Annotated in this window: 49 protein-coding genes and 1 tRNA gene (1 of these 50 running past the window's edge); 38 read left to right on the top strand and 12 right to left on the bottom strand. The window is 39.3% G+C overall.

Annotated elements, in window-relative coordinates; genetic code table 11:
* The 4 genes from AAHB15_RS12265 to AAHB15_RS12250 form a co-directional block, all read left to right on the top strand.
* On the top strand, positions 1-751 hold the 3' portion of the coding sequence (locus AAHB15_RS12265; RefSeq protein WP_342042463.1) for an ABC transporter substrate-binding protein. 593 nt of this gene lie to the left of the window's left edge; 751 of the gene's 1,344 nt are visible here — the last part of the coding sequence; its start codon lies beyond the left edge, outside the window; it ends in the stop codon at positions 749-751.
* A gap of 107 nt (positions 752-858) precedes the next feature.
* A complete protein-coding gene (locus AAHB15_RS12260) occupies positions 859-1,794 on the top strand; it encodes a carbohydrate ABC transporter permease (RefSeq protein ID WP_342042462.1) in 936 nt (311 codons plus the stop codon).
* 2 nt (positions 1,795-1,796) lie between these two features.
* The gene (locus AAHB15_RS12255) at positions 1,797-2,636 is read left to right on the top strand and encodes a carbohydrate ABC transporter permease (protein WP_342042461.1); all 840 of its coding nucleotides are present in this window, start codon (positions 1,797-1,799) and stop codon (positions 2,634-2,636) included.
* 26 nt (positions 2,637-2,662) lie between these two features.
* The gene (locus AAHB15_RS12250; protein ID WP_342042460.1) at positions 2,663-3,337 is read left to right on the top strand and encodes a hypothetical protein; all 675 of its coding nucleotides are present in this window, start codon (positions 2,663-2,665) and stop codon (positions 3,335-3,337) included.
* A gap of 240 nt (positions 3,338-3,577) precedes the next feature.
* Here AAHB15_RS12250 and AAHB15_RS12245 read toward each other — a convergent pair whose 3' ends face one another.
* Positions 3,578-4,477: an AraC family transcriptional regulator gene (locus AAHB15_RS12245; protein ID WP_335572272.1), complete on the bottom strand. Its 900-nt coding sequence runs from the start codon at positions 4,475-4,477 to the stop codon at positions 3,578-3,580.
* Between the two features lie 382 nt (positions 4,478-4,859).
* Between AAHB15_RS12245 and AAHB15_RS12240 the strand changes: the two genes are divergently transcribed.
* The 7 genes from AAHB15_RS12240 (at position 4,860) to AAHB15_RS12210 (ending at position 12,855) form a co-directional block, all read left to right on the top strand.
* Positions 4,860-6,497 carry an extracellular solute-binding protein gene (locus tag AAHB15_RS12240; RefSeq protein WP_335572273.1) on the top strand — a complete coding sequence of 546 codons (1,638 nt, stop codon included), beginning with the start codon at positions 4,860-4,862 and terminating at the stop codon, positions 6,495-6,497.
* Positions 6,498-6,693: 196 nt separating this feature from the next.
* Positions 6,694-7,551, top strand: coding sequence for an ABC transporter permease (locus tag AAHB15_RS12235; protein ID WP_335572275.1), 858 nt, complete (start codon positions 6,694-6,696; stop codon positions 7,549-7,551).
* Between the two features lie 120 nt (positions 7,552-7,671).
* Positions 7,672-8,520: a carbohydrate ABC transporter permease gene (locus tag AAHB15_RS12230; RefSeq protein ID WP_335572276.1), complete on the top strand. Its 849-nt coding sequence runs from the start codon at positions 7,672-7,674 to the stop codon at positions 8,518-8,520.
* 111 nt (positions 8,521-8,631) lie between these two features.
* Complete coding sequence (locus AAHB15_RS12225; RefSeq protein ID WP_342042459.1) at positions 8,632-10,911, top strand: beta-L-arabinofuranosidase domain-containing protein; 2,280 nt, start codon at positions 8,632-8,634, stop codon at positions 10,909-10,911.
* A 48-nt stretch (positions 10,912-10,959) separates the two neighbouring features.
* The gene (locus AAHB15_RS12220) at positions 10,960-11,601 is read left to right on the top strand and encodes a YesL family protein (RefSeq protein ID WP_342042458.1); all 642 of its coding nucleotides are present in this window, start codon (positions 10,960-10,962) and stop codon (positions 11,599-11,601) included.
* Between the two features lie 140 nt (positions 11,602-11,741).
* A complete protein-coding gene (locus AAHB15_RS12215) occupies positions 11,742-12,455 on the top strand; it encodes a DsbA family protein (protein WP_342042457.1) in 714 nt (237 codons plus the stop codon).
* Positions 12,448-12,855, top strand: a complete 408-nt coding sequence (locus AAHB15_RS12210) for a disulfide oxidoreductase (protein ID WP_335572440.1) — start codon at positions 12,448-12,450, stop codon at positions 12,853-12,855. The genes AAHB15_RS12215 and AAHB15_RS12210 overlap by 8 nt, the downstream gene beginning before the upstream one ends.
* Positions 12,856-12,924: 69 nt before the next feature.
* Here AAHB15_RS12210 and AAHB15_RS12205 read toward each other — a convergent pair whose 3' ends face one another.
* Both AAHB15_RS12205 and AAHB15_RS12200 read right to left on the bottom strand, forming a co-directional pair.
* Positions 12,925-13,014, bottom strand: coding sequence for a YjcZ family sporulation protein (locus AAHB15_RS12205; RefSeq protein WP_144566239.1), 90 nt, complete (start codon positions 13,012-13,014; stop codon positions 12,925-12,927).
* A 215-nt stretch (positions 13,015-13,229) separates the two neighbouring features.
* Positions 13,230-13,676, bottom strand: a complete 447-nt coding sequence (locus AAHB15_RS12200) for a Dps family protein (protein ID WP_335572439.1) — start codon at positions 13,674-13,676, stop codon at positions 13,230-13,232.
* A gap of 372 nt (positions 13,677-14,048) precedes the next feature.
* Here AAHB15_RS12200 and AAHB15_RS12195 point away from each other — a divergent pair, with 372 nt between their 5' ends.
* From AAHB15_RS12195 to AAHB15_RS12135, 13 genes are all read left to right on the top strand, one after another.
* Positions 14,049-14,642, top strand: a complete 594-nt coding sequence (locus AAHB15_RS12195) for a cell wall hydrolase (protein WP_098531829.1) — start codon at positions 14,049-14,051, stop codon at positions 14,640-14,642.
* A 348-nt stretch (positions 14,643-14,990) separates the two neighbouring features.
* Positions 14,991-16,343 (top strand): APC family permease, encoded by a 1,353-nt coding sequence (locus tag AAHB15_RS12190; protein ID WP_342042456.1) that lies wholly within the window; start codon positions 14,991-14,993, stop codon positions 16,341-16,343.
* Between the two features lie 244 nt (positions 16,344-16,587).
* Positions 16,588-17,871 carry a Glu/Leu/Phe/Val family dehydrogenase gene (locus AAHB15_RS12185; RefSeq protein WP_446715866.1) on the top strand — a complete coding sequence of 428 codons (1,284 nt, stop codon included), beginning with the start codon at positions 16,588-16,590 and terminating at the stop codon, positions 17,869-17,871.
* Between the two features lie 25 nt (positions 17,872-17,896).
* Entirely contained in the window at positions 17,897-18,193 is a 297-nt protein-coding gene (locus tag AAHB15_RS12180) for an SAV0927 family protein (RefSeq protein ID WP_335575384.1), read from the top strand.
* Between the two features lie 11 nt (positions 18,194-18,204).
* On the top strand, positions 18,205-18,453 hold the full coding sequence (locus tag AAHB15_RS12175; RefSeq protein WP_144566234.1) for a biotin/lipoyl-binding protein: 249 nt from the start codon (positions 18,205-18,207) through the stop codon (positions 18,451-18,453).
* Positions 18,454-18,631: 178 nt separating this feature from the next.
* Entirely contained in the window at positions 18,632-20,755 is a 2,124-nt protein-coding gene (locus AAHB15_RS12170; protein WP_342042455.1) for a sigma 54-interacting transcriptional regulator, read from the top strand.
* Between the two features lie 202 nt (positions 20,756-20,957).
* Entirely contained in the window at positions 20,958-22,430 is a 1,473-nt protein-coding gene (locus AAHB15_RS12165) for an aldehyde dehydrogenase family protein (protein WP_335575397.1), read from the top strand.
* A 54-nt stretch (positions 22,431-22,484) separates the two neighbouring features.
* Entirely contained in the window at positions 22,485-23,858 is a 1,374-nt protein-coding gene (locus AAHB15_RS12160; RefSeq protein ID WP_335575386.1) for a putrescine aminotransferase, read from the top strand.
* 77 nt (positions 23,859-23,935) lie between these two features.
* Positions 23,936-25,306, top strand: a complete 1,371-nt coding sequence (gene gabT, locus AAHB15_RS12155) for a 4-aminobutyrate--2-oxoglutarate transaminase (RefSeq protein WP_342042454.1) — start codon at positions 23,936-23,938, stop codon at positions 25,304-25,306.
* 37 nt (positions 25,307-25,343) lie between these two features.
* Entirely contained in the window at positions 25,344-26,765 is a 1,422-nt protein-coding gene (locus AAHB15_RS12150; RefSeq protein WP_335575398.1) for an NAD-dependent succinate-semialdehyde dehydrogenase, read from the top strand.
* Positions 26,766-26,885: 120 nt separating this feature from the next.
* The gene (locus AAHB15_RS12145) at positions 26,886-28,070 is read left to right on the top strand and encodes a CaiB/BaiF CoA transferase family protein (protein ID WP_342042453.1); all 1,185 of its coding nucleotides are present in this window, start codon (positions 26,886-26,888) and stop codon (positions 28,068-28,070) included.
* Positions 28,071-28,082: 12 nt separating this feature from the next.
* On the top strand, positions 28,083-29,291 hold the full coding sequence (locus tag AAHB15_RS12140) for an acyl-CoA dehydrogenase family protein (protein WP_335575389.1): 1,209 nt from the start codon (positions 28,083-28,085) through the stop codon (positions 29,289-29,291).
* 381 nt (positions 29,292-29,672) lie between these two features.
* The gene (locus AAHB15_RS12135) at positions 29,673-30,797 is read left to right on the top strand and encodes an HAD family hydrolase (RefSeq protein WP_335575390.1); all 1,125 of its coding nucleotides are present in this window, start codon (positions 29,673-29,675) and stop codon (positions 30,795-30,797) included.
* A gap of 34 nt (positions 30,798-30,831) precedes the next feature.
* Here the strand turns inward: AAHB15_RS12135 and serA are convergent, their stop codons facing one another.
* Complete coding sequence (gene serA / locus AAHB15_RS12130; RefSeq protein ID WP_335575391.1) at positions 30,832-32,466, bottom strand: phosphoglycerate dehydrogenase; 1,635 nt, start codon at positions 32,464-32,466, stop codon at positions 30,832-30,834.
* Between the two features lie 398 nt (positions 32,467-32,864).
* On the opposite strand from serA, the gene AAHB15_RS12125 reads away from it, so the two are divergent.
* Both AAHB15_RS12125 and thrB read left to right on the top strand, forming a co-directional pair.
* Positions 32,865-34,160, top strand: a complete 1,296-nt coding sequence (locus tag AAHB15_RS12125) for a homoserine dehydrogenase (protein ID WP_342042452.1) — start codon at positions 32,865-32,867, stop codon at positions 34,158-34,160.
* Positions 34,161-34,253: 93 nt separating this feature from the next.
* Positions 34,254-35,162: a homoserine kinase gene (gene thrB / locus AAHB15_RS12120; protein ID WP_342042451.1), complete on the top strand. Its 909-nt coding sequence runs from the start codon at positions 34,254-34,256 to the stop codon at positions 35,160-35,162.
* A gap of 42 nt (positions 35,163-35,204) precedes the next feature.
* Here the strand turns inward: thrB and AAHB15_RS12115 are convergent, their stop codons facing one another.
* Together AAHB15_RS12115 and AAHB15_RS12110 are read right to left on the bottom strand one after the other, a co-directional pair.
* On the bottom strand, positions 35,205-37,739 hold the full coding sequence (locus tag AAHB15_RS12115; RefSeq protein WP_342042450.1) for an EAL domain-containing protein: 2,535 nt from the start codon (positions 37,737-37,739) through the stop codon (positions 35,205-35,207).
* A 60-nt stretch (positions 37,740-37,799) separates the two neighbouring features.
* A complete protein-coding gene (locus tag AAHB15_RS12110; RefSeq protein ID WP_186446503.1) occupies positions 37,800-37,943 on the bottom strand; it encodes a hypothetical protein in 144 nt (47 codons plus the stop codon).
* A 160-nt stretch (positions 37,944-38,103) separates the two neighbouring features.
* Between AAHB15_RS12110 and AAHB15_RS12105 the strand changes: the two genes are divergently transcribed.
* The 11 genes from AAHB15_RS12105 to AAHB15_RS12055 all read left to right on the top strand — a co-directional run bounded on the left by AAHB15_RS12105 (position 38,104) and on the right by AAHB15_RS12055 (position 50,875).
* Positions 38,104-38,856 (top strand): glucose 1-dehydrogenase, encoded by a 753-nt coding sequence (locus tag AAHB15_RS12105; RefSeq protein WP_342042449.1) that lies wholly within the window; start codon positions 38,104-38,106, stop codon positions 38,854-38,856.
* 107 nt (positions 38,857-38,963) lie between these two features.
* Positions 38,964-42,212 (top strand): BTAD domain-containing putative transcriptional regulator, encoded by a 3,249-nt coding sequence (locus AAHB15_RS12100; protein ID WP_335575396.1) that lies wholly within the window; start codon positions 38,964-38,966, stop codon positions 42,210-42,212.
* A 182-nt stretch (positions 42,213-42,394) separates the two neighbouring features.
* A complete protein-coding gene (locus AAHB15_RS12095) occupies positions 42,395-43,579 on the top strand; it encodes a substrate-binding domain-containing protein (protein ID WP_342042570.1) in 1,185 nt (394 codons plus the stop codon).
* 86 nt (positions 43,580-43,665) lie between these two features.
* Positions 43,666-44,439, top strand: a complete 774-nt coding sequence (locus tag AAHB15_RS12090) for an ABC transporter ATP-binding protein (RefSeq protein WP_342042448.1) — start codon at positions 43,666-43,668, stop codon at positions 44,437-44,439.
* Positions 44,417-45,124: an ABC transporter ATP-binding protein gene (locus tag AAHB15_RS12085; protein WP_342042447.1), complete on the top strand. Its 708-nt coding sequence runs from the start codon at positions 44,417-44,419 to the stop codon at positions 45,122-45,124. Before AAHB15_RS12090 ends, AAHB15_RS12085 begins: the two co-directional genes overlap by 23 nt.
* Before the next feature lie 16 nt (positions 45,125-45,140).
* A complete protein-coding gene (locus AAHB15_RS12080; protein ID WP_144566219.1) occupies positions 45,141-46,010 on the top strand; it encodes a branched-chain amino acid ABC transporter permease in 870 nt (289 codons plus the stop codon).
* Positions 46,007-47,005, top strand: coding sequence for a branched-chain amino acid ABC transporter permease (locus AAHB15_RS12075; protein ID WP_342042446.1), 999 nt, complete (start codon positions 46,007-46,009; stop codon positions 47,003-47,005). The genes AAHB15_RS12080 and AAHB15_RS12075 overlap by 4 nt, the downstream gene beginning before the upstream one ends.
* Before the next feature lie 12 nt (positions 47,006-47,017).
* Positions 47,018-47,197 carry a 4a-hydroxytetrahydrobiopterin dehydratase gene (locus tag AAHB15_RS12070; protein WP_144566217.1) on the top strand — a complete coding sequence of 60 codons (180 nt, stop codon included), beginning with the start codon at positions 47,018-47,020 and terminating at the stop codon, positions 47,195-47,197.
* A 17-nt stretch (positions 47,198-47,214) separates the two neighbouring features.
* On the top strand, positions 47,215-48,225 hold the full coding sequence (locus AAHB15_RS12065) for a 3-oxoacyl-ACP synthase (protein ID WP_342042445.1): 1,011 nt from the start codon (positions 47,215-47,217) through the stop codon (positions 48,223-48,225).
* Positions 48,225-49,121 (top strand): intracellular short-chain-length polyhydroxyalkanoate depolymerase, encoded by an 897-nt coding sequence (phaZ, locus tag AAHB15_RS12060; RefSeq protein WP_342042444.1) that lies wholly within the window; start codon positions 48,225-48,227, stop codon positions 49,119-49,121. The genes AAHB15_RS12065 and phaZ overlap by 1 nt, the downstream gene beginning before the upstream one ends.
* A 245-nt stretch (positions 49,122-49,366) precedes the next feature.
* Positions 49,367-50,875, top strand: a complete 1,509-nt coding sequence (locus AAHB15_RS12055) for an acyl-CoA synthetase (protein WP_335574005.1) — start codon at positions 49,367-49,369, stop codon at positions 50,873-50,875.
* 43 nt (positions 50,876-50,918) lie between these two features.
* Here AAHB15_RS12055 and AAHB15_RS12050 read toward each other — a convergent pair whose 3' ends face one another.
* Both AAHB15_RS12050 and AAHB15_RS12045 read right to left on the bottom strand, forming a co-directional pair.
* Positions 50,919-51,803 (bottom strand): selenium metabolism-associated LysR family transcriptional regulator, encoded by an 885-nt coding sequence (locus AAHB15_RS12050; protein ID WP_335574006.1) that lies wholly within the window; start codon positions 51,801-51,803, stop codon positions 50,919-50,921.
* A gap of 155 nt (positions 51,804-51,958) precedes the next feature.
* The gene (locus AAHB15_RS12045; RefSeq protein ID WP_335574007.1) at positions 51,959-52,531 is read right to left on the bottom strand and encodes an RBBP9/YdeN family alpha/beta hydrolase; all 573 of its coding nucleotides are present in this window, start codon (positions 52,529-52,531) and stop codon (positions 51,959-51,961) included.
* A gap of 192 nt (positions 52,532-52,723) precedes the next feature.
* Between AAHB15_RS12045 and AAHB15_RS12040 the strand changes: the two genes are divergently transcribed.
* The gene (locus AAHB15_RS12040; protein WP_335574008.1) at positions 52,724-54,139 is read left to right on the top strand and encodes a DEAD/DEAH box helicase; all 1,416 of its coding nucleotides are present in this window, start codon (positions 52,724-52,726) and stop codon (positions 54,137-54,139) included.
* Between the two features lie 218 nt (positions 54,140-54,357).
* On the opposite strand, the gene AAHB15_RS12035 is transcribed toward AAHB15_RS12040, so the two are convergent.
* The 4 genes from AAHB15_RS12035 to AAHB15_RS12020 form a co-directional block, all read right to left on the bottom strand.
* Positions 54,358-55,896 (bottom strand): solute symporter family protein, encoded by a 1,539-nt coding sequence (locus AAHB15_RS12035; protein WP_335574009.1) that lies wholly within the window; start codon positions 55,894-55,896, stop codon positions 54,358-54,360.
* A complete protein-coding gene (locus AAHB15_RS12030) occupies positions 55,893-56,222 on the bottom strand; it encodes a DUF485 domain-containing protein (protein ID WP_335574010.1) in 330 nt (109 codons plus the stop codon). The genes AAHB15_RS12035 and AAHB15_RS12030 overlap by 4 nt, the downstream gene beginning before the upstream one ends.
* A gap of 262 nt (positions 56,223-56,484) precedes the next feature.
* Positions 56,485-56,557: transfer RNA gene (locus AAHB15_RS12025), tRNA-Ala, on the bottom strand.
* 81 nt (positions 56,558-56,638) lie between these two features.
* Entirely contained in the window at positions 56,639-57,328 is a 690-nt protein-coding gene (locus AAHB15_RS12020; RefSeq protein WP_144566208.1) for an MgtC/SapB family protein, read from the bottom strand.
* Positions 57,329-57,671 lie beyond the last annotated feature (343 nt).

The raw sequence follows: 57,671 nt of genomic DNA, 5'->3' as shown, positions 1-57,671 counted from the left end.
CGGAAAGTATATGACATCTGTTGAAACAAGCTCTAGTTTTGTTTTCGATGCAATGGTCGCTCAGCAACATTCAGATATGGTAAAGGATGGTAAATCGAGCCTAGATACCCCAGAAAATGTAAAAGCACTTCAAACACTTCAAGATATGATTTATAAAGATAAAATTGCTAAACAAGCTGAAGGCGGACAGCAGGATAATGAGGAATACTATGCAGCTTTCAATAAAGGCGAATACGCATCTGTTGTAATGCCTGCATGGTATATGAGTCGTATGGTTGGTTTCATGCCTAAACTTACTGGAAAAATTCATGTAACTGGTCTTCCGGTCTTTAAAGATGGGGATCTACGTTCAGCTGGACTTGGTGGAACAGCGACTGTTGTAACAAATCAAGCACATGATAAAACATTAGCTAAAAAATTCGTAGTAGAATCAAAATCAGGAGAAGAAGGTTCTATTAAAACATGGACAATTCTTGGTTTTGACCCAATACGTTCTGATGTTTGGACAAGTGAAGAATTAGCCAAGCCAAATAAATATACTGAGTATTTTGGAACAGATATTTTCAAACAAATGGCTGCATTGAAAGATGAAGTTGGTGGGATGAGCTTTACGAACAATAGCTTCCCTATTATTGCTGATGAATTACTAACAAATGGTTTGCCTAAAATTATGAAGAAACAGGCAAGTGTAGAGGATACTCTAAAAACAGTTGATGCAGCTGCAGACAAACGGATTGCGGCTGGAAAATAATTGTTTTATTGTAGCGGAAGGAGGGGGGATGCTTTTCCTCCTTCTTCCGCTACATAATTAGATAAATTAGACATGCGTCAATTGAACTTTTTAAGGAGTGAATTAGTATGTCCTCGAGCATGGTACAAGTTGATAAAAAACCACAAATTTCAGCAGATAAAAAGAAAAAGGTTAATATGCAAAAGATTGCTCCCTATCTTTTTGTCTCGCCGTTCATTATTGTCTTTGCCCTCTTTTCTTTATATCCATTTATAAATTCTATTATTATGAGTTTTCAAAGAATTGAAGGTATGACTGAAACTACTTTTATTGGGTTGCAAAATTATCAACGTTTGATTTCTGACCCGGTATTCTATAAGGCACTGTGGAATGTTGCGAGATATACATTCTGGACAATCCTAATCTTAGTTCCATTACCTTTAATTCTTGCTATTGTTATGAATCATGAAAATACAAAATTCAAATACCTATTTAGATCTGTATTTTTTCTGCCGGTTTTAACTTCAACCGTTATTGTTGGATTAGTATTTAAATTTGCATTCAGTAAAGAAGCTACTGGTGTATTCAACAGCTGGTTGGGTCACTTCAACATTGGACCAATTGATTGGCTAAATAATGCAGGTACGGGTATGTTTGCTCTTGTACTTGTGTGTGTATGGCGTTGGATGGGTGTAAATATGATTTACTTCTTATCCGGATTACAAAGTATTCCGAAGGACCTCTATGAATGCGCTGAAATTGACGGTGCTAGTACATGGGTGAAATTTAAGAATATAACACTGCCAATGGTAAAACCAATCACAACTTATGTACTAACGATCTCCATACTTGGTGGATTCTCCCTCTTTAATGAAACGTATGTTTATTGGGGAGCACAATCTCCAGATAATATTGGTACAACGTTTTTAACCTACATCTATAAATCTGCCTTTAGTGATGGAGACTTTGGTTATGCATGTACATTGGGTGTTGCCATGTTTGTTATTGTAGTGGCAATCAATTTAATTCAAGTTTCAGTTAGAGGCTTATTTAAGGAGGATTAATAATGAAAACCAGAAAAAGAATTTCATCCATTATTACAACAGTAGTACTAGCTATTGTTGGAGTTCTTATCCTAATCCCTTTTTGGTTTTTATTGATTTCTTCATTTAAAAACTCAGCCGATATATTTGGTCAAGGTTTGAATATTCATCTGGATTTTTCAAAAATGAGTTTTAGTAACTATGGAAAGCTACTAACAAACAACGATGGGATCTTTTTGTCTTGGTTTAAAAATAGTGCCTTAATTACAATTGTACAGACAGTGGCGGTTCTAGCGCTTTGTTCCATGGTAGGATATGGGCTGGCACAATACCGATTTAAAGGTAGAAATTTCATTTTTTTGCTCGTCTTGATTATGTTAATGGTACCTGGAGATATTTTACTAATTCCTATGTATAAATTAATTAACGATTTAGGATTAATGGACACATTTGCAGGGGTTATTTTACCTGGCGTTATCCCGCCAGCTACTGTTTTCTTTTTCAGGCAATATGCTGTTGGAATTCCTCATGACTTTGCAGAAGCTGCCAGAATTGATGGGGCAGGAGAATTCCGAATCTTTTGGCAAATTTATGTTCCAATGATGAAACCTGCTTTTGGGGCTATGACAATCATGACATCAATGGGTGCTTGGAATAATTTCTTATGGCCATTAATCGTTATGAGATCAGATGAAAACCTTGTTATTCCTGCTGGATTGCTGACAGCAATGACGCCTTACGGAAATAATTACGATATCGTTTTCTCAGGATCAATGATGTCAATTATTCCAATTATTGTTCTTTTCTTGTTTAATCAAAAGTCATTTATTTCTGGTATGACAATCGGTGGGGTAAAAGGTTAATCTTTGTATTAGAAGAGGTAGAAGAGGTGTCTATGTTGAGTAACAAAAACTTATTCGTTAAAGCAACTAATATGATATGGACATTATTTGTAATAGGTATTTGTGCTTTATTAACGAGTTTTCTACTTGTTTTACTCATCTTAAGCGTAAAATTAAATGCTGTAACATTTGTGTTTTATCTGATTGCTTTATTACTAGTAGGTCCTACAATGGGTGCGATTTTCCAAACAGTCTATAAAAAATTACATGAGACAGACAATAAAGTAATTAATATTTATTTTAACTACTATTTGAGTGGTTTTAAGTCGTCTATTTTGTTATGGCTGCCTTATTATTTTTTAATATTAATTTTGTGTGCAGATCTTTATTTTCTATCTTTAAACGGAAAAGGAACTTTTTTAATGCCGCTTTTATTATTAATATTGATTTTGTCAATGATTAGTTATGTATATTCACTTATTCTATACACCAAATTTGTCATGAAAATAAAGGATATTATCAGATTTTCCTTATTTTTAATAGTCAATCGGCCAATAAAATCATTAACAATCATCATATTACTTTTAGCACTTTACCAATTTTATAAACATTTCGGTAATTTAGCTATATTCTGGGGATTTCCACTTTTCTCCATGCTTTCGTTTTTATTTCTGCGCAAATTATTAGTACAGATTGAAATGAAATATGTTAATCAGTACTAAGAGTGAAATATATTATTTCACAAATGAATAAGACCTTTATATTGGAGCGAAGAGGGATGTCCTCATATTTTAGGTTAATAGGAAAGTAGAAAAACTCACCAAAACTGTCTTTTGGTGAGTTTCAGACTGTCGACAAACCCGAAAAATTACAGGTTTGCTGGCAGTCTTTTTTATGAGATAAGAAGGTATAAAAGTTTTTGACTTCGAGAATTGTCCAGCTCCAGCTAAGAATAATGGCTTTTACTCCCTATTCAAGGGTATCCGATGATAGGCTTGGCGATATTCGGTTGGAGTAACTTTTTCGTACTTTTTAAAGAGGCGCATAAAATATCTTTCGTCATTTATCCCGATTAGGTGGGCAATTTTTCCAATATTCATATTTGTACTAATAAGTAAATCTTTAGCTTTTGATAATTTAAGAATATGGATATATTCTTGTACGTTCATGCCGGTACTAGTTTTAAAAAAACGAGATAAATAATCCCTATTATAATTAAATGTTTTGGCAATAGAGTTAGTGGAAATATGATGATCCAATGCATTTACACGAATCCATTCTAATATTTTTACGAGTTTGCTGTCTGAATACGTGCTATTCAAAGGGTCCTGAAAGTTTGTAATGGTTTGTTCGGATAATTCTATAAGTAAAGAGGTGGCTAGATAACTGGCTGCATAACGATTAAAGTAGTTTGCATGTGCTACATCCAATATTTGATTACATAGGATATTGATTCTATCAATCCGCTTTGGGGTTGAATAGATGGGTAATAATATGAAATGATTTGATTCCTTGGCATAAGGATTAGATTGAAGCATTCTAGCTTGGTTTCCCATTGACATCTCATCCATTATTGTTAAATCGTCCGGCAAAAGTACATGAAACCAATAGAAAGAAAGTCCTGCCTGGCACTCCTTATAGCCTAGGTGGAGCTGATTTGGCAGCACAAATAACACATCACCCGGTTTAACCTCGTACTCAATCCCATTACATTCCATATATAGTATTTCATTTATGCCAATAATAATTTCGCAAAGAGGCATTGTTCGTTTCATATGAGTAAAAGGTTCAGTGGAAATTAATTTACCACCAAGAACAAATTCAATTGGGGAGCTAACATTCATTTTCAGGTATTCTGTCATAAATTTTTTCTCCTCTTTAAGCCTGAAAGATTTCATTCCTCTTTTTTCCTATCCTTATTACACTATCCTAATTATATATTTTTATATAGTCAATTTTGTCCACTAAATATACTTTGTTGGTTACTGACAGTATATAGACCCAATGGTATTCTTAAATCAACAAATGTAAGTGTTTACAACGCGATTGAGAGCGGAAAAAATAATAGGGAGGTATACACAATGGAGTAGGGTCTCATTCTTTTTAGCACCATTTTATAATTTAATAGGTATTTTTCAGTGATTGACTTTAGTCAGGAAAGTCCATTTCTTTTGATCTGCAGATATTAATCGTTAGGCGAAACATAAGGATAGTTTCTATAAATCATAGAAAAGGAGAAATCATATGAGAAAGAAAAAGTTTATAAAAGGTTTTCTGGCACTGTCATTATCAGCATCTGTACTAGCTGCTTGTTCTAATGATAAAGCATCTACAGAGGAAAAGGCAGCAAGCGGTGGCACAACAAATGATGGCAAGGTTCAATTGACAGCTCTGATTACCAAACATCCATTAACACAAGACCTTAAGAAAATGAAATGGTTAGAAGATGTGGAAAAACGCGCTGGTGTGGACATTAAATGGCAAGAGGTTACCGCCGACTGGGATCAGAAAAAGGGTGCTCTCCTTGCGAGTGGTGACGTTCCAGATTTAATTATTGGACCGAATGCGATTACGGATGCGGATTATGTTCAATATAATGGCTTATTTGAAGATCTTTCTGATGATCTTGATAAGAGCTTGCCTAACGTTAAAAAGATGTTTGAAGCTAAACCGGAAACAAAAGGAATTGCAACCCAGCTGGACGGAAAAATTTACGGATTACCAAAATATCAAAGATTTTGGCCTGCCACAGCGACAAGACAATTCATCAATCAAAAATGGTTAGACAATCTAGGTTTAAAACAGCCAACCAATTGGGATGAATTATACGATGTATTAGTCGCCTTTAAGGAAAAGGATGCAAATGGAAACGGGGATCCAAACGACGAAATTCCTATGGACTTCTCTCCAACGGGAACAGGTGGATTCGGTTTCTTCCAGCCGACCGTTCTTTTAGGCAGTACAGGAATTACGTTAGGGGAAGGAAGCGGCCAAGGCTATTATGTTGAAAATGGAAAGGTGAAGAACTTCTTCACTGATGAACGTTATAAAGATTTTGTTAAATTTTTAAATAAGTGCTACAAAGCTGGTTTAATCAGCAAAGAAGTATTCACTCAGGATTATACGAAATACCAATCTGTAGCCCGCGGTAATGGTGATGTGGCAAAAGTTGGTTATACGTATGGCTGGGAATTAACGGACAGATTCGGAAATACATTGGCTCCACAATATACAACGTTGGCTCCTTTAAAGCAGACCGCTGACTCAACTGCCAAAGTGTTTTGGACCTACGATTATAATTCCTTAAACTATGGTGCCAATATGATTACATTGTCAGCACAGAGTAAAAATAAAGACGCAGCGATGAAATTTATCAATGAATTGTATGATCCAAAAGTAAGTATGCAAGTACTGTTTGGTTCAATGGGCACTAATATTGCCGATAACGGAGATGGCAGCTATAAGGTGTTACCTCCAACAGATTCGAAGATGGACCCAGGTACATGGAAATGGACTTCTACATGGGCTGATAATGGTCCTATGTATATTGCGGATGACTTGAAGCTTGGGCTTGGAACAGATATGCAATCTGTTGGCAAACAGACCGAACCGCTGATGGGTGCTATTAATGCTATTGATAAGGATAATGATCTTTTCCCTGGTATGTTTATTAAGTACAGCAAAGAGGATAATTCAAAATTAGCTCTAAACAATACAAATCTTATGAATTTGACGATGCCGAAATATTCACAGTGGATCACAAAAGGCGGTATTGATAAAGACTGGAATGCCTACGTGAAAAATGTTGAGAAAACAGGCTTGCCTGAAAATCTTAAGATTATGCAAAAGTATTATGACGATTACAAGAAAAATCAGAAATAAATAACGGTCAGAGGGATGCTATATCACATAAAAGTGATATAGCATCTTCTTAAAATAAAGGAGGTAATAGTTTGTGGCCTTTATAAACCCTGAAACAAAAAAAATAAGTGAAAATTTATCCAGTATCAATAGTGTTAAACCTACAAAGAAGGCAAATGTATGGAACACTTTTAAACGTGACTATCAATTGTGGCTCATGATATTGCCTGCGATTGTTGTTATTGTTATTTTCAACTACATACCGATGTATGGCATCCAGCTGGCTTTCCGCGAATTTGATTTTACGAAAGGCTTTACAGGTGGAGAATGGGTAGGGCTCAAGTATTTTGACCAATTTATTCATAACTATATGTTCAAAGATTTAATGACAAATACAATCACCATTAGTTTAGCAACCATAATCTTAGGATTCCCGGCACCGATTATTATGGCGCTGATTATCAACCAAGTTTTTAGGAAAAGGTGGAAGAAAACCTTACAAACAACCGTCTACTTGCCACACTTCATCTCAATGGTTGTAATGGTTGGTTTGTTAAATGTATTATTGTCACCAGAAACTGGGGTTGTTGGTCATTTAATGAAAGCATTGGGACTGGGAGACATAAACTTATTAGCTTCGGAAAAAACCTTTGTACCAGTTTATGTACTTTCAGACATATGGCAGCATGCCGGATGGAATAGCATTATTTATTTGGCAGCGTTGGCAAGCGTGGATCCACAATTATATGATTCTGCAAAAATTGATGGAGCAAGCAGATGGCAGACGATTAGGTATGTCGATATACCTGCGATTGTTCCAACCATGATTATTCTCTTTATTCTTAGTATGGGAAATATCTTAAATACAGGTTTTGAAAAAATATTCTTAATGCAAAACCCATTGAATCTCCCAGTATCAGAAGTTATTGCAACCTATGTATATAAGATTGGTATTATTTCAAGTCAATTCAGCTACTCTGCTGCGATTGGTTTATTTAATACACTCATTAATTTTGTATTCTTACTAGCAATGAATACAATTGCAAAGAGATTTTCAAATATTAGTTTGTGGTAGTCAAAGTTGTTTCAAAACAAAAGGTGTTTTGCCAGAATAATCTAAACCATGCAAGGAGGGAAAGTCATGGTGCTTTTTAATAGAAAAGGAAAAACTACTTCAGATATCATTTTCGATTGTATGATTTTTGTATTTTGTGTGCTTATATTTTTACTTATTGCTTATCCATTGTATTTTGTCGTCATTGCCTCTGTTAGTGACTCTACTTTGGTATCGACTGGTAAAGTTCTTCTATATCCAAAAGGTTTTAGCCTATTCGGATACACAGAGATTTTTAAAGATACAAGAATCTGGGTGGGTTATAAAAATACCATTATATACACACTTCTTGGTACTTTTGTCAATTTGTTGTTTACGCTGCCTGCAGCATATGTTTTATCAAGACAGGAATTCAAAGCAAGACGGTTTTTAATGTTTGTGTTTGTCTTTACCATGTTTTTTAATGGGGGATTAATTCCTACTTATCTATTAATGAAAGACTTACATCTTACCAATAATATGTGGGTTTTTATTGTTCCATTTTCTGTTAATGTATTCAATTTGATTATTACACGGACATTTTTTGAGAGCTCACTGCCGAAAGAATTGTTTGAAGCTGCCCAAATGGATGGCTGTACACATTTTCAATTTTTTGGAAAAGTAGCGCTGCCGTTATCAAAAGCGGTTATCTCGGTTGTTGGTCTTTATTACTTAGTAGGGCACTGGAATGACTTTTTCACAGGACTAATTTACATTCGAGACTATAGTTTGCAGCCATTGCAAATTGTTTTAAGAGACATTCTCATCTCCAATCAAGTGTTTGCTGAAGGGGCAGGATCCGGAGGTGCTGCAGGCGGTTATGCACAGAAATATGCAGATCAAATTAAATACGGTGTCATCATCGTGTCCACATTGCCAATCTTACTGGTTTATCCATTTATCCAGAAATACTTTGAAAAGGGCGTTATGATTGGTTCTGTAAAGGGATGAGAAAGAGGATTTAAAAACCAGAAACTTGTATCAAGTGATATTTTTATGGCTATCTATCCGATCGATAGTATAAAAATATCATTCTATAAACCCACTGAAGGAGATTACATCATGCAAAACGTTACATTATCAGATGGTATTTTTAAAGAGTCACAAGAAAAGGGTAAGGAGTATTTGATTTATCTAGACGTTGACCGGCTTATCGCACCTTGTTATGAGGCTGCCTTACAGTCTCCTAAAAAGCCTCGTTACGGCGGCTGGGAATCGACTCCTATAAGCGGCCATTCGATTGGTCATTGGCTTTCAGCGGCAGCTACAATGTATGCCGTAACAAGAGATGAAGCATTATTAAGTAAAATGGAGTATGCAGTGAATGAACTAGCCTATGTACAAAGTCTTGATGAAAATGGATATGTCAGTGGTTTCCCACGAACATATTTTGATAAGGTTTTCACAGGAGATTTTGAGGTGGAGAATTTTAGTTTAGCTGGCGGCTGGGTCCCCTGGTATAGCATTCATAAGATTTATGCTGGACTTATTGATGTTTATACGCTAACAGGTAATCAAAAAGCACTTGACGTGGTTACTAAGCTGGCAGATTGGGCCAAAAAAGGGACGGACAATCTTAGTGATGAGCAGTTCCAACGGATGCTTATTTGCGAACATGGTGGCATGAATGAGGCAATGGCCGATCTCTACACGATTACTAAAAATGAAGATTATTTAAAGCTTGCAATCAGATTTTGCCACAATGCGATCTTGGAGCCTCTCTCAAGAGACGTGGATGAACTAGAGGGAAAACATGCTAACACTCAAATTCCAAAAGTAATCGGCGCTGCAAAGCTATATGAAATAACTGGAGATGAAAATTACAAGAACATGGCCGTTTTCTTCTGGAATGAGGTCACAAAAAACCGTTCCTATATTATTGGAGGAAATAGTATTGGAGAACATTTTGGTCCTATTAATAAAGAAACACTAGGTATCACAACTGCAGAGACGTGTAATACCTACAATATGTTGAAACTTACTGAGCACTTATTCGCTTGGGATCATAAGAGTGAATATATGGATTACTATGAAAAGGCCCTATACAATCATATCCTTGCCTCACAGGACCCTGAATCCGGAATGAAGACCTATTTTGTAAGTACACAGCCAGGTCATTTTAAAATCTATTGTTCACACGATCATTCTTTCTGGTGCTGCACGGGGACAGGAATGGAAAATCCTGCTCGTTATACAAGAAATATTTTCTATAAAGATCATGAAGATTTATATGTTAATTTATTCATTGCTTCTGAACTAGTAATAAAAGAAAAGAAGATAAAACTAAAACAAGAAACAGATTTCCCAAGGTCAAATCATGTGCGGGTATCTTTTGAAGAAGCGAAAGACGCATTCCTAAATGTCCATATCCGGGTTCCATATTGGGTGAATGGAGACATAGCCCTCTCGGTTAATGGTGTTAAAGTAGAGGCCACTTCAAAAAATGGTTATCTTGTGATAGGGGAAAATTGGAGTGCAGGAGATACAATTGAATTTTCACTTCCAATTGGTATTCATACTTATACCGCTAAAGATAATCCAACAAAAGTTGGAATTATGTACGGGCCGGTAGTATTGGCCGGGGCACTAGGGAGAGAGAACTTCCCGGAAACCGATATCTTGGAAGACCACCTAAAATTAAATAATTACCCATTAATTGATGTGCCAAGTCTTGTTGCTGACAAAGAAAATTTGACTGACTGGATCAAACCTATTGAGGGAGAACCATTAACGTTTGAAACTACAGAAGTCGGCCAGCCTGGTAATAGGAAAGTGACCCTTATTCCGTTTTACGATCTGCATCATCAGCGTTATACCTTATATTGGAATCTAATGGAGGAAGAAGCCTATAAAACGTTTGTAGATAAAGAAAAAGAGGAACTTGAAAGGTTAAGAGCAAATACCGTGGATGTGGTGCAGCCAGGTGAACAGCAGCCTGAGATTGAACATGGTGTACAAAGCAGCAACTCTAACACAGGTTATTTTAACGAGGTAGAAAGATCTTGGCGCGACAGCCGAGGTGAAGGATTTTTCAGTTATCAAATGCAAGTAGAGTCAGAAAGACAAATGTTTCTGCAAGTAACTTATTTTGGCAGAGATAAGACTCTCTTTACAGAGGGTAAGATTTATAAACGTGAATTTGACATTCTTATTGATGGTCATTTAATTGCTACTCAAAAACTTGAGGGAAATCATGCCGACGGTCTTGTTGATATGTACTATGAGATTCCCTTAAGTTTGACAAAAGAAAAGCAAAAAGTAGAAGTTAAATTCCAATCTGGTTCAGGAAAAGCAGCAGGCGGGGTCTATGGGGTTAGAATGGTAAACTCTACCTTGTCTTAAAAGTAGGAGAAACAATATAAAAACTTTTAATAGAATTGGGTGGTAGAATTGAATATATTAGATACCAGATTTTACGCGGTAGTTGATCGGCTTTCCAATCTTTTTATATTAAATATCTTTTGGATTCTTTCTTGCCTTCCCATTGTTACCATAGTACCTGCAACAACAGCGATGTATAGTGTTGTCCGTCAATGGCAGCTGCATCAGGATACGAGTGTAGTTAGAAATTACTTCAGATACTTTAGAGAAAACTTTAAACATAGTTTTATCATCGGCCTAATCTGGATGGCCATTTCCTTATTATTGTATTTCAATTATTTTTATTTAAATCAAGACCAAACTGGGGTCAGATTCATTATATTGGTGCCTTTATTATTAATAAGCCTATTGTTTACAGGGACTTCAGCCTATTTGTTTTCAGTCATGTCTCATTATGAAATTACTTGGAAGCGAGCCATTACCAGTTCCTTTTTTATGGCGATTGCAAACTTTCCAATTACCTTGTTCATTATTGGGGTGTTTATCCTACTTGTAGTTGTATTAATGTACCTGCCTGTTTTTACTTTAATTCTGTTTAGTATCGGAGCGTATATTAATTATTCCCTGTGTAACCGTGTCTTTCAAAAAATGGAGCTTTCCGGTGTTAATGATCATTTGTCTAAAATAAGTAAAAAATATAAGCCCCTATAGAAAAGAAGCATTCGCCAATTGACGAATGCTTCTTTTCATTTGTGGAGTCAAACTATTTTATTTGCATTATCGTTTTAGTTTAGTAAAATTTAATGGTATAGGATGTTGAAAGTAGTAGTGAAAGATAAAGGAGTTTATATATGGCTAATAAAAAGAAAAACGAGAAAAGTGGAAGTAATTCATCAGCAAAGTTTACCTTTTGGGTGATTGGACTAGTGGTCGTCTGTCTTGCAGCGTTTATATTTTTTGGTAATCATAACAAAAAACAAGAAACGTCGGAAGTAAGTAAAATTGATTATACGAATCAGCCTTATCTTGGAGAAAAGACCGCACCAGTATCGATTATTGAATTTGGCGATTATAAATGTCCAAATTGTAAGAACTTTGCTACCAATGTGGTACCTGTTATTGAAAAAGAGTTGGTAGACACAGGCAAAGCCAAATTTTATTTTATGAACGATTCCTTCATTAATACAGATTCGATTCGTTCCGCTAAATTTGCTGAATCGGTCTTTAAGGAATTGGGGAATAAGACATTTTGGAAATTCCATGAACTCCTTTATAAAAAACAACCAGAGGGCCCGAAATATGAGAAAATGGATGTATTTACCGAAGAATTCTTAACTAGTACGTTGAAAGAGGTAGCTAGTGACGCAGAAGTAGAAAAGGTTGTGAAAAACTTCCAGGCAAAAGGTTCTGAGGATGACTGGCAAAAGGATATGGATTACGCTGAAAAATTGGGTGTAACAGGTACCCCAACCATTTTTGTCAATGGGGAAATGTTTAAAGGTCAAACCATTGATGACTTGAAGAAAATGGTAGATGAAGCGGCAAAGGGGAACCCTAATGAATAAGCCGTTGCTGCTTGCATGGACTGCTGCAATTATTGCTACACTTGGCAGTCTATATTTTAGTGAAGTCATGCACTTCATCCCTTGTATGCTTTGCTGGTACCAAAGAATCTTTATGTATCCTTTAGCCATTATTTTGGGCATCGCCTTTTATCGTAATGACCAAGGAATTTATCGGTATGTTCTTCCACTTTCCATTATTGGGATGCTTATTTCAGGATATCATACGCTATTGCAAAGGCTCCCGTATTTACAGCAATTTGAAATGTGTACAACCGGTGTACCCTGTTCCAAGGATTACATAAACTGGCTTGGGTTTATCACAATTCCATTGTTGGCGTTTATTGCTTTTACAATTATAACTGTCAGCTTACTAATCCTTGCCCGCAGACAAAGAGCTTAATGGAATAATAAAAAGGAGCGAAAAAATTATTTTTTTCGCTCCTTTTTTCTTAGAATGTCTTAATCAAAATTAGTACATCCAAGATGCACCGATGATGATTAAAAGAATGAACAATACAACGATTAACGCGAAGTTATTGTTTCTGCCATCGTATCCCATACTTATCCACCTCCTTCCTTGAACTAATATAATTTATGAAGGAAACGGGTAAGTTGAAATGGACAAGTGCATAGAATTAGAAAAAATTCAATAAGTTAGGGTTTTTACTTTGGCTCTGTTAAAGGGGATTGTTGATTTTGAGCCATTTTGATTGGAGAGGAAATCAAAATGAAAAAAGAAAAAAGCCCAACAGTTTAACTGTCGGACTCATAGCTTTAAATGGATTTCCCTAGGAATGCGTTCAGCATCCATACATGTTTTTCTAATCCGGAATGAATAGCAAGGAGCATATCTCCGGTTGTTTCGTCATCTAATTCTCCAGCAAGGCTCATGCCTTCCTTTAGTTCTCCAATAATAATCGAGAAGTCATTGATGATCGATTGAACCATTTCTTCGGCAGATTCTCTCCCAGATGCTTCACGGATCGAGGAAATTTCTAGGCATTCTTTCATTGTTGCAACAGGATTACCTCCAATGGCCAGTAACCGCTCTGCCAATTCATCCACATGAAGGCCTGCCTCATTATAAAATTCTTCAAATTTAGCGTGCAACGTAAAGAATTGCCCGCCTTTTACGTACCAATGATAGTTATGTAACTTCATATACAATACAGACCAATTGGCAATTTGCTTATTAAGGACGTTCACTAACTGATTTTCCACTATAAAAATCCTCCTTCAATATGGCTTCACTATTATTATTACCAAAACTAAAAAGAAAATCCTGCCAATTCCAACCGTTTTGATGGCAATTTTGTGAAAGAGTTACTCTAAATAGGCTTTTATTCAGAATTCCTTCTAATCTGGTTTGTTACAGCTTGAAATCTTTGTAAAGATTGTACCGTATTTTTCCTTGGGTGGATATTATTAGATATTTTTTTACGATGGATAATTTTAACTAATTATAGTTTACTTGTTTTGTAGCAAGGGTTAGAAGGGGTGATAGTAAATTACCAAACTTTGGGCAATGAACGAGTATATTACATCTGATAGCCTAATAGTAGACGAAAAACGACTACTAGGAGGAACAAATACATGAAAAAGTTAAAGAAACTAATAGTAGCCGCTGGATTAATGTTATCAATTTCAGCATTTACTTTAACTAATCAAACTGAGGCAGCAACCACTCACAAAGTACAATATGGTGAGACATACTGGAAAATAGCAAAAGGATTCGGTATTCCTGTTAATAGCGTAATGAATACAAATAATAGTAAACCACTTATAGCAGGTCAATATATGACATTACCAAACTCTCCATACACGGCAGCAGAGAAGGACTTAATGGCCCGTCTAGTTCGTGCAGAGGCAGTTGGCGAACCATATGCAGGGAAAGTTGCGGTTGCGACAGTTATTATTAATAGAGTAAGAAGTGCTGATTTTCCGAACACTGTAAATGGGGTAATCTATCAAATTGCTAATGGACATTATGCATTTACTCCAGTAGCAAACGGAACAATTAACCAGCCAGCTGATGCTGCTTCTAAAAAAGCGGTAAATGAAGCAATCGCTCTAACTGGAAAAGGAAATGGATCTTTATTCTTCTACAACCCTAAAACGTCAACAAGTTCATGGATTACTTCACGTCCTGTAACTGTTACGATTGGAAACCACAGGTTCGCACGATAATTATTAGTATCTCAAGCAATATCAATTATACTCAAAGGGCAGCAAAATTCACTAAATGAATTTTGCTGCCTTTTTATTTATGCAATACAGGTTAGGTTATTCAAAACTACATAAATTGCGGATTATTTTTATAAACAAAATGAACGTAAATGGTTATTTATTTAAAAAGAAAGGTTGGCACAATAATTGCATTATTTAAAATAATAAGTAATTTATTTAAAATGACAGGAGGGAAAATTGAACGGATGAATAATGGACCCTTAAGTCCATTATATGAAAAAAAATAAAACACTTTGAATTGATTGATTTTTCACAAAAGATTAATAAGGAAAAGGAGAGTTGATAAAATTGGAGAATACCACACTTAAACGTTCCCTTGGATTATGGGCAATTGTCATGCTTGGACTTGGTTATATGACACCAACGATTGTGTTTGATACCTTTGGAATCGTGTCTGACGAGACGAATGGCGTTGTTCCACTTGCGTATCTTGCAGCATTGGTTGTGATGTTATTTACAGCAATTAGTTACGGTAAAATGGTAAGCGTTTTCCCGAGCGCCGGATCCGCCTATACGTATACACGGGAAACCATGAGCCCCCATCTAGGTTTTCTTGTAGGATGGTCCGCCTTACTTGATTATATCTTGCTTCCAATGGTAAATGCATTAATTATTAGAATTTATATGGTATCCGTGTTCCCTAACGTTCCTGCTTGGATTTGGGTTGTTGTATATGTGGCGATTGTCACTGCACTCAATGCCTGGAGTATGGGGAAAACCTCAAGTTTAAATGCCCTACTGGTTATTTTTGAAGTAGTGTTAATCGGTGCCTTTATTGTGCTTGCCTTTGTCCAGCTTTCGAAAGGAATGGGGCAGGGGACCATTTTAACAGCTCAACCTTTATTTCATTCTAATGTCCATCTTGGAGCAGTATTGACAGGCGCAACAGTTGTTTGTTTTTCCTTCATTGGGTTTGACGCTGTTACCATGTATGCAGAAGAAGCAATTGACCAAAGGATAATGCCAAAAGCGATTATGTTGACAGTCTTTATTGGTGGGGCAATCTTCTTTATTTGTAGTTATTTCGCTCAAGCCCTATTCCCTGATGTTTCAGGTTTTAAGGTTACCGATGATACGTTACCTGAAATAGGCTTGTATGTCGGTGGGACCATCTTTAAACTAATCTTCCTTTCTGGTGCTTTTGCGGCAACAGTAGCTTCCGGACTTGCTTCCCATGCCAGTGTATCCAGGCTTTTATATGTAATGGGACGCAACGGTGTATTGCCGAAAAAAACCTTTGGCTATGTCCACCCAAAATTCCGAACCCCTGTTTTTAATGTCATCCTAGTTGGAGTGGTTTCTTTGCTGGCCATCGCCCCAAGTTTAGAATTAATCTCTTCCTTCATCAATTTTGGTGCACTAATTGCTTTTACCTTTGTTAACTTATCCGTAATCACCTACTTTATTTTCAAACAAAAGAGATATAAAACAGTTAAAGATATTTTTTCTTACCTAATCATGCCTATTCTTGGGGCAGGATTAACAGGGATCTTATGGTATAACCTGCAAGCGGATGCTTTAATTGGAGGGCTTGTTTGGGTAGGTGTTGGAATTATTTATATGCTTTTCCAAACAAAATTTTTTACCATCAAAATTGCCGATTTAAGTCTTGATGAGGCTGAAAGAACCTCTTCGTTATAAATATCGTTCCTTCGTTTCCTGAACATCAAAACATTTTACACGCATTCCAATCGCGAGTGCGTTATTTTTTTTAAAAGTTATAAAAAAATGACGAGGATTTATGCGTTTTTGAATAATTCAGCTATTTTCACATAAATCCTCAAAACAAAACGAGTAAAAATGCGTAAGGGAGTGCTTAAAAGAAGTTGGCACGAAAATTGCTATTAGGATAGTAACAATAAAAAAATGAGGTGTTAAAGTGTCAATCGAATCAGTTGAGGTAAAAAGAAATGTGGCCGGCAAGGAAAAGGATAATTCTTTGATCGAGTTCCAGGAGACACTTAGGGAAGCAGCCAACATTCTAAACTATCCTGCACAGGTATTTGAATTCCTAAAAAAGCCAATGCGCTTTTTAGAAGTAAGTATCCCTGTTCGCATGGATAGTGGAAAAACAGAAATTTTCCAAGGTTACCGTGCCCAGCATAATGATGCACCCGGACCCACAAAAGGCGGAATCCGGTTTCATCCTGACGTGACACCGGAAGAAGTGAAGGCACTTGCTGGCTGGATGAGTTTAAAATGCGGAATAACCGGTCTGCCATACGGTGGTGCAAAAGGCGGTATTATCTGTGATCCACGCCATATGAGCTTAGATGAATTAGAACGGCTTAGCAGAGGATATGTCAGGGCAGTAAGCCAGATAGTTGGGCCGACGAAAGATATTCCAGCACCTGATATGTATACGAATTCCCAAATCATGGCTTGGATGCTCGATGAATATGACCATATTCGTGAATTTGATTCCCCAGGATTTATTACAGGAAAACCAATTGCCTTAGGAGGATCACTCGGAAGGGAAACAGCAACGTCTAAAGGTGTTTTATATACACTTCAAATGGTCTGCGAATTGAAGAAGATGCAATTAAAGGACACCCGTGTGATTATCCAGGGTTTTGGAAATGTCGGCAGCTATCTTGCGAAATACCTATATGATTTAGGGGCCAAGGTAATCGGGATTAGTGATGTTTTAGGAGGGGTATATGACGAGAATGGCTTAGATATTCCTTATCTGCTTGAAAGCAGGGACTCGTTTGGAATTGTCTCTAATCGCTTTAATAGTCCGATTACAAACCAGGAATTGCTCGAGAAAGAGTGTGATATTTTGATCCCAGCTGCGATTTCTGGAGTGATTAATAAAAACAATGCTAGTCAATTAAAGTGTCAGATTGTCATTGAAGCGGCAAATGGACCAACAACAAAAGAGGCATTAAATATACTGGATCATCGTGAAATTCTTGTTGTCCCTGATATACTGGCTAATTCTGGGGGGGTGATTGTCTCTTATTTCGAATGGTGTCAGAATAATCAGGGCTATTATTGGACAGATGAAACGGTTGATCTCCGTCTAAAAGAAAAAATCACAGCAAGTTTTTTAAATGTATATAACACGTCAAAAAGATATAGCGTCAATATGAAAATTGCCGCTTATATAGAAGGCATTCAACGGTTAGCGGAAGCTTCCAGGCTGAGAGGCTGGCTGAAATATTAATAACCACTATAGGGGAGGAACTTTTATGAAAATAGATATTTTATCGGAGCAAAAGGAAAATCAACTTTTACACTATTTTTGTTTAATTACGAATCATCATCGCTATGATTTAACGATTGGTTACTCGAGATATTTTTTTGGTAAGGCAATGGTTACCTCGCTCCAGTCAGGAAATATGGTCCTGCTCTGTCAGGAAGATACCAGCCAAGACCAGCATTGGGCGGAACGCTTGGGAATTGAAGAAGAAGACATAACGGAATTGCAGAATTTCCTCAGCCTTGTCTTACAGACGGAGCCTTTTCAGGAACAATATAACGAGTAGGAGTGATAGACATGTATTTTGGAGTAGTTCTAAGTCCTAGTTATGGAAAGGTGGAAAAGATTTCGGTTAAAGATGAAGCAAGAATTTATGAATGGGAACCGTTATTCATAATCAAAACAGAAACAGGCCATCTAGAAACCATCCAAACAAGTGTCAGTGGTGAAATAGAATCATTAGAGGTCCAAGAGGGCGATGAAGTGATTCCTGGGATGGTGCTGGCTTTTATTAAAGAAGATTTGTTTGTCACCGGCAGTGATTAATCGTCGGAAAGGAGATGTGGATAATTCCACATCTCCTTTTTAGCCGAAAGGCTTCAGGCATAAGGGCAGCACGCGTTGATCTTCGCCTTATGTGACTCCCCAATAGCAAGTTTTTTTAAGAAAAATTCTGAAGAAAGTGGTAGTATGATAGTATGAAGGTGAATAAGGGGGCTTCGTGATGTTTTCCGTAGCAAAAGAAAAGATCAAACCAATCGTATCAGTCTCAGTGGATGAAAGTGAGGAAGTCTTTCGTGCAACTTTAAATAAACTGAAAGAACCCTTTTTATTTTTTAAAAAGCAAAATCAACTTTTTGCTTATGTACACATTGGCGGCAAAGAAAAAGAAGCGGCATCTGTTGAAGTCTTACTAAAACATGCGAAACCAATTGATGGTATCTGCTGCCTTAGTGAACAAATTTCCCTGCCTGTTTTGTTTCAAATTATCGGTGAGCCCTTTGCCATTATAAGAGGGACCGATGGAAAATCCGCAGGTTACATACAGCGAGAAGATGTCCTCGCAGAGCTATTTAAACAGGAAAATAAGAGTGTTGATTTATTAAAAATTATCCTTACCTCGATTCCAATGGGGATTTTCGTATTAGATAAAGAAAAAACGATTATTAATTGTAATGATGCCGGTTTAAAAATGATTAAATCAACAGCTGAGAGGGTGTTGAATTTTCCAGCAGAAAATATTTTTAGCAAGGAACGCATTCAGCAAGTCTTTTCAACCGGAAAGACGCTGCTAAATCATCTTGAAATAACGAATGAGATGGGGGTCCTTGTTGATTATAGTCCAATCTTAAACTATGACCATGAAGTGGAAGGCATCATTATTGTGGTCCAGGATCTTCCAATGGTAGAAGAGATGGCCATGGAAATTGAACATATAAAGGATTTGAATAAGGACTTAAATGCCATTCTCTCCAGTATTTACGATGAAATTCTTGTTGTCAACGCCAAGGGAGAACTAATCCGCTTTAGCGAAAATATCTTACACGATTTCTGGAACGTAGATTTAAAGGAACTTATCGGTAAAAACATCCTGGAGCTAGAGGACCGGGGCCTATTTACTCCATCGGTTACCAGGCAGGTCATTGAAAAGAAGAAAAAGGTCTCTGTTGTACAAGAAACACTTAACGGGAGGAAAATTTTAGCGGTTGGAAATCCGGTCTTTACTGAACAAAATGAACTGGATCGGATTATAGTGGCCTCAAGGGATATCACTGAAACAACTAGACTAAAGAGTGAACTGCAGGAGATGCGGAAAATATCGGAAAAGTATAAGAAAGAACTAGATGATTTCAAGACTAAGGACCGCTTTTTGAAAAAACTCATTTATTGCAGTCCGAAAATGGAAAAAATTATGCATCAGGTTAAAAAAATTGCGGATTTTTCCTCTACGGTTCTTCTCCACGGGGAATCAGGAGTAGGAAAAGAGGTTATCGCACAAGCCATTCATCAATTAGGCAAACGTTCCGATCAATCGTTCCTAAAATTAAATTGTGGTGCGATTCCGGATAATTTGCTTGAGAGTGAATTGTTTGGTTATGCAAAGGGATCTTTTACGGGAGCCGATAAGAACGGTAAGGACGGATATTTTAAACAGGCTGACGGCGGGATTTTATTCCTTGATGAAATTGGCGAAATGCCGCTCCACCTTCAAGTCAAGTTGTTACGGGTCCTTCAGGAACATGAGGTGATCCCAATTGGAAGTACCATACCGATTAAGGTCGATGTCCAAATCATTGCCGCCACGAATAAAAACCTCGCCAAGATGGTTGAGGAAGGTACCTTCCGTGAAGATTTATATTATCGGTTAAATGTAATTCCACTGAATATTCCGCCATTAAGGGAAAGGACTGAGGATATCTCTCTGTTAGCGTTCCATTTCCTGCAGCAATTAAATGAAAAATATGTACGTAATTATCATTTAACTCCTGACGCTATTAATGTGCTTGAATTTTATTCATGGCCGGGTAATGTAAGGGAACTACAGAATATTATTGAAAGATTAGTAGTGACCGCTGACCATTCAGCTATTGATGCTGAGTTTGTCAGTCAATTTTTATCACTTGGATATGAACATAAAAAAATGAAGCCTGTGATTACCCGAGTCATTCCATTACAAGATGCCATTGATTATGTAGAGGAACAGTTGATTGTGATGGCTATGAATCAATACAAGACAACCACGAGGGCGGCCAAAGCCCTTGGTATTAGCCAGTCTTCGGTCAGCCGGAAATATCAAAAAATAGTAACCGAAAAGAATAGTAAATTGGAAAACTACTCATCTCTATAAAATTTTAAGCTGATTCAGACCAAAATCTGAGTCAGCTTTTTTTATGCACATGGAAATAGGGTTATGCAGGATTGAATAACATCAAGCGGTTTTTTGAAAAAAGGTTTAGAATTAGCTGCATTTAACTGTTGGCACGCTTCTTGCAATAGTTATTAGTGAGGATAAAAAAGGAGGAAATAAAATGGTCGAAGTAAAAAACCGGGTGGTAAACCTTAAGATGTTTATAGATGGTGAGTGGAAAGATGCTGAAAATCAACAAACACGACTAGTTTACAATCCTGCTAATGGAGAAATTATCGCCCATGCCCCTGAAGGGACAATTACAGATGCCCGCGCTGCCATTGAAGCCGCACGGAAAGCTTTTGAAAGTGGTGTTTGGTCAGGGATATCGGCTCAGGAAAGAGCTTCATATTTATTAAAAATTGCCAACAAAATTGATGCCTATGCAGAGGAATTAACCCAGCTTGAGACCATGGATAATGGTAAACCATTAAGAGAGGCAGGCTTCGATGTGGCCGATGCGGCAGCTTGTTTCCGCTATTATGCAGGATTGATTACCAAGCCAGATGGCCAGACCTATCATGTTGCCGATCCGATGCAGGCGATGGTAGTGCGTGAGCCTGTTGGGGTTTGCGGTTTAATTGTCCCGTGGAATTATCCTTTGTTAATGAGCGTTTGGAAAATTGCCCCGGCCTTAGCAGCAGGAAATACAATTGTCTTTAAACCGTCCGAAGTCACTCCGGTTACTCCGAAAAAATTGTTTGAGATTTTTGAAGAAGTGGGTCTGCCCAAAGGGGTAGCGAATATGGTCATGGGAGCTGGAGCAGTGGTTGGAAATGAAATTGCTTCACATCCTGAAGTGGATATGATTTCGTTTACAGGCGGTACAAAAACAGGAAAACAGATTATGAAGACAGCAGCTGACACCATGAAAAAAGTATCACTGGAGTTAGGCGGCAAATCCCCAAACATTATTTTTGCTGATGCTGATTTTGAAACGGCTGTTGATTATGCCTTATTTGGTATATATGCCGGCTCCGGCCAAGTTTGTTCAGCAGGCTCGAGAATTCTCGTTGAAGAAAGTATTTATGATCAATTTGTAGCCCGCTTCGTCGAAAGGGCACGAAAAATTATAGTAGGTCCTGGAAATGACCCTTCCACAGAAATGGGGCCGCTTGTCAGTGCAGAACACCTTGAGAAAATTCTTTATTATATAGAACTCGGAAAGCAGGAGGGGGCAACAGTGGCTTGCGGTGGAAATAGGATCGTTACTGATGGCTTGGAGAAAGGCTACTTTGTTGAACCAACGGTTTTTGTCAATGTCGATCAAGAGATGAGAATTGTTCAAGAGGAGATCTTTGGGCCCGTAGTAGCCATTCAAAAATTTAAGGATGAAGAAGAAGCTATTAAGCTAGCCAATGGCACTATTTATGGCTTGGCCGGCGGGGTATTTACAAAGGATGGTGCGAAGGGATTAAGGGTAATTAAAAAGCTCCGTGCCGGGATTACATGGATAAACTCTTATCATCCTACTTATAACGAAGCACCTTGGGGCGGTTATAAGCAAAGTGGAATTGGCCGCAGCCTTGGAACATTTGGACTTGAGGAATTCCAAGAAATTAAACAAATTAATATTAATCTGCAGGTAGAACCGGTCGGCTGGTTTTCAAACTGACCTGTATTTGAAAATAATCCAGAACAAAAACATCAAATAGGGAGGAAGTATTTTATGAGTATTGATTATAAGCAGGAGTTAAAAAGTAAGCAAAATGAACAGGTATCTGAATATATTAATAAGGTTCTAGAATTAATAGAAAAAGAGGAAATTAATGAACAAGAAGCAGCTTGGATCACAAAAGAAACGGTCGATGGATTCCGTGAACATGTTAATCCAGGATTCCTTGCCTACCGTAAAACTGTAACAAAGGACGGCCAATTTGCCGCAGTGGAATGGTCTGATAATGGTTCCTGTTTTAAGGATGTCAATGGTAAGGAATATATTGATTGTCTTGGCGGTTTTGGAATCTACAATGTCGGACATCGCAACCCTAAAGTATTGAAAGCGGTAACCGATCAACTTAAACGTCAGGCTCTGCACAGCCAAGATCTGTTAGATCCGCTTCGTGCCATGCTGGCAAAAATTTTAGCTGACATCACACCGGGCGATTTAAAATATGCTTTCTTTACCAACAGTGGGACAGAAAGTGTGGAGGCAGCCTTAAAGCTTGCCAAAATGTACAGTGAACGGACTACCTTCATTTCCACGACACGGGCGTTCCATGGAAAAAGCTTAGGATCGTTATCCGGGACAGCGAAGGGCATGTTCCGTAAACCGTTTTTACCATTGATCCCAGGTTTCCGCCATGTACCATTCGGCGATATCGACATGATGCGAAAAACATTTGAAGTTTGTGCTTCAGTCGGGGAAGATGTTGCTGCCGTCATTTTAGAGCCGATTCAAGGTGAAGGGGGAATAATTCTTCCGCCGGAAAATTATCTCAAACAAGTCCGGGAGCTTTGTGACCAATATGGAGCTTTGCTGATATTTGATGAAGTTCAGACAGGAATGGGGCGGACAGGAAAAATGTTTGCCGCTGAATTATATGAGGTGGTACCGGATATTATTTGTCTTGCTAAAGCCTTTGGCGGAGGCGTTATGCCAGCAGGGGCGATCGTTGCCAGGGAAGAAGTCTTTAAAAGCTGGTTCCCAAATCCATTCATGCACACGACTACCTTCGGTGGAAATCCGTTAGCCTGTGCGGCAGCGATTGCGACAATTGGTGTTTTAATTGAAGAAAAACTTCCTGAACGGGCTGCCGAAGTTGGTGAATATTTTTTAAAAGAATTAATACAAGCCGCCAAAGGACATGAGGATAGGGTTCAGGAGATCCGCGGTCAAGGCTTGATGATTGGCATCGAATTCCATCAGGATGAAATCGGTTATGAGGTATCAAAGGGAATGTTTGATAGAGGCATTCTCGTGGCCGGTACCTTGATCAACTCAAAAACGATTCGAATCGAGCCTGCATTAACGATCAGTTATGAAGAGGTTGATCGAGTTGTCAGAAATTTTAAAGAAGTTTTAGAGCATGTAAAGGGATAATCGCTTTTTATATAGAAATGAACAAGAGGGACGGTTTTATTCCCTGGGTGTTATTTTTTTAAAAGGAGGAGTACGAATTGGAAAGGAAATTTGTCAAGCTCCAAACAGAAATACCCGGACCAAAATCGAGAGAAATCTTGGAGCGAAGAAATAAATTTGTTCCAAAAGGAATCAGTAACAACTGCCAATCCTTTGTAAAAAAAGCAGAGGGAGCACTGGTCGAGGATGTGGATGGTAATCATTATATTGATTTTGCCGGTGCAATTGGAACGCTAAATGTCGGCCATTCACACCCGAGAGTGGTAAAGGCTTTGCAGGAACAAGCAAGCCAATTTATCCATACCGGTTTTAATGTGATGATGTATGAATCTTATATAAATTTGGCAGAGCGGCTTTGTGAACTTGCCCCAGGTCAGTTTGATAAGCAGGCCGCTTTCTTTAACAGTGGTGCGGAAGCCGTTGAAAATGCCGTTAAAATTGCCCGCAAGTACACAAAACGCCAAGGGATTGTTTCGTTTACAAGGGGATTCCATGGCAGAACGTTAATGACAATGACTATGACAAGCAAGGTCAAGCCTTATAAATTTGGCTTTGGTCCATTTGCCCCGGAAGTATATAAGGCGCCATATCCATATGTGTACCGCCGTCCTGAGGGAATGACTGAACAGCAATATAGCGGCATGATCATTGAGCAGTTTGAACAATTTTTAGTTGCAGAAGCTGCTCCAGAAACGATTGCAGCCGTGGTCATGGAGCCCGTACAAGGAGAGGGCGGCTTCATCGTGCCTGACAAGGCCTTTGTAAAACGGGTAAGAGAAATCTGTTCACAGTATGGAATTTTGTTTATTGCTGATGAAATCCAAACTGGTTTTGCAAGGACCGGAAAACATTTCGCGATTGAACATTTTGATGTCGTTCCTGACTTAATTACCATTTCAAAATCAATGGGGGCAGGAGTTCCGATCTCGGGTGTCATCGGCAGGGCGGAAATCATGAATACCCCTGAGATTGGCGAGATTGGCGGAACCTACGCTGGTAGCCCGCTTGGATGCCAGGCAGCCCTGACAGTTTTAGATATTATTGAAGATGAGCAATTGAATGACAGAGCGCGATTAATTGGCGAGCGAGTGATTGAAAAAATGCAGCTCCTAGCCGATCGCTTTGAAGGAATTGGCGATGTCCGCGGCCTTGGGGCAATGTGTGCGATGGAAATCGTCAAGGATCGTAAGTCCAAATCACCTGATAAAGAGGCAGCTGGAAAAATGGTCAAAGAGGCAGCTAAACGAGGTCTTATGCTGTTAAGTGCTGGTATCTACAGCAATGTCATTCGTCTGCTTATGCCGATAACCATCACGGATGAGCAGCTTGAAGAAGGATTACAAATACTTGAAGAAGCGATCGAAGCAGTATATCAAAATAATCCTGCCTTATCGGTTGGAGGGGAATAATATGGATGTTCTTAAGCAGAATTATCAAATTTATCCGATGTATTTAAATGGTGAATGGGTGGGCAATGACTACGAGGTATATACTGACATCATAAATCCAGCTACGAAGGAAGTAATTGGTGCTGTTCCAACAGGCGGCGCCTACGAAGCGAAGCAGGCTGTTGATGCTGCCCATAAGGCCTTTAAAAATTGGTCAAAACGGACAGCGGAAGAGCGCTATCAGCTTTTGATGAAATGGTTCTATTTAATAGAAAAAAATAAAGAAGAAATTGCTAGAATTATGACCATCGAGCAAGGGAAGCCCTTAAAGGAAGCCTTAGGTGAGGTTTCGTATGCTAATGGCTTTATCTCTTGGTATGCCGAGGAGGCAAAGAGGGTCTATGGTGAGACCATCCCTGCATCAAGTCCAAATAAAAGAATACTAGTAAGAAAAGAACCAGTTGGCGTCATTGCGGCGATTACCCCGTGGAATTTTCCGGCGGCGATGATTACAAGAAAAGTAGCTCCGGCCCTTGCGGCAGGGTGTACCGCTGTCGTGAAGCCGGCCAACCAAACACCACTTACGGCGTTAAAAATGGCGGAACTGGCACATGAAGCCGGAATACCAGCAGGAGTGATTAACGTCATTACTGGACGATCTTCGGAAATTGGCGATGTTTGGTTAAAAGACTCCCGTGTAACGAAAATAACTTTTACCGGATCGACAGAGGTAGGAAAGACGTTAATGCGCGGGGCAGCTGAGAATGTAAAAAAAGTTTCGTTAGAGCTTGGCGGAAATGCTCCATTTATCGTGATGGATGATGCGAACTTAGCGAAGGCTGCCAGCGGCCTTGTCCTATCAAAATTCCGCAATGCCGGTCAAACCTGTATTTGTACCAATCGGGTCTATGTACAGGAAAGTGTGGCGGAAGAATTCATTAAGCTTTTTCAAGCCGAATTAGAAAAACTTAAAGTTGGTAATGGACTTGAAGAAGGTACAGATATCGGTCCGTTAATTGATAAATCTGCTTACAAAAAAGTAGAATCATTGGTTCATGATGCCGTTAAAAAAGGTGGTAAGGTAGCTTATAGCGGTTTAAAGCCTACAGAGGAAAAAGGTTATTTCTTTGCCCCAACGATCCTAACGAATATCCATGATGATATGGAATGTATGAGGGATGAAATTTTTGGTCCGCTTGCGCCGATTTCGACCTTCAAAACGGAAGAGGAAGTGATTGAACGAGCCAACAATTCCTGCTACGGATTGGCTGCGTATGTCTATACGGAAAATTTAAGCCGCTCCTTTAGGATTACGGAACAACTGGAGTATGGAATTATCGGCCTAAATGATGCCCTGCCGTCAGTGGTTCAAGCTCCGTTTGGCGGCTATAAGGAAAGCGGCCTTGGACGCGAAGGCGGGCATTACGGAATTGAAGAGTTTTTAGAAGTAAAGTATATTTCGATTGGATTGGATATCTAATTAGAAATTGCTTTTAAATAAGAGCCAGTGAGCATTCAGTGCAGCAGCATTGATTGTCTTCACTGGCTTTCTTATAGAATTGCTAGATTTGATGAACATTGCTAGAAAGGAGGAAGCATAGTGTCTGGACCGCTTTACGGATTAAAAATAATCGATTTATCCCGTGTGTTAGCGGGTCCATACTGCACGATGATGCTGGGCGACATGGGAGCGGAAGTGACCAAGATTGAGAGTGTTGACGGCGGCGATGAAACACGCGGCTGGGGTCCGCCGTTTTTAGAAGGAGAAAGCGCCTATTTCCTGTGTGCCAACCGAAATAAACAGGGTATTACCCTAAATTTAAAAACAGACCAAGGTAAGGATATTCTCCGCAGACTCATTGCGGATGCAGATGTAGTGGTGCAGAATTTTAAGCCCGGGACTCTTGAAAGACTCGGTTTTGGATATGACAAGATAAAAAAATTAAATCCAGGGATTATTTTGGCATCGATCAGCGGCTTCGGTACAACAGGACCGTTTTCACACCTTCCAGGCTATGATTATATTATTCAAGCCATGTCAGGGTTAATGAGTATTACCGGTTATAGAGACGGAGAGCCTGCGAAGGTCGGGGTGGCGATTGCTGATGTGCTAACCGCTTTGTTTACTTGTATTGGTATTTTAGGAGCCCTTCAGCACCGAAGTAGAACAGGACAAGGTCAGACGGTAGATATCTCTTTATTTGACTCTCAATTAGCGGCACTAGTGAACGTTGCGAGCAATTATTTGTGTACGGGGAATATTCCCGAACGGCTCGGTAATGACCATCCCAATATTGTGCCATACCAGGTTTTTGCTGCAAAAGATGGAGACTTTGTTCTAGCAGTCGGGAACGACCGCCAATATCGAAAGCTAGCAAAATTGCTTGAAGATGAAACCCTATTAAAAGAACAATTTGAAACAAATTCTGGCAGGCTGGTGAATAAGGACGAGCTGGTTAGAAAAATTGCTGCAAAAATAAAACTGAAAACAAGAACAGAGTGGAAACAGTTGCTGGATGAAGCGGGAATTCCAAATGGCCCTATCAATAATGTGAAAGAAGCTTTGGAATCAGAACAGGCACGGGTAAGAGAAATGGTGGTAAAGGTAGACCACCCGGTTATTAAAGACTTAAAGCTTGTAGGCTCGCCATTAAAATTTTCTGAAACACCCATAAAAATGGATTGCCCCCCGCCGCTTTATAGTGAGCATACAGAGGAAATTTTAATTCGTCTGGGATACACAAACGAGGATATTATCGAAATGAAGCAGCTAAAAATAATTTAGGGAGGAAGAGCCATGAATTTTTCATTAACCGATGAACAAAAGAGTGTACGGAAAGTCGTGAGGGCGTTCGTCGACCGTGAGATTATTCCTTATATTAAAGAGTGGGATGAGAACGGGCATTTTGAAACCGGAATCCTTAAACGCTTGGCTAAGCTTGAATTGATGGGTGTTTGTATTCCTGAGGAGTATGGCGGGGTTGGAATGGATTATAATACACTGGCAATTGTATGTGAAGAGTTAGAACGAGGTGACACAGCTTTCAGGACGGCTGTATCTGTTCATACAGGGTTAAATAGCATGACCTTGTTGCAATGGGGCACAGAGGAACAGAAACAAAAATATCTTGTTCCACAAGCAAGAGGAGAAAGGGTCGGTGCTTTTGGGCTGACCGAGCCTAACGCCGGTTCGGATGTAGCGGCAATGGAAACAACGGCGGTAAAGAACGGCGACTTTTATATTTTAAATGGCTCAAAGACTTGGATCTCCCTATGTGATGTGGCAGACAACTTCTTAATTTTTGCCAAGACCGATCCAAAAGCGGGTCATCATGGAATTTCCTGTTTTATTGTAGACCGGACCTTCGTTGGAGTATCTTCAAAAGCGATAAAAGGAAAACTTGGTATTCGGGCAGGCAACACGGGTGAAGTATTCTTAGATCAAGTAAGAGTACCGGCAGAGAATTTGCTTGGTTACGAAGGGGAAGGCTTTAAAATCGCGATGTCGGCGCTTGATAATGGACGTTTTACGGTGGCAGCGGGGGCTTGCGGCACCATTATGGCTTCGCTCGAGGCAAGCGTGAAATATTGTGAGGAGCGGAAAACCTTCGGCAAGGAGATTGGCCGACATCAGCTCGTCCAGCAGATGATTGCTAAGATGTCAGCGAGTTTGGAGATATCAAGATTGTTAGTTTTTAAAGCAGGCTGGTTAAAGAATAATGGCAAACGGAATACACAAGAAACTTCTCTAGCGAAGTGGATTGCTTGTGACGCTGCTTTCGAAGCAGCCAATGATGCTGTGCAAATACATGGTGCGTACGGTTTCTCAAATGAGTTTCCGGTCGAACGCTATTTGCGTAATGCCAAGGCCCCGGTGATTTACGAGGGGACAAGGGAAATTCATACGATTATGCAAGGGGAATATGCTCTCGGATACCGGGAGGATAAGCCATTGCGAAAAATGCTCCCATCGTGGCCTTTTGAAGAGAGTCTGATTAAAGGATAAGAGTGTTTTTTGGTTAAGCCGTGCGCCGAGAGAGATGAGCGCACGGCATTTTCTTCTTTAAAAGGGGATTTGGTAGTGATTTACCAATTTTTGTAGAATAAGTTTGGGATTTCGTAGAATTGTGTGTTAGTTTCGTAGAATTCGCCTTCAACTTTGTAGAAAAGAAACGGATTTACGTAGAATTCTGAACCCCAATCCCGTCTAGTCTAAATTTATTATCAAGAATTAGCTGTTTATTAACAAAATCCTTAAACTAATTAACAAATCCACCGAAGATGCCCCTTGTTTTTTTAATAAAAGTAGTCAAATACTTCAAATTACAGCGCCTGCTGTGTTACGATAACGTATAAAAGCGAATCAAGAATCGAGGGGGCAGGGAAATTGATTAACACCGTTTTATTTGATGTTGATGGAGTGCTTTTGAGCGAAGAGCACTATTTTGATGCATCTGCACTGACTGTTTGGGAGATGCTGATTAGCAGCAATTATCTAGCACTCGCACCGGAACAATTTAAAACCGAATATACTGAAGCAGAAATCAACCACATCAGGGAAAATGTCTTCCAAAACGACCAGGTCCTTAAATTTATGAAATCCCGCGGCCTAAACGCAAACTGGGATATGATTTACCTATCCTTCGGCCATCAGCTCATACATCTTCTGTCGCAAATTAAAGAGGATGAAGCTGCGAAAATAACTCAATGGCTAACGGAGCCAATCAACTATGAAACCTTACGGGATATTGGCACAGTATTAAGTCAGTATCAGGTAGAATTGAATTTTGACTTGTTCGTAGACGAATTCTCTCAATCAGATGCGACAAAGCAGGAATTGTTTGAATACTTGAATGTACTGTCCAAGGAGAAGCTTGGCGTAGAAACATCGATTTTCCAAAAAGGCGAGCTCTGGTCTATTTGTGAACATGTTTCACAGGAATGGTATGTGGGCGATGAAAATGTTCTCGCTTCAACTGGCAGACCATCAGTCCAGACTGGGAAAAAGGGATTCCTTGCCAATGAAACAACCCTCGCTCCAGCGCAGGATATTGCGGCTTTATTTCAGCACCTTTCCTCATCTGGAATTACAATTGGAATTGGTACAGGAAGGCCAGACCTAGAAACGATCCAGCCTTTTAAACATTTAAATTGGCTGAAATACTTCGATGAAAACCGAATCATTACGGCTGATGAAGTATCAAAAGCAGAACAAGAGATAACCGAGCCTAAATCCTTATCAAAGCCGCATCCATTTACTTATATCATGGGGCTTAAAGGAAAAGAGACATCATCAATAGACTGCTTAAACACCCCCCTGCCCATTCAAAAGGGGGAAGAAGTATTAGTTGTAGGTGATTCATTGGCGGACCTTCTTGCCGCAAGAAAGCTGGGTTGTCAATTTGCAGCTGTTTTAACTGGTCTTTCTGGGAAAGATGCTCGACAAGATTTTGAAAAACATGAGGCAGATTATATTCTAGATTCCGTCCTCGATGTTAAAACCATTTTATAAATAGAGAAAGGGAATGGCGGCGCCATTCCCTCTTTTAAATACTTTCTACCTTTTCGCGTTCCGACTCATAAGAACCAACGGTGGTTAACTCAAGGACCTGTGCTTCCTGTAAGCCATCAATTAATTTTAAGACTTTGATAACATTTGCACTTAACGTTCTATCTAAGGTTAATACCATGATCGCTTCCCCGCCAACCTCTGTACGGCCAACCTGCATTGTACCAATATTGATATCATGTTCACCCAGTAAAGATCCGACCTTACCAATCATGCCTGGTACGTCGCGGTGTTTAATGTACAAGAGATATTTTTCCGGCTTCACATCAATCCGGTATTGATTAATTTTTAAAATTCTAGCTCCGTAACCATTTAGAACCGTAGCGCCGATTTTGGCTGTTTCTTGGCCATTAGACACACTTAATTCCATATAATTGGCAAAGCCTTTATTCGTTGCATTCTTGACAACATTATAGGAAACCCCTTGTTCTTTTAGCAAATGGAGGGCGTTAATTAGATTGACAGAATCACTTAAATGATAGGATAAAATTCCTTTTAATAGAGTACGCGTTAGCAACTCTGTATCTTCATCAATCAGATTCCCATAATAATTGATTTCAATCTTGGAAGGTGCCTGCTTATTTAATAATTGAATCACTAGCTGCCCCATTTGATCACCTAACAATAGGTAAGGCTGAAGCTTTGCTTGTGTTTCCCCTGACATTTGCGGCATATTAACGGCATTCTGAATCGATTGCTTTTCAAAAATCTCAATAATTTCTGCACTCACTTCTTGGGCAACCTTTTCCTGCGCTTCCACCGTAGATGCTCCAAGATGCGGTGTGACAATAATATTTGGATTTTGCATCAATTCCTCATTGGCAACCGGTTCTTTTTCAAATACATCAAGCGCAGCGCCTGCTACATGTCCTGATTGAATTGCTTTCACTAGTGCCTTCTCATCAATGATTCCGCCGCGGGCGCAGTTGACAAATCGGACACCTTTTTTCGTTTTGCTTAAGTAATCCGCGTTGATAAGACCTCTTGTATCATTTGTTAGTGGGGTGTGAACTGTAATAAAATCCGACTCCTCGGCAATTACATCCAAGCTTGCCTTTGTCATGCCTAGTTTCTTAGCGCGATCCTCAGTTAGGTAAGGGTCAAACGCTAAAATATTCATACCAAAGCTTTTAGCTCGTTTGGCTACTTCAGTACCAATTTTCCCCATTCCGATGACACCAAGGGTCTTTTTATACAATTCTACCCCTTTAAAGGAGTTGCGGTCCCATTCGCCGGCAGCTGTTTTTTGATGGGCTTGAGGAATCTTTCTTGCTAATGCTAACATCATCGCTAATGTATGCTCTGTTGCAGCCATCGTGTTCGCACCAGGAGCATTAATCACAATAATCCCTTTGCGTGTAGCTGCATTTACATCAATGTTGTCCACTCCAACACCTGCTCTGGCAATTACTTGGAGTTTATCAGCGGATGAAAGCAAGTCTTCTGTAACCTTTGTTTGGCTTCTCACAATCAATGCATCGTAATCACCAATAATTTTTTTCAATTCCTCTGTTGGCAAAGTTGGCTGTCTTTCTACTACAAAATTTGGATGATCAAGTAAGCTTTTTAAACCTGTATTGCTAATCCCATCTGTTACCAATACTTTATACATGATCGATTCCTCCAATGTTTTGTTTTAGTAAATAAAAACGCCCCTCATAATAGACAAAGCTGCCTTATTATGAGGGACGTGAATGAACGTGGGCCGTCTTTATCATTACTTTTCATTTATAAGATAACATAAATAGATTGAAATTTCAAAAATCAGTCGAATATAGGGTTTATTCTACAGCCACTCTTTCATTCTTGTAAAGGCTAATTTTAAAAAATACTTATTTAATTCAGAAAAATTTTACAAGTTAGGAGTAACCCATTTACAGCAAGGCTTTAAGCGGTTAGAGTAAAATGTATAGAAAATAAATCTATTGTAAAAAAGTAAAGAGCATCATATAATGTCTACTATATAAAAACAATTGTACGTTACAGGTAGACAGTGTAGGAGGAGAAAACATGGAAGCAATCTCGATTGGTCTTTTAGGATTAGGTACCGTCGGTTCAGGCGTAGTACAAATTATTAAAAATCACCAAGATAAATTAATCCACCAAGTGGGGTGTCCGGTTGTCATAAAAAAAATTCTTGTACAAGATGTACATAAAAGCAGACCGGTTTATGTTGATCCTACTATTTTAACATCCAATCCGGAAGAAATCATTTTGGATCAAGATATTGATGTAGTAATAGAGGTAATGGGTGGGGTCCATGAAACAAAAGATTATTTAATAACAGCCCTCAGACAAGGTAAGCATGTCGTCACGGCGAATAAAGATTTAATGGCTTTACACGGGTCAGAATTACTAACCGTTGCCTCAGAATATGGCTGCGATTTGTATTACGAAGCAAGTGTTGCTGGAGGTATTCCTATTTTACGTGGGCTGGTCGATGGTCTTGCTTCTGATCGGATTACGCAAATGATGGGGATCGTTAATGGTACAACCAATTATATTTTAACCAAAATGAGTGATGAAGGCCGCTCCTATGAAGAAGTTTTAAAAGAGGCACAAGAACTTGGCTTTGCCGAAGCAGATCCAACTTCAGATGTGGAAGGATTAGATGCAGCAAGAAAAATGACGATTCTTGCGACTCTTGGCTTTTCGATGCATATTGATTTAGACGACGTTAAGGTCAGTGGTATTTCTAGCGTGACAGAAGAAGACTTAAGTTACGGGAAACAACTAGGCTATACCATGAAATTAATCGGATTTGCTCACAGAGAAGGGGAAAAGGTAGAAGTGAGTGTCGCCCCTACCTTTTTATCGAATAATCACCCGCTTGCTTCTGTACAAAATGAATACAATGCTGTTTATGTGTACGGGGAAGCAGTAGGTGAAACGATGTTTTATGGGCCTGGGGCAGGAAGCCTGCCGACAGCAACTTCCATTGTTTCAGATTTAGTTGGTGTCATTAAGAATTTAAGGCTTGGTGTAAATGGCAGGAGTGCTGTAACACCGCAATATCCAAAAATGCTAAAGGAAAACGAAGAGAAGTTTTCGAAATACTTTTTACGGATTCATGTGCAGGATGAGGTAGGAGTATTCGCAGATATTACCTCTATTTTTGCCAAATACGGTGTAAGCTTTGAGAAAATTCTCCAGCTTCCGATTAAGAAACATGAAACATCTGAAATTGTGCTAGTGACACACAAGGCTTCGTTAACAAATTATGATAAAATTCTACTAGAGTTAAATGATTTACATGCAGTTAAAGAAATCAAAAGTGCCTATAGAGTGGTGAGAAAATCACTATGATAGGGCAAGGGTTACTTGATGCATAGTAACTCTATCCAACTCCCTAACACTTAAAAGGGCAGTTACAGAACATTTTCAAGGAGTTGTACACGCATGGCACTTCGTGACCGTATGATGATTAAGGTCCCGGCAAGTACAGCGAATCTTGGCCCAGGTTTTGATTCAATGGGTCTTGCGCTTGATTTGTATTTGACCTTAGAAATAGAAAAAAGTAAAGAATGGCATTGCTATTCTTTTTGTGAAGAGTTAAAAGACTTCCCTACGGGTGAAGACAACTATATCGTAAAGGTTGCCCTTCAAACAGCATCTCACTATGGTGTGGAGCTGTCTCCTTGTAAAATCAAGGTTGAGAGTGATATCCCGTTAGCGAGAGGGCTTGGTTCTAGTGCATCGGCCATTGTAGCAGGGATTGAGCTGGCGGATGCAGTGGGCGGCTTACACTTAACGAAACAACAAAAGCTCCTTCACGCGACAGAATGGGAAGGACATCCGGATAATGTCGGGGCATCGATTTATGGCGGGCTTGTTATTGGCTGTTATAAGCAAAATGAAGTAGATATGCTATCATTTATAAACCTACCGATCGAAGTGGTGGTCCTTATTCCGCAGGAAATCCTGCTAACAAAGGCATCTCGAGATGTGTTGCCGGAATCTTATACTCGTCAGGAGGCTATTGAGGCCTCTTCGACAGCCAACCTATTAGTAGGCGCCCTATTAACGCAGAATTGGGAGCTTGCCGGAAAAATGATGGAGAGTGATCGTTTCCATCAGCCATATCGTAAATCGCTTATTCAAGGCTATGATGAAATTGAACAAATGGCTAAAGCCAACGGGGCATTCGGGACCGCATTAAGCGGAGCTGGACCCACTATGATTTGTTTTACCGAAAAAGGCAGAGCGGATGGCCTTGTGAAGGCCTTTGAAACGGGATTTCCTGCTATGACTGCCAAAAAGCTATTAATCGATTATATTGGCAGCAGTGTGATCGAATTAGTAAAATAAGTGTAAGGGCAGCTTATGGGCTGCCCTTTTCATTTGGGCTGATTAACTGTTTTCAAAATCGAAAAGAAACTTCTCAAAAGCAACACTGCTTAAAGGCTTGCTAAACAAATACCCTTGCATAAGGACGCAATTTTTTGTAAGCAAAAATTCTTTTTGATGTTCTTTTTCCACACCTTCTGCAATTACATCTAAATGGAGGCCGCGGGCCAGATTAATAATCGCCTCAGGTATTTCTGTATTTTCTAAGCCCTCATTAATGTTTTGGATAAAGGATTGATCAATTTTTAATGTGTTAATCGGAAGGTCCTTTAAATAACTTAACGATGAATAGCCTGTCCCAAAATCATCAATAGAGATGGAAATGCCTTGATTTTGCAGTGTTTGAAGTGATTGGACAATTTCAGCTGAATTATTTAACAGGATACTCTCCGTTATTTCTATCTCAAAATGGTGCGGTGGGAGATTTTTCTCGGCAAGAATTTTCTTAACCGTCTCCAGCATTAGGTCTGGTTCCTGAAATTGCCGGGCTGAAAAGTTGACCGAGACCGATAAAGGGTACGAACGAGTTTGATTCCATTTACTCACTTGTTCACAGGCCTTTTCCATGACAAGTTCCCAAAGCGGCTGGATAAATCCTGTTTCCTCAGCTATTGGGATAAAAATGACCGGTGAGACATTTCCGAATTCCTCGTCTGTCCATCTCACCAAAGCTTCTGCCCCAAAAACAACCCCAGTATCCACTTTAATCTTAGGCTGATAAAACACATCAATTTTTTTATTCTCAATCGCCCTTCTTAGATGGGCTTCAAGCCGAGGTCTATCAATATCTGAATGCATCGATTTTTCCGAATAGAAGATGGCTTTATTTCCGCCGTTCTCCTTGGCATTGTACATAGCCATATCTGCATAGCTAATCAGTGTGTCCATGTTGTTTGTATGCTCCGGATAGAGGCTAATTCCTATGCTGGCGCCAAGGTAAAATTCATTCCCGTCTATCATGTAAGGTTTTTTCAGGGTTTCAATTAACCTTTCTGCTGCCGCTTTTGTTTCCTCTTTATCATGGGAGAGGAGAAGGATAATAAATTCATCTCCACCTTGCCTAATTATGATACTTTTTTCCGAATCAAGACAATTCTTTACCCTTGCGGCAATAATGTTTAGGAGTTCGTCCCCCTTGTTATGTCCAAAAGAGTCATTTACTTGTTTAAAACGATCCATGTCAATGAACAAAACGGAGACAGTTTCCTTATTTTCATCTGCCTGAATCATAATTCTGCTCAATTTTTCTTGTAAAAACCGTCTATTTAATAACCCGGTTAATGGATCATGGTTTGCCTGATATTCTATCAGTGCTTTACTTTGCTGTAAGTCCTCGACATAACGATGTAAATCGGTCGACATCGCATTTACATTTTCGGTAAGAAGGCCTAATTCATCTTTTCGGTTTAAGTCTAAGTGCTTGCCGAAGTTTCCTTGAGCAATCTCATTAACTTGTTCAACAATATAACCAATTGGCTCAGTAATCGAACGGGAAAAAATAAAACTGACTATTAAAACGATCAGCATGATGGCGAGCGAAAGGAGAATATGCATAAATAGTTCATGTCTAAGCTCATCTTGAATAAGGCCATAATTATAGGCAAGGCCAATAACGAAGGGCTGACCCGATTTCGGGAAGACAGGAACAAACGTTTTTAAAACACTTTTCTTGTTAAGGGTATCATTGTATGATTGCACTTTCTTTGTATTGACTGCCTTCTTAATATAGGCAGCATCAGTCTCGATATTGCGGTATTTATAAGTACCATACCAAATCGGTCTAGCTGAGATGCGAATATAACTATTTCCGTTTAGGTGAACCACTTCACTCTTTTTCCCAAAGTTTTTGGGATTAAAGACGGATATTTCTAAAATGCCTCGTTCCTTTGTGTAACCTTCGATGATTTTCCCTGGGCCAAATCGTTGCTCAAACTCCAAAACTTCATTATCCCGAAAATAGGGATTGATGATATAGTTTGTTGTCCCATCATAATAATAGCCCCATTTATCAATATGGTCAGGATCGGATGAAGCAATTTCAATTGGGCCAGACCAATAGTGTGGTAATGTTAACCCTTTTCCTACATTGACAGGTTTTAGGGACAACAATTGTTGGTAGGCGTCATACCAATAACCCCAGCCTTTTGTTGACATGTTAATTTCTTCAGGGTCAGATGAACGGACACCAATAATATCGCCCGGTGTTTTGGCTAATAAGGTAATGTGAGATACCCGGACCTCACCAGCTAGTTTTTTTAATTGATCGTTGGTAATTTCCTGATAGTTTGGAGGAAGAGATTGTTTGATTGCAAGGGATGCAATTCTCAAGTCTCTCCCCAGAATATTCTCTACATATAATGAACCTTCTCTTGTTTTTTCCACTTGGAACGAGACTTCATTTGTAATGACGGAGATTTCTCGTTCGTTATATTCTAGCAGCTGGCTTTTCGACCAAAAATAATGAAAGGTATTATTCGCTAATAAAATAAACAAAACGAGCAGAAAAAATATCAAGGGTATTTTTTTCTTGATCGACAATGATGCCACACTCCAGTAGCTGACTTTAGAGGTGATTGTAACTACCTTGAGATTAGATAATTACCCTTTTATCCCATGCAGCCATTCCTTGTAGCATTCATCACATAGCGCTTCATCTCTTTCCTGATTCATGGAAACAAATGGGACATAATGCAATTGTCTTTCCTCAATATCCTCTGTACAATAAAAACATTTTTCTGCCATAATTAGTCTCCTTTCTCATCATTCCTTTTTTTTGTAGTTTTTTCCGGTTTGGAGGTTTTATTACTTGGAAAAACCATCCATTTAATCCGAAAACTTTGTGTCTATATTTCTGACTATGCTATAAAGAAAAGGTAAGGATTAACAAAGGAGGTAAAAATAAGTGGATTTTCTTAATAAAGTTGTCGTGGTAACAGGTGGAGCGAAAGGAATTGGCCGTGGAGTAGCTGCTGCCTTTTCAATAAAAGGTGCAAAAGTCATTTTGGCAGATGTAGAAACTGAAACCGGAGAAAGAACGGAGACTGAAATTAAAAAGCAGGGTGGAGAGGCACTTTTTGTAAAAACAGATGTCCGAAACGAAAAGGACATTATTCACTTGTTTGAAGTGGCAAACCAGACATTTGGAAGAATCGATATCCTAATCAATAATGCCGGAAAAGGTGTATTTAAATCTCCTTATGATGTAACAATTGAGGAGTGGGACGATTGTCTGAACACCAATTTACGCAGTGTTTTCCTTTGCTCACGGGAAGCAGCCCGATATATGAGAGAAAATCGAACTGGCGGTGCGATTGTGAACATTGCTTCAACGCGTGCCTTAATGTCAGAGCCTAACTCCGAAGCGTATGGAGCCTCTAAAGGGGGAATTGTCGCGATTACGCATGCGCTCGCTGCTTCATTTAGTCAAGATCGAATAACCGTTAACGCAATCTCTCCGGGCTGGATCCATAATGGTGATGAGGCTGAACTTTCACATGCTGATCATGAACAGCATTTATCAAGACGTGTCGGCAAACCTAGTGATATTGCCCGTGCCTGCCTCTATCTAACGAATCCTGATAATGATTTTGTGACTGGCGTTAATTTAGTGATCGACGGAGGAATGACCAGAAAAATGATTTATGTAGAGGAATGAATCTAAATAAGACTCGTTAAAGATTACTACATAAAAGAAGGTTACCTTGCTTGTTCTAAATATGGTAAAATAGTGTGAATAGTAAGAAAAATGGAAGGGGGTTGAAGATGAAGCTGCCAATTATTCAATCAAAGCTGCGAATCCCTGTTGTAAAGGATGATTTTATTAGGAGGGCACAGCTTACTCGAAAATTGAAAACGATTCTTGATTTTCCTTTGACTCTTCTTCATTCCGGAGCTGGTTTTGGAAAGAGTACGGCACTCGCATTATTTTTGAGGGATGAAAAGCAGCAGGGATGCTGGTACTCTATTTCATCCTTGGATGATGACATCCTGACCTTCCTATCCTATCTGGTACAAACGATACAACAGGTAGAGCCTTCTTTTGGAACAAAGTTATCCGCCAATATGGACAACATGGAACGTTATATCCGTGAAGAGGAATTAAGTAGTTTATGTTCCCTTTTTATTAACGAAATTCTCGAGTGTAATGCCGAGATTACGCTTATCTTGGATGATTTTCACCAAATTGAACATTCTTATACGATTAATAGTTGGATGGAAAAACTGATAGAGCATATCCCAGCTAATTTACATATTGTTATTTCGAGCCGCAGCCGTCCTCACTGGAGGCATTTAACCAAAATGAAGGTGTGCGGCCAATTATTAGAAATAAAAAGGGAAGATTTAGTTTTAACGATGGAAGAAATGGAATTATTGTTAACTGATCTTTATGGATTAGAGATTGAGGCAGAGTATCTGCATTCCATATATGAAATAACAGAGGGCTGGATCATTGCCCTTTGCATGATTGCCACGCAAATACCATTACAAAACGACAAACCTAGGATTTATAAACATTCCTCTCAATCTCTCCAAGATTTTTTTCAGTATTTAGTCATGGAAGTCTTTTCGAAACAGCCGCCTATGATTCAACAATTTCTCGAGCAAACTTCCATCTTTGAGGAAATTGAGGAAGAAATTTGTGATGAAGTGATTGGACTTAACGGAGCCTCAAGTTTACTTGAGCAGCTTAAAGACCGCAATTTATTTATCCAAAAGATTGGGCGAACCCATTATCGTTACCATGCCTTATTCAAAGAATTCCTTGAAGATATTTTTCAAAAAAATAATGTGACTGCCTATATGGGTCTCCACGAACGCTGCGCCCGTTATTATGAGCGAAAACAACAATGGGAGAAAGCGCTTCATCATTATAAAAAAATTAATCATCACAAGGCAATCTGTTCTATTTTACAAGAAAATGGTCTGCGGATGCTCGAAAGTGGAAAATTGGAAAGCTTGTACGATCAATTAATCCTCCTATCAGAAGAAGACATGGAGACTTATTATCTTCTCTGGTATTTAAAAGCGGAAATTCATCGCTATCGATCACACTATCAGGAGGCACAGGAATGTTACGATAAGGCCTATGCTGGTGCGGAAAAAACACAAGATCATCTTGGAATGAGCTTGGCGTTAGAAGGAAAAGCAAAGATATTCCTCGATACCATACAGCCTCAACATGCAGAAAAACTTTTATATGAGGCGATTTTTCAGCGGGAAAAACGGCCGGGAGCAGATTACGATAAAGGGAAATTATATCAATTGTTATCTGAGAATCTACTAAACTCTGGTAAAGCTCGAGAAGCGGAAAAATGGATACAAAAAGCTAAGGAAGCAAAAATATCTCTTTCTGATGCGAATTTAGAAGCCAGATTATACTTAAGAACGGGCCGTTTTGAGGCTGCAAAGAAAGTCCTTCTCCTAAAAAAAGAAGAATTAAAGGATTCAACTGTCAATACATTGCCGCAATCCCACCGCGAAACCGACTTATTACTCGCTTTAATCGAAGCCTTTATGGGAGAAGGCTTTAAAGCTAAGAAACTAGCCCAAGCAGGGATTCAGCAGGGGATCAGCTATAAAGCCCCATATGTGGAGGCATGCGGTTGGATTCGCATGGGGCATGCCGTACAAATATTGAATAAGTATGATTCGAGTTTAGCAGAGAACTGCTATCAAACCGCTTTAGAAATCATGGAACAAATCCATGTTGACCGAGGGAAAGCAGAGCCCTTGATGGGCTTGTGTATTTTGTACGGGACTAGGGGGGAATTGGAGCGGGGGTTAGAGGCCGGAAAGAAAGCCCTACAGGAAACTGAAAAGGTCCATGACGTGTGGCTTTCATCACTTATAACCCTTTGTATGGGAATTGCCTGTATATATAATGAGCGGATTCCTAAGGCACTAGATTTCCTAAGAAGAGCAGAGGTACTTTTTGAGCGATGTGAGGATTGCTATGGACAAATGTTAGGTAAGTTTTGGCTTGCCTACGTCTTTTACCTTGAAAAACAGCCAGGTTTGTTTAAAGAAGCAATAAAAGCCTTTTTAAACTTAGTGCAGATTCACGAATATGAATTCTTTTTTCACAAAAGGACACTATTTAGCCCGAGAGATTTACAAATCTATGTGCCACTGTTAATTACATGTTTGAAAGAAGAGATTCAATCATCCTATGTCAAGAAAATCCTGCAGGATATGGGAATAACTGAATATGATGCTCATCCGGGTTATTCCATCCGAGTTCAGACATTGGGGCATTTCAAATTATGGCTTGGTGAAAAAGAGGTGGGCGACAAAGAATGGCAAAGAGAAAAGGCAAAGGAGCTTTTTCAATTATTGATTACGGTAAACGATTTAATGACCAAGGATGAAATTATTGGGCTCCTTTGGCCTAATCAGGAGAAAAAAAGTGGGGACCGTGATTTTAAAGTAGCACTTAATTGCCTTCATAATGTGCTTGAACCGCACCGTAAGGCACGTGCCGCACCCTTTTTCGTGATTAGAGAAGGGATGTTTTATGGATTAAACCCGGATGCAGTCATTGAAATGGATACGACTCAATTTAAAGAATTAATTGAAGCTGGACTAGAAGAAAACAGACCGGAGAAGGCTATTCCATTCCTAGAGAGAGGATTATCGTTCTATCATGGTGATTATCTTCCAGACCGTCGTTATGATGATTGGTGTATTAGTAAAAGAGAGAGCATGGCCGTATATTTTTTACGGGGTGCGGAGAAAATGGCGCAGTTGATGGTACGATCTGAAAAATATGAAGCTGCAATAAATTGGTGTGAAAGAATCTTGGAACGGGACCGAACCTGGGAAGAGGCCTACCGCTTATTAATGTACTGTTATTATCGAAAAAATAACCGCCCGCAAGCAATGAAGTGGTATCAAAGATGTAAAGAAGTACTCGAGGAAGAACTCGGTGTCACTCCATTAGAACCAACCAAGCATATGTATCAAATGATCATTGAATCCGAAAGTATCTTAAATTCGATTGAACAGCCTTAGGATTAGGGCTGTTTTTTGCGTCCCCTGGTCAAGGCGCTTCCGCTTTTCTATTTGTAACTCTTCTGTAACTATTATCTCCTATCATAGATTTAAAGCTTTACAGGTTGTTGAAAACATATTAAGGGGGAAAAAGTGTGAAGGGGTATCAAGGGAAATGGGCATTATTAGGCTTACTTATTTTTATGATGGTCTTTGCGAGCGCTTGCAGCTCGGACAAATCATCTTCAGAATCAAAGGGAGGCACCAACACAGATAAAAAAGAGCCAATTAAAATTGGCGTCCTTGCCTCAAAGACAGGTGCTCTTGAGGCATATGGAAAACAAACATTAAGAGGTTTTGAGCTTGGACTTGATTATGCAACAGACGGTAAACGTGAAGTGGCCGGCCGAAAGATTGAATTTATAGTAGAGGATACAGAAACAAAGCCGGAGGTCGCTGTTCAAAAAGCTACCAAGCTATTAGAAGAAGATAATGTCGACTTTTTAGTCGGATCATCAAGCTCAGCCGATACGTTAGCTGTTTTACCACTAGCAGAAGAATATCAAAAAGTAATGGTCGTTGAACCGGCTGCTGCTGATAGTATTACCGGTTCAGAATTTAATAAATATATTTTCCATTCCGCTCGTAACTCCTCACAAGACGCGGTTGCTGGTGCAGCGGCAATTGCTAAAAAGGGAGTAAAGATTGCAACCCTTGCACCGGATTATTCTTTTGGCCGTGATGGGGTGGCAGCATTTAAGGAAGCGGCGAAAAAGCTCGGAGCTGAAATTGTAAAAGAAGAATATGCAGATCCTGCTGCTACAGACTTTACTTCGAATATTCAAAAAATCATCGATGCTAAGCCTGATTACTTATTTGTCGTCTGGGCCGGAGCAAACTCTCCATGGAAGCAGCTTTCGGACATGAGGGTCCAAGAAAAGGGCATTAAGATTTCAACTGGTGCACCAGATATTGCTGCTCTTTCCACAATGGAGCCGCTGATTGGGATGGAAGGCTTTACCGTTTACTACCATGACCTGCCAAAAAACAAAATTAATGACTGGCTTGTTGCAGAACATAAAAAGCGGTTTAACGGTGACGTGCCTGATTTATTTACGCCTGGCGGCATGAGTGCGGCGATTTCCATTGTTGAGGCATTGAAAAAGACCAATGGGGACGCCGATGCTGACAAATTAATCACTACAATGGAAGGGATGAGCTTTGAGACACCAAAAGGGAAAATGACCTACCGGAAAGAAGACCACCAAGCCCTGCAATCGTTGTATGCCATTAAATTGGAAAAGAAGGATGGTGTTCCATACCCAGTTCCAGTTCTGATTCGAGAACTAACTCCTGAGGAAACAGCTCCACCAATCCGGAACAAGTAGAATTTAAAAAACAGGAGGGTTCGACCAAGTTATACCAGGTCACCCTCTTACCTTTTTCTAACGCTAAAAAATCAGGTGGTGAAAGTATGTCAACTCTTATTGAAACGAGAGATTTATCAATTACCTTTGGCGGTCATACAGCTGTAGATTCTGTCAGCATTGTCGTCCCCGAAAAACATTTTATGTCGATCATTGGACCAAACGGGGCCGGAAAAACGACCTTTTTTAATCTTCTCAGCGGCCAATTAACTCCAACAAACGGAAAAATCTATTATCGAGGAAAAGATATTACCAAATTCTCCCCGACAGCCCGGACGCGAACAGGGATTGGACGCTCCTTTCAAATTACCAATGTCTTTCCGAATCTAACCGTACTAGAAAATGTCAGATTAGCTGTTCAATCACAAGCAGGAGTTCGTTACCAGATGCTGTTTCATCATAAAAAATACCGGGTGTTTGAAGAGAAGGCGTTGGAATGGCTAAAGCTGGTCCTCCTAGATGATAAAAAGAATTCGCTTGCCATCAACCTGGCCCATGGTGAGAAACGGAAGCTTGAAATTGCCATGCTGCTGGCACTTGAAACAGAGGTCCTCTTACTCGATGAACCCACAGCCGGTATGTCGTTAGAGGAAGTGCCTGCTATTTTAGAAGTAATCAAAAGAATAAAGAATGAAGGCAGCCGGACCATACTCCTCATCGAACACAAAATGGATATGATCTTAGATTTATCGGATTCCGTAATGGTTTTATTTAACGGAGGGCTGCTTGCCGATGGAACCCCTGAAGAAATTATGAAAAATGAAACGGTTCAGTCTGCTTATTTAGGAGGTCATTTGGATGAGCGACCTGTTGAAGCTTGATCAAGTAGAGACACATATTGGTCAATATCATATTCTCCAAGGGATATCTTTTGACGTTAAGAAAGGCGAAGTTACAGTTCTGCTTGGAAGAAATGGGGCTGGAAAAACAACCACTTTACGCACGATTATGGGATTAAATCCTGCATCAAAAGGCAGCGTTACCTTTAAGGGAGAACAAATACAAGCCTTTCCAACCTATACGATTGCTAAAAAGGGGATCGGCTATGTCCCGGAAGATCAGGGAATCTTTGCGGGTTTAACGGTAGAAGAAAATATGAAAGTGGCGATTCAAAAAGAAAACGAGGAAACAGCGAAACGAATGGATTGGATTCTAGAATTGTTCCCGGACCTAAAGAAGTTTTGGAAAAAACCCGGCGGCTATTTAAGCGGCGGGCAGAAACAAATGTTATCGATTGCTAGAGCTTATGTAAATGAGAATGAATTGTTGTTAATTGATGAGCCAAGCAAGGGATTGGCACCCATTGTTGTTGAGAAAGTAATGGAGTCAATTTTACAAATGAAGAATCAAACAACCATCGTCTTAGTGGAGCAGAATTTTATGATGGCGAGCACAATTGGTGACCGTTTTTACATTATTGATGATGGGCGGACAGTAAATAATGGCACCATGAAGCAATTAAAAGAAGATGAAGAAATGAAACGAAAATATTTAGGCATCGCTTAGAAAGGAGGACCGTCAAATGGACTTAATCATCAATTTAACCTTAAATGGCCTGGCAACGGGGATGCTGATCTTTTTACTTGCAGCGGGGTTAACGCTAATTTTCGGTTTGATGGATGTGCTGAATTTTGCCCATGGCGGGCTGTTTGCCTGGGGGGCGTATAGCGGACTATGGGTTTATCAGCAGACAGGGAGTTTTATCATTGGCATTGCCGGGGCCATCATTACGGGCTGTTTGCTTGGCATCATCACCGAGAAATGGATCATTAAACCCGTTTACGGAAATCATGTGCAGCAAATTTTAATTACACTTGGTCTTATGCTTGTTTTATCAGAAATGTTAAAGGTTATTTGGGGACCGAATCAATTAACGGCTTCGCCTCCAGATTATTTAAAGGGCAGCTGGGAACTGGGCGGGGTCATTGTTATTAAATATAGGATCTTTATTATTTTAGTTGGCTTGTTTATTTTTGCCGCTGTTCAATATATCCTTAAAAACACAAAGGTCGGCCTTGTTGTCCGGGCGGGTGTGATGAATAAAGAAATGGTTCAAGCACTCGGGATAAATATTCAAAAGGTGTTTATGTTTGTGTTTATGATTGGTGCAGGTATGGCGGCACTTGGCGGTGTACTGCTCGGCCCCTATTCGGGTGTGATCCATGCTGGAATGGGAATGGAATTTGCCATTTTAGCGTTTATTGTCGTTGTGATTGGGGGCATGGGCAATTTTAAGGGCTCCGTTTTTGCAGCTATTTTAGTAGGATTATCCGGTTCATTCATGGCGTACTATGTCCCGGATTTATCACTGGCGGTCAATATGCTTCTAATGGCAGTTGTGTTAATTATTCGGCCCCAGGGCTTATTTGGTGCGGGAGGGGTGAGAAGATGAGATTGATCCAAGGAAATAAAATGACTGCTTTTATTTTAGTCATCGCAGCCTTTCTTATCCTGCTGCCATTTGTTTATGAGTCTAGAAATCTATTCATCTTATTAACCCAAATATTTGTCTTTGCTATTTTTGCGATGAGTTATGATTTGTTAATCGGTTTTACTGGCATTGTTTCGTTTGGTCATGCGATGTTTTTTGGGATTGGAGCCTATTCAATCGGGATTTTTATGAAAAAATTTGAACCGACGATGACTTACTTTTTCCTATCGGTTTTGTCGACGATTGTTCTTACCGGGTTGGTAAGCTTTATTGTCGGTCTGTTGACTCTCCGTCTAAAAAGTCATTTCTACGCCATGTTAACCTTATCGCTTTCGGGGCTCTTTTTAGTGCTGGCGGAAAAATGGCGGTCCATGACATATGGAAACGATGGATTTACTTTCCGCGTTCCTGAATTGTTTATCGATCGGACTCATTTTTATTGGCTCAGCCTTTGCCTCATGGTGGCAATATTTTTATTCTTAAAACGGTTTACCAATTCTCCGCTTGGCAGGGTGCTCCAAGCCATCAGGGAAAACGAACAACGAACCGAATCACTCGGGTTTCAAGTTTTGCATTATAAAATTGCGGCGAGTGTCGTTTCCGGGGTGATCGCTGGGATAGCGGGGATTTTATATGCCATTTCGCTAAGATTTGTGAATACCAGTGTGTTTTCCATGGATATTACGTTAGACGCGTTGTTAATGACGATTATTGGCGGGGTTGGAACATTAGTCGGGGCCATCATTGGGGCGGGGTTAATTGAATTTGCCCATGACTGGCTGACTGCACTTGCTAAGGAGCATGTCATCTTTGAACGCTGGATTATTTTCTTCGGCATTATTTATATTTTAGTCGTGATGTTTTTCCCAAAAGGAATTGTGGGGACGTTAAGCACCTATCCGTGGAAACGAAAAAAACAGACTGCTGTAAAAAGTAAAGAAAAAGTGGCAGGATAGAGGGAGGAACTAATGGAGAGTAATCAGATTGCTTCCTTCGTCGTCCGGTTTCAATTGGCAGCGGTTGAAAAAGACACTGCAAAAAAACATTGGAGAATCAAAGTTACACATGTCCAACTGGAAAGGGAAACATTATTTGAAAGTTTTGAGGAAGCGATGGAATATATGAAGGAAATGGCGGAACAAGTGTAAGCCTAGGAGGTGCAGCATTGAATATTGGGATTCTTAGTACAGGAATCTATCTGCCAGAGGATTATGTGACGGGTAAACAGATTGCCCAAATGGCAGGTATCCCTCTGCATGTTGTGGAAGAAAAAATGGGTATAAAGAAAAAGTATGTTCCAGGAGCACATGACCATACCTGTGAAATGGGGATTATCGCAGCCAAACGGGCGATAGCAAAAGCCGGGATTAATCCCATGGATATTGACCTTGTCATTTATATTGGGGAGGAGCATAAGGAATATCCGCTATGGACAGCGGGAATCAAGCTTCAGCAAGAGGTTGGGGCACTAAATGCCTGGGCATTTGATGCAGCATTAAGATGCGGTACGACCGTTATGGCCTTAAAATTGGCCAAGAGTCTGATGATTGCCGACTCTGGAATTCAGACTGTCTTGCTTGCAGGCGGTTATCGTAACGTCGATTTTATCGATTATCAGAATCCTAGGACCCGTTTTATGTATAATCTTGGTGCTGGTGGTGGAGCCATTCTTTTGAAAAAGAATCATAGTGAAAATGTTTTGTTAGAAACAGAGCTGATGACAGATGGTTCTTTTTCAGAGGATGTGGTGGTTGTAGCAGGCGGAACAAAGAATCCGCTGACGAAGGAAGCCCTTGAACAGCGGCTTAATAGGCTCGATGTTCTCGATCCAGAGGGAATGAAGTCTCGTCTTGAACAAAAGTCAATGGCTAACTTTTTGAAGGTGATTAGGGAATCTGTACGGAAAAGTGGTTATCTTGTGAGTGATATCTCTTATTTAGCGATTCTTCACATGAAAAAATCAGCCCATGAATATGTTTTAAAAGAATTGGGGTTGTCCTCTGAACAATCTATATATCTCGAAGATTATGGTCATATCGGTCAAATCGATCAGATTTTGTCATTGGAGCTTGCTCTCAGAGATGGGAAAGTAAAGGATGGAGACCTCGTGGTGCTCGTAAGTGCCGGTATCGGATATGCCTGGGGAGCGACGACCATTAAATGGGGGAAAGGGTGATGGCAGTGGTAAACGTAACGATGAAGAACGTTCATTTATCGAATGGAGAGACACTTGCCTATAGAGAAAGAGAGGGCGGGGAACAAAAAGTTTTATTGATTCATGGAAATATGACATCATCAAAGCACTGGGATTTAGTTTATGAAAATATCGATGCAAAATATAAGCTGTATGCCGTTGATTTACGAGGCTTTGGCCAGTCAACTTATAACAATCTAATTACGTCGATTAAAGATTTTTCCGATGATGTGAAGTTATTCGTTGATGCGATTGGTTTAAAGGATTTTGCCATTGTGGGCTGGTCAACAGGAGGGGCAGTGTCGATGCAATTTGTTGCTGATTACTCAGGCTATTGTAACAAGCTGATTTTATTAGCATCCGAATCAACGAGAGGCTATCCGTTTGACGGTAAACTACATGAAAATGACGAACCGCGTCGCTTTGCTTTACATGAAGAGATTAAAAAAGATGTATCTAAAACGATTCCAGTGCAGACGGCTTATGATACGAATAATACGGAATTATTGAAGTTAATTTGGAATGCGGTGATTTATACCCATAATCAACCGGCACCAGAACTTTATGAGGAGTATCTGCAGGATATGAGAACGCAGCGCAATCTAGCAGAGGTCCATCATTCCAATAATACCTTTAATATCAGTCATCATCATAACGGGCTTGTTGAAGGAAATGGAAAAGTGGATGACATTAATGTTCCTGTCCTGGTATTGCGGGGAGAAAGGGATTATGTGGTAACAGCAGAAATGACCAATGAAATTCTACAGGATTTAGGTAGTAAAGCGAGGTTTATCGAATTAAAGAATTGCGGGCATTCTCCTCTGGTGGATGATTTGCCGCAGTTATTATCAGCTATTACGCAATTTTTGGATGAATAGCCTGAGAAGATGTTAGATCAAGTTACGGCCCTAATTGGGTCGTTTTTTGTAATTTGTTAATATCTTTAAGGAATTTGTTAATAAAGCTAAAATTTTGTTAATATCCAATGAAAAATTGTTACTAAACTCGATATTTTGTTAATATCCACTGAAAATTTGTTAATAAAACCAATTTGTAACTCCAATGTAACCAAAAACCGATAAAATAGAGCTATCTTATTTAGTGGAGAAGGAGCGATTATTCGGTGAGGTGGGAAATGGATTGGCTGGAGCATAGAGCAAGATTAACGCCTAGAAAGAATGCCATTATCGATGAGGAAACTAACAAAACCTGGACATTTTCAGAATTAAATGAGCGAGCATGTGCAACTGCAAACTGGCTTTATGCCCGCGGCATTAGAAAAGGTGATCGGATCGCCTTATTATCGCCTAATCATATTAGCCATTTCGATTTATTATTTGCCTGCGGAAAAATAGGCGCCATTTTTGTACCTTTGAATTGGCGGTTATCACAGCATGAATTAAGGGCCATCTTAGCGGACTGTTCGCCTATTTTAATAGGGATACATCAAAATTTTGAAATGCTCACTCCAAAATTAACAAGCGAAGGCTTGAGCTCCTTTTTAGTAGGAGAGACGAGTTATGAAAGGATAGTCTCCTATCCCATCAATAAAATTTCAAAAACGCCATTTTCGGAAACAGACCCATTGGCAATGATTTATACGGGCGGAACCACCGGCAAATCAAAAGGTGTAGTATTAAGTCATCGTGCCATCCTTTGGAATTCAATTAACACGATTGTCAGTTGGAGTTTATCGATGGATGATACAACGATTACCTATTTGCCAATGTTTCATACTGGAGGATTAAATGCCTTGAGCATTCCGATTTTGATGAGTGGCGGAACCGTCGTAATAGGGGACAGTTTTTCTGGAGCGAAGGCAGTTGAATCTTTACGACGATATCGATGTACAATTGTTCTTCTCGTACCAACTATGTACCATACATTGATTCAAACGAAAGAGTTCGAAGAGTGCAGTTTCCCAGATATGAAGGTCTTTTTATCAGGAGCAGCCCCCTGCCCGCTCTTAATTTACGAAGCTTTTAATAAAAAAGGGTTAGCCTTTAAAGAAGGATATGGCTTAACAGAAGCAGGGCCGAATAATTTTTATATAAGCCCCGAGGATGCAAAAATCAAGCGGGGTTCGGTTGGGAAGCCAATGTTATTTAATTCGGTCCAATTGGTAAAAGCGGATGGTTGTGAGACTAAGGCAAACGAAGTTGGAGAAATAATAATCAAAGGAAAACATTCATTTTCGTTTTATTGGAATCAAGAACAAGCTACGCAGGAAACGATGAGGGAGGGCTGGATTTATACCGGTGATTTAGCCAAGCGGGATGAAGATGGTTATTTTTATATTGTCGGCCGGAAAAAGGATATGATCATAACCGGAGGAGAAAATGTGTATCCACTTGAGATAGAACATTGGCTTGCCGATCATCCTGCGATTAACGAAGCTGCCGTCATTGGACTCCCTGATGAAAAATGGGGTGAAATGGTAATTGCCTTTATCTCTCTAAAAAGCTCTTACACTATAGAGGACGAAGAATTAAGAAATTATTGTGAGTCTAAGTTAGGACGTTATAAAATTCCTAAACAATTTATTCGCTTAAAGGAACTGCCTAAAACCCACGTAGGGAAAATAGATAAAAACAAATTAAAGGAGATGGCTATAAACAAGGGGAGAGCATAAATTTCTTCCCTTGTTATTTTGTGTTCAAGATCGAATTCAGAAATTATACTAATTCAGCTGCCCCTTCAATAAATAATTTTGAGACAATCGATTGGGTTTTATTAATATTATAGACAAGATAAAAATATCGTTCGTCATCAAAGTTCTGAATGTTATACATCTTCAACATGTGATGGCGGGAATATTCACGCGCAGCTACTTCTGATATGATGGAGATGCCGACATTTTCAATAACCATCTGTATTAAACTCTGTCCGTCCTCAATATAGGAAACAATATTTAATTGGTCCTTGCCAATTTTATTTTTTTTCAAAAACCTTTCTAATAAAGCGTTCGTTCCTGAATCAGAATTCCTCATGATAAAAGGATATTGTAAGATTTCATTTATTTCTACTGGTTCGGTTATCCTGATTTCATTAGAGGTAACGAGGACTAGTTTTTCTTTTAATAATGGTATGTAGCGTAATTTATCGTCCTCGAATTTCTGGCCTAATAACCCTAAGTCAACTGAACCATTTAGGACTTTTTCGACAACATGTTTTGATGAAGACTGGTTGATATGAAAGATGACCTCAGGGTATTGCACTCTAAATTGTTTGATCATTTTCGGAACCATAAACTGTCCAGGAACAGAACTTGTTGCAATTCGAATCATTCCTCGAAGGGATGTCATGCCCTCCTTTAAATCAAGCAAGGCCTGATCTTTAATAAGTAAAAGTTGACGGGCCCAATGATACAACCGTTCCCCATGTGGAGTAAGGATACTTTCTCGGCCCACACGATCAAATAATTTCACACCCAGCGTTTTCTCGAGTCCTTGTATATGTGAACTGACCGTTGATTGGCTTAAGAAGATATCTTCTGCCGCTTTGGAAAAGCTTTTATGTTCAACAACTTTTGTAAATACATAGAGTTGGTGTAAATCCATTAAATCTTCTCCTTAAATTGATATAATCGATGGTGGATGATAGGTGATCTAGATAAATAGTAGCTTACCATAAATACACATCTATAAGTGAACCTGGACTTTTAAATTTATATGCGTACAAAAAAGGAGTGATGGATCAACATCACTCCGCTGCGTTAATTGAGTATTGGCATTTTATGTGTTAGAGATAAATCAAGTATTGATGGCCACTTTCCATGACCTGATGCCGGATTAATATGACCAGCATTAGGTAAGACAATAGAAGGATGATCTAGATTTAAATAGTTTCCCGCATCCTCCATATTGCAATAAGGATCATTATTTGAGTGGATAAACAATATTTCCTCTGCTGTCCTTGTTAAATGGCTGCTAGTTAAAGGTACAGGAAAAAAAGATGCTGCCTCCTTAAGTGTGATCGTTGGAGATGGCGGCGCAACTAGGATTACACGCTTAGCTAACTTTTTGGTTGCAGTGGCTGCATAATGAAGCCAAAGTAGGCAGCCTAGACTATGTGTGATAATGGTAAGTTCTGAATTGGCAGGTATCGTTTCCATCGTCTGATGTAATTCCTTTAACCAAACCTTTAGATTTGGTGCATGAAAAGTGGAAAAGGTTGGATAACTCACTGGATAATTTTTTTCCGTTAAAGTGTCCGCCAGCCACGTTTGCCAATGGTCATGGCCGCTCCCGCCTAACCCATGAATAATAAGAAAATGTTGTTGACTCATCATACCCCTCCATTAAATTAAATATACATTATTCCGATTGATTAAGTTGGTATTTCTAAAAATTATAATGTTTTTAAGCCAAAATTACAACAGATGATGGTTAATTAGTTTCAAAAAAGGATGTATATTTGCAATTACCACGATAAACAATCAATATTAGTGAATAGGTAAATTAGAAAGTAGGGGTATTTGTTGTCAGATTTCTTATCGCTAGGCATATCTAAAGAGTTAACGGATCAATTACGCGCTTACGGTGTCGTGGTTCCCACACCGATTCAAAAACAGGCCATTCCATTGGTGATGAACGGGAAAGATGTAATCGCCCAGGCACAAACGGGAACAGGTAAAACCTTTGCCTTTATCTTGCCCATTCTTGAAAAAATAGACCGAAATGCTTCGCACATACAGACACTTATAGTTGCACCAACAAGGGAATTGGCTTTACAGATCACAGAGGAAATTGAGAAATTAATAGAGAATATAAAAGGTTTAGCTGTATTAGCGGTCTATGGAGGCCAAGACGTTGATAAACAGTTAAAAAAATTAAAAAGAAATCCGCAAATTGTAGTGGGAACACCTGGACGTCTGTTAGATCATATTCGTAGAGAGACAGTACGCTTGGGTGAAACAGATTTCCTTGTATTAGATGAAGCTGACCAAATGCTCCACATTGGCTTTCTTAGTGAGGTAGAGGAAATTATAAAGGAAACACCAAATACTAGGCAAACCTTGTTGTTTTCAGCTACCATGCCGCCAGAAGTAAGAAAGTTAGCAGAAAAGCATATGCAGAGACCTGAATATATTCAGATTGAAAAAACACAGGGCCCTGCCATAAGTGTAAAGCAAATGGCGGTTCATACTACCGACAGAGCAAAACAAGCATCACTCATTGATTTAATTGAAACTTATCGCCCCTTCTTAGCGGTTATTTTTTGCCGGACAAAACGCAGGGTCAGTAAATTGTACGATGCACTAAAGGCCCATGGTTTTTCATGTGATGAGTTACATGGAGACCTTTCTCAGTCTAAACGGGAACAGGTCATGAAACGCTTTAGGGAGGCTGAGATACAATTGTTGGTCGCAACGGATGTCGCGGCAAGAGGTCTGGATGTTGAGGGAATTACCCATGTCTTTAACTATGACATACCGCAGGATTCTGAAAGTTATGTCCATCGGATCGGTCGGACAGGCAGAGCAGGTATGACCGGACTGGCAGTAACATTCTATTCCTCGGCCGACAGGCCCGCACTTGATCAAATTGAAAAAGAACTATCTATAACCATTCCAAAACAAAATGATGGGAATGGCAATAAAGAAAAAGAGAATTCTGAAGAGGGCATCGCGGCAAGGCGGCGTAATCCATCGACAGAAAAACGTGGTCAAGGAAGAGAAAGGCAGAATAGAGATTCAAAAGATCGTAATAGGGCTAAAAGCGGGAATGACAGAAGGTCGGAGGGTTCAAGCAGAGGTCCTAAGAAGGAGACACCGAAGAAAGCTAGTGGGGTAAGAGATAGTCAAGGGAAACGGGCTAACTACTCTGCTTTCAGCAAATCCAATCGCGGAAGCGGTAAACCGACAGCACCATCTAGAAGTAAAGGGAAGCGATAGAAAAAGAGAGGGGCTGATCCATGATCAGCCCCTCTCCGTTATGGTAAAGGAAATTATAGGTTTACTACTTGTGGATAATTTACAGGTTTAGAAGCGTCCAGCTCCAGCGCCTAGCCCCTCGAGGTCATAAGCCAATCCGTCCAAAAGGTTAAAAAGCAACCTTTCGGCCGGTTCGTCTTATGCTTGTCGGGGCTGATCAAGGCGCTTGCGCTTTTGTTTTATCCTTGAATTCCAATTCCAGTATTGGATTTTACAAGCACTTCATCAAACTTTTTCACATCTGCTTTTTGTCTAGAAAAAATAGTTCCTACATACCCGGCAATAAATCCAAGTGGAATCGAAACAATCCCCGGAGTAGTATAAGGGAAGATAGGATTCCCGACAAAAATGGCTTTTCCTGCTTCAGGGCTGAAAACATTCGGGCTAATAAGAACTAATCCTATCGCTGAAATCAGTCCAATGACCATTGCCCAAACTGCACCGGTAGTATTAAAACGTTTCCAATAAATGGTGTAAATAATGACCGGTAAATTTGCACTTGCTGCCACGGCAAATGCAAGCGAGACAAGAAAGGCTACATTTAGTGTTTGAGCACCTAAAGCTAAAATAATGGAAATGACAGAAACACCGATTGCAGCCCAGCGAGCCATACTAACCTGCTGCTTTTCAGATGCTTTACCCTTTCGTAAAATTTCATTATAGAAATCATGGGCAAAGGCAGACGCTGCGGTTAACACTAATCCTGCCACGACAGCAAGAATGGTTGCAAAGGCGACAGCGGAGATAAAAGCAAACAACATATTACCGCCAATCGCTTTGGCTAAAAGAGGTGCGGCCATATTGCCGGCAGGGTTAGCAGCAATAATCTCGGAATTTCCAACAAACGCTGCTGCACCGAAGCCGAGGAAAATGGTCATGACATAAAAGATTCCAATGATCCAAGTTGCATACACCACAGACGAACGGGCTGTTTTTGCATCTTTTACCGTAAAGAAACGGACGAGAATATGCGGCAGCCCGGCAGTACCGAGTACTAACCCCATGTTTAATGAGATGGTATCAAGACCGATTTTGTACTTAACTCCAGGATTTAAGAAAGATTCTTTTAAAGGTGTAGCTGTTTTCATTTGATCAAACATATCAGTGATACTCCAATTAAACTTCGCTAACACAATAATCGAGATTAAGAAAGTACCGCCCATTAATAGAATGGCTTTAATAATCTGGACCCAGCTTGTTGCATGCATTCCGCCAAAAATAACATAAACGGTCATTAAGACCCCAACAATTAAAACGGAGGTTGTGTAGTTTAAACCTAATAATAATTTAATAAGTGCACCTGCTCCGACAAGTTGGGCAATCATATAAAAAATAGAAATGGCTACTGTATTCATAGCTGCGAACCCGCGTATTTTTTTAGCATCAAAACGTGCTGCAATCATATCTGCAAAAGTATATTTCCCCAGGTTCCTTAATGGTTCTGCTACCAAATAAAGAACGACTAAATAGGCAACTAGAAAACCAATGCTATAAAAAAATCCGTCAAACCCTGTTAAGGCGACTGCTCCGGCAATTCCAAGGAATGATGCTGCTGACATATAATCCCCAGCTATGGCCATGCCATTTTGCCAGCCTGTTAGTCCCCCTCCTGCTGTGTAAAATTCGCTTGCATTCTTTGTTTTTTTAGAAGCGAAGTAGGTAATGATTAATGTTACGAAAACAATGCCAAGAAACATGATAAATGCAGGAGTATTCATTCGTTCTTTCCTCCTTTCTGGACCACTTCATTTGCTAATGCATCAAATTTAGCTGCTTTTTTTGAATAAAGCATACATAATCCCCACGTCATAACGAATTGTAGGAATGCAAAGACCCAAGCCCAGGTAATACTTCCGATAAATTTATGATTTAGGATGGTTGAATAGGAAGTGAGAATAGGCAGTGCAAAATAAAAGCAAAAGAAGAAGATCGTGATTGGAATAATAAACTTTTTCTTTTCGGAGAGTAATTTTTGAAATGCAGCTGAATGAACAATAGTCGTGTAATCGCTTTCAGAATTGATCTTTGTTTTCCTTGCCTCCAATGGGAAGCCCCCCTCTCATTTACATATAAGCATGACATAGGGTGTATATGGTATAACAAAAAACGAAGCTAGAGTAGAAAGTCCCTCCCTTCTTTAAAAACAGATTTTTCTTAAAATTACAACTTCATTTTTAATTATAGTAACAATAAAAATAAATAAGCAAGCGAAAATATAAAAAATAGTAATTTTTTACTATTTTTGGAAAAGTATAGTTAGCACAAAATAAAAAAAACTCTCTGCTTTCGCAAAGAGTTTTTTAATATGGAGACTATCGGGATCGAACCGACGACCTCTTGCATGCCATGCAAGCGCTCTCCCAGCTGAGCTAAGCCCCCGTTTATGTGGTACAAGAAGAATTATATCTGTCTTATAAAAATCTTGCAAGTGGAAATTTAAAGAATATGATATTTTTTATTTTAACTCTCAATTTCCACTTTTTTCACGCCATTTAATTCAGAAACAGCAGCATAAACCTCTGTTGTTTTTTCTCGATAATCCACGGCAACTAGGATTTGGACTAGATGGTCTCCATTATCCAAATCTTTAATCCTCAGCCGGCGGATAATATATTTCTTACCCATTAAAAAAGATATAGCTGGCTCAATTTGTTTCTGGTCCCTGATAAATAATTGAAGATTAATTTCTTTTTCCCGTAATTGCTTTGGACCAAATAGTTTCATTAAAAAAGGAACTAATTCAACACTTATAATCAAAAGAGCTACACCGGCAAACGCCTCGATGTAAAATCCGGCCCCTACTGCAATACCAATACCTGCAGCTCCCCAAATCATCGCTGCTGTTGTTAAACCAGAGATACTGTCGTTTCCTCTTCTTAATATAACTCCGGCACCTAAAAAACCAATCCCCGAAACAATCTGTGCTGCTAATCTCAACGGATCCATCGTGATTTTCACATTATCTGAGTTTGGAAACATATACGCTGACTGAATTGAAACAATGGTAAGTAAACAACTTACCACTGAGATAACGAGACTTGTTTTAAGGCCTACTGGTTTCCTTTTAAGTTCTCGTTCAAGACCAATAATAAGTCCAAACACTGCAGAAATTCCTAGTTTAATCAATATATCCGTATCTGCCGTATTCATAAAAATTCACTTCCAATACTCAAGTTGTATTTTAATTTTAAACTATATAAGGGTGTAAAGGGAAGAACTGAAAGTCCCGACCATAAGACCATCTTACTTTTTCAATATTATTTGATTAGATTTAAAAAAGTTTAAAAATTATATTGCAAACATTTATTTATCATGGTATATTAATTCTCGTCCTCAGCGAGACGGTCAAACAACGAAAAAAGAAATTTTAAAAGTTGTTGACATTGAGTCGGGAAACATGTTACATTAGTGAAGTCGCTTTTGAGCGATACAAATATGAATAAGATAATTGTTCTTTGAAAACTAAACAAACAAAAACGTCAACAAACAATAA

The organism is Bacillus sp. OTU2372, assembly GCF_038440275.1.
Taxonomy (GTDB): domain Bacteria; phylum Bacillota; class Bacilli; order Bacillales; family Cytobacillaceae; genus Neobacillus; species Neobacillus bataviensis_B.
Note: the sequence above shows the minus strand (reverse complement) of the source record. Positions and strands in the feature narration are given on the sequence as shown.

Coding starts and splice junctions, on each gene's coding strand:
- AAHB15_RS12260 (WP_342042462.1), top strand. CDS start 859: ATGTCCTCGAGCATGGTACAAGTTGATAAAAAACCACAAATTTCAGCA.
- AAHB15_RS12255 (WP_342042461.1), top strand. CDS start 1,797: ATGAAAACCAGAAAAAGAATTTCATCCATTATTACAACAGTAGTACTA.
- AAHB15_RS12245 (WP_335572272.1), bottom strand. CDS start 4,477: ATGACAGAATACCTGAAAATGAATGTTAGCTCCCCAATTGAATTTGTT.
- AAHB15_RS12240 (WP_335572273.1), top strand. CDS start 4,860: ATGAGAAAGAAAAAGTTTATAAAAGGTTTTCTGGCACTGTCATTATCA.
- AAHB15_RS12235 (WP_335572275.1), top strand. CDS start 6,694: ATGATATTGCCTGCGATTGTTGTTATTGTTATTTTCAACTACATACCG.
- AAHB15_RS12230 (WP_335572276.1), top strand. CDS start 7,672: ATGATTTTTGTATTTTGTGTGCTTATATTTTTACTTATTGCTTATCCA.
- AAHB15_RS12225 (WP_342042459.1), top strand. CDS start 8,632: ATGCAAAACGTTACATTATCAGATGGTATTTTTAAAGAGTCACAAGAA.
- AAHB15_RS12215 (WP_342042457.1), top strand. CDS start 11,742: ATGGCTAATAAAAAGAAAAACGAGAAAAGTGGAAGTAATTCATCAGCA.
- AAHB15_RS12210 (WP_335572440.1), top strand. CDS start 12,448: ATGAATAAGCCGTTGCTGCTTGCATGGACTGCTGCAATTATTGCTACA.
- AAHB15_RS12205 (WP_144566239.1), bottom strand. CDS start 13,014: ATGGGATACGATGGCAGAAACAATAACTTCGCGTTAATCGTTGTATTG.
- AAHB15_RS12195 (WP_098531829.1), top strand. CDS start 14,049: ATGAAAAAGTTAAAGAAACTAATAGTAGCCGCTGGATTAATGTTATCA.
- AAHB15_RS12180 (WP_335575384.1), top strand. CDS start 17,897: ATGAAAATAGATATTTTATCGGAGCAAAAGGAAAATCAACTTTTACAC.
- AAHB15_RS12175 (WP_144566234.1), top strand. CDS start 18,205: ATGTATTTTGGAGTAGTTCTAAGTCCTAGTTATGGAAAGGTGGAAAAG.
- AAHB15_RS12170 (WP_342042455.1), top strand. CDS start 18,632: ATGTTTTCCGTAGCAAAAGAAAAGATCAAACCAATCGTATCAGTCTCA.
- AAHB15_RS12160 (WP_335575386.1), top strand. CDS start 22,485: ATGAGTATTGATTATAAGCAGGAGTTAAAAAGTAAGCAAAATGAACAG.
- AAHB15_RS12150 (WP_335575398.1), top strand. CDS start 25,344: ATGTATTTAAATGGTGAATGGGTGGGCAATGACTACGAGGTATATACT.
- AAHB15_RS12140 (WP_335575389.1), top strand. CDS start 28,083: ATGAATTTTTCATTAACCGATGAACAAAAGAGTGTACGGAAAGTCGTG.
- serA (WP_335575391.1), bottom strand. CDS start 32,466: ATGTATAAAGTATTGGTAACAGATGGGATTAGCAATACAGGTTTAAAA.
- AAHB15_RS12125 (WP_342042452.1), top strand. CDS start 32,865: ATGGAAGCAATCTCGATTGGTCTTTTAGGATTAGGTACCGTCGGTTCA.
- thrB (WP_342042451.1), top strand. CDS start 34,254: ATGGCACTTCGTGACCGTATGATGATTAAGGTCCCGGCAAGTACAGCG.
- AAHB15_RS12110 (WP_186446503.1), bottom strand. CDS start 37,943: ATGGCAGAAAAATGTTTTTATTGTACAGAGGATATTGAGGAAAGACAA.
- AAHB15_RS12100 (WP_335575396.1), top strand. CDS start 38,964: ATGAAGCTGCCAATTATTCAATCAAAGCTGCGAATCCCTGTTGTAAAG.
- AAHB15_RS12095 (WP_342042570.1), top strand. CDS start 42,395: ATGATGGTCTTTGCGAGCGCTTGCAGCTCGGACAAATCATCTTCAGAA.
- AAHB15_RS12090 (WP_342042448.1), top strand. CDS start 43,666: ATGTCAACTCTTATTGAAACGAGAGATTTATCAATTACCTTTGGCGGT.
- AAHB15_RS12085 (WP_342042447.1), top strand. CDS start 44,417: ATGAGCGACCTGTTGAAGCTTGATCAAGTAGAGACACATATTGGTCAA.
- AAHB15_RS12080 (WP_144566219.1), top strand. CDS start 45,141: ATGGACTTAATCATCAATTTAACCTTAAATGGCCTGGCAACGGGGATG.
- AAHB15_RS12075 (WP_342042446.1), top strand. CDS start 46,007: ATGAGATTGATCCAAGGAAATAAAATGACTGCTTTTATTTTAGTCATC.
- AAHB15_RS12070 (WP_144566217.1), top strand. CDS start 47,018: ATGGAGAGTAATCAGATTGCTTCCTTCGTCGTCCGGTTTCAATTGGCA.
- phaZ (WP_342042444.1), top strand. CDS start 48,225: ATGGCAGTGGTAAACGTAACGATGAAGAACGTTCATTTATCGAATGGA.
- AAHB15_RS12050 (WP_335574006.1), bottom strand. CDS start 51,803: ATGGATTTACACCAACTCTATGTATTTACAAAAGTTGTTGAACATAAA.
- AAHB15_RS12045 (WP_335574007.1), bottom strand. CDS start 52,531: ATGAGTCAACAACATTTTCTTATTATTCATGGGTTAGGCGGGAGCGGC.
- AAHB15_RS12035 (WP_335574009.1), bottom strand. CDS start 55,896: ATGAATACTCCTGCATTTATCATGTTTCTTGGCATTGTTTTCGTAACA.
- AAHB15_RS12020 (WP_144566208.1), bottom strand. CDS start 57,328: ATGAATACGGCAGATACGGATATATTGATTAAACTAGGAATTTCTGCA.